This window comes from Agromyces mediolanus (assembly GCF_023715325.1).
In the GTDB taxonomy this organism is placed as follows: Bacteria; Actinomycetota; Actinomycetes; order Actinomycetales; family Microbacteriaceae; genus Agromyces; species Agromyces mediolanus_A.
In genome coordinates this window covers 56,119-112,591 of record NZ_JAMBNX010000011.1, presented here as the reverse complement: position 1 = coordinate 112,591, position 56,473 = coordinate 56,119, and the positions used below count along the sequence as shown (strand labels likewise).

Below are 56,473 nucleotides of genomic sequence, written 5' to 3'. Positions count from 1 at the left end.
ATCGGCATTCTCCCCTGCGGCGCTGCGACCGGACTTCTCGTTGCGGGCATTGATCGAAGCAGGTTGGGCTGACCAGTTTGATGTCGCCTTTCCTACGCCGCATGAGGGTCAGGTGAGCCGAGCGAAGCAGGCACTGAACCACATGGCCAAGAATTACCGTGGACGCTTGCTACACGGCGGGGGCGGCCATCCCGCTGATGGTGTCGTCGTGGAATGGGCGCCCGGACGCCGCAGCTTGGTCAGCGAGGACGGCAAGCCGAGCGCGCAATTCATGCTCTGGCAAGCGCCGCTCAGCCCCGAAGAAATTGACGACATCCTCGAACGAATCAATCACGTCGACGAGGCACTCGAGAGCCATCCATATTTTCCCTGGTTGAAGTCGGGCCTGGAGGCTGACTTTCGCCCCGAAGCGATCGGGTATGCGCTCCGGATGGCCGAAGAGGGCAAAGCTCTGGAGTATACCGCGTACGCGAACGACTCGCTCGACAGCGCTGTCAACTGGGATTGAAACTCAACCGGCGATCGCAACGTGACCGCCGTCTTTGGGCGCCTGAGCGCTTAGAGGAATCACTCCCGAGGATCCTTGAGTAGCCTTTCAGTCGACCGCGGCGGAGCTACGCGAGAGCGCGTACCGGTTGCCGCCGAAGCCGACGGCCAATTCTTGGCACAGTGAGCCAAGAATCCCGGGACCGCGTCATCGCACATTCGCGTCGAGACCGGAGTGAACTCCGCACACGTCACCAACCTCATGGCTCCGATCCGGCAATACTGCCGAAGAACGCCTGGAATGGGTCGGAGTCGACGCTCAACGGACGCTGCGCGATCCGCGCGAACTCGTCCGCTGTCACCAGGATGGATCCGATCGACCCGTCCCACAACGCGAGCTCCTTCGGGGGCACCTGCGGCACGGCGCCGAAGTCCACCTCGTCGGGGTCCGGCCGCAGGCGCACGGCCCTGCCGGCGTCAACCTGCGCGTGCTGGATGGGCCATCCCGGGTGCCAGACGATCGTGACGTTTACCCCGGCGAAGCCCAACGATCGGCTCAAGAAGTCGCGGTCTTCGCCGTCGACGACGAGTTTCGTGAGGATGATGTGCTGTTCGATCTCGGCCGCTGGGTCCTCGCCGCGGAGGTCCCGTCGGGTGAGGAAGGCGGCGAAGAAGTCGCACGCATGCTCCTGTCGCTCCGGTACGTCAGCCACACGCCGCGGGCGACAGAGCTCGCCGTCATGATCTGGGACTTCGAGGTCCGTGAAGGCCTCCGTGTCAGCGAAGACCGGATCGGCACACGGATCATCACCCAGCTCGGGGAGGAGTTCGGCGACCGGGAACTCTACGTCGGCCCGGCGCACGACGCTGTGGGCTTCTGGGAGCGGTTCGGGTGGCCGATGTGCGACTGCGACGCGTGCGAGGGCCGGGACATGATCGTGCGCCGGCGGGATTCTTGGCTCAGTGAGCCAAGAATCTCGCATTCGTAGTCGCAGCGTCGACAACGAGACCGGGTCGACATCCTCTCCCCAGCGCCCCGCGAGAATCGTGGCGCTGCGCCAACGGGGGTGGCCCGTAGGATTCTGCCATTTCCGGAGGAATCCTGAGCTCGAAACCACTGCCAAGTAGCGTGGATTCTCCGTCGATCTCCGCCATCTCGAGCGGGAACCTACAGGGCAGCTCGATCGGGCCGAGCGCCGCCGACGTCATTCGGTCCGCTCGGCGAGCAGCACCTCGTCGTTCGAGGCGAGCAGCGCGGCCTCGCCGCGCAGGTCGACGAGGGCGAAGCCTGCAGTGCCTCGGATGCTCGGCACCGGCTCGAGCGATCCGTCGCGCAGTCGGAGCAGCTGCTGGCGGCCCTTCCACTCGCCGGTACCGAACACGGGGCTGAGGATCGCATACTCGCCGTCGGAGGTGAACCGTGCACGGATGCCGTGCTTGCCGGGCTGCTTCTTCCACCCTCGCTCCTCATACACGCGCCGCGCGACGCGCCCCCCGGTGTCGAGCTCTGCGAGCGTGAAGAAGTCCGAGCCGTACTTCAGCAGGCTCATCGTGTCGCTGCCCTTTACGGCGGCGAAGCGCGTGCCGTCGACCTCGAGCACGTCGCCGACGATGGGGGCTTTGGTTCCGCCCGGGGCAGTCGAGGTGCGCCCGCCCGCCATCGGGTAGTCGTCGCCGTGCAGCAACTCGGCCGCTTCCCACGTGGCTCCCGTGCCGTCGAGACGAAGCCGCGCGATCGTGCGCGCGTTCTGGAACGCCGTCGGGTCGCTCAGCACCACGAGCCAGTTCCCGGCGCCGGCGCTGCGGACGATCCCGCCGATGGTCACACGACGCTCGCCACCCGAGACTCCGGCGCGGTCGACGACTTCCACCGTCGTGGGCGACTCGAGTTCGGGGTCGAAGCGCACGGCGGTCCGCTCGTCGGTGAGCACGATGACCCCGGCATCACCGTCGTCGACGATCACCGGCTGTGCGCCGAAGGCGCGCTCGGGAAGCGGCATCGCGCGATGCTCGCCCGAGGGCCGCACGTGCACGAGCGAGGTCACCCACCCCACGTCGGTGCGCTGCTCGGCGATGCCGAGCAGCGAGCCGTCGGCACGCAGGCAGACGGTGGGCGGGTGCGGAAACGCGAGCGCGCCGGGCCCGAGCTCGACGCGGGCACGGGGCACAAGCTTCATGCTCCGAACCTAGCAATCGGGACGGCCGGTTGGCGCAGAATCGAATCGATTCGATAGGATGGCGCGCAGCGCCGCGGTCAGCTCGGTCCGGGCGCGCTCGCCGCACCTGCTCGACCCTTCCCGTCCGCCACTCCCACCGTCGAGAGCCCCATGGCCAGAACCCTCACGACCGGCGCCCCCTGGCGCGTCATCCTGCTCTTCGCCGTCCCCCTGCTCATCGGCAACGTGGTGCAGCAGCTGTACCAAGTTGCCGATGCGATCGTCGTCGGCCGGCACCTCGGCATCGCCTCGCTCGCCGCGGTCGGTGCGACCGGGCCGCTGCTCTTCCTGCTGCTCGGCTTCGCGTGGGGGGTGACGAGTGGTTTCGCCATCCCGACCGCCCAGGCGTTCGGCGCCCGCGACCACGAGCGGGTGCGCCGCTCGGTCGCGACCGGCACGCTGCTCACGGGAGCGATGAGCGTGCTGCTGACGGCGGGCGCTCCGTTCATCGCCGGGCCCGCGCTACAGCTGCTGCAGACCCCGCCGGAGCTGCTGCCCGAGGCGACCGCGTTCACGCAGATCAGCTTCCTCGGGGCATCCGCCGTGATGTTCTTCAACTACCTGTCCGCGATCATCCGAGCGATCGGCGACTCGCGGACGCCGCTCGTGTTCCTCACCCTCTCGTGCCTGCTGAACGTAGGACTCGTGGTGCTGATGGTCGGCGGGTTGGGCTGGGGCGTCGGTGGCGCCGCGGTCGCCACCGTCGTCGCACAGGCCGTCTCGGTCGGGCTCTGTCTCGAGTTCGTGCGTCGTCGGGTGCCCGCGCTGCACGTGCGTCGGGCCGACTGGCGGGTCTCCCGCGCGGAGGTGCTCGAGCACCTGCGGGTCGGGCTGCCGATGGGGTTCCAGGCGTCGATCATCGCGATCGGCACCCTCACCGTGCAGGTCGCACTGAACGAGCTCGGCGCCGACGCGGTCGCCGCGTACACGACGGCGTCGCGGGTCGACTCGCTCGCCGTCGCCTTCCTCGCCTCGCTCGGGCTCGCCGCCTCGATGTACACGGCGCAGAACCTCGGCGGGCACCGACCCGACCGCATCCGCCGCGGCGTCGTGCAAGCCACCTGGCTGGCGATCGGCACCGCCGTCGTGATCGGGGTGCCGTTCATCCTGTTCGGCGAGCAGCTCGTGCGGCTCTTCGTCGGCGAGGGGTCCGACGGCGTGGTGGCGGACGCGGCGTACATGCTCGAGGTCGACGGCTACACCTACGCCTCGCTCGCGGTGCTGTTCGTGCTTCGCGGGGCGCTGCAGGGGCTCGGGCACACGTTCATCCCGACCGCGACGGGCGTGATCGAGCTCGTGATGCGGGTGGCCGCGGCGATCGTGCTGGGCGCGGCATTCGGCTTCGTCGGGGTGGTCTGGAGCAATCCGCTCGCCTGGATCGGTGCGGTCGTGCTGCTGATCCCGGCGTACGTGCGCGAGCACCGTCGGCTCGGGCGGATGCGGGTGGAGCCGCGCACCGCGACGCCGACGACGCCCATCCCGGTCGTCGGCCCCGTCGACGGTTCGATGACGGTCGACGCGATCGTGACCGGGTCGGTGCCGGTCGTCGAGGTGCCGCCGCCGCCTCTTCCGCCCTCCGCCCGCCGGCGAGGTCGCTCGAATCGCGCTGTCCGTTCGCGCTGATGCGCGATTCGTGCGACTCCACAGGGTGGAGTCGCACGAAGGGATGCCTCGGGGGGCGGGGTTGGGCGATTCGTGCGACTTCGGGGGTGGGCCGGCAGGCCGGCAGGCCGGCGCCGCGCCCGCGGTTGTCCCGCGCGAGCGGCGGGCGTATGATCACTGCGCGATAAACGAATGGCACGTTCGATTATCGAACGAGAGCGGATGGCGAGACGCGAGCCGCACTCGGGCGGGACGCCGCAGCGGCGCCCCATCACGACGAGGTGAGGAGCCCCCGTGCAGTTCCACCACAACGGATACGTCTCGGGCGACCCGCGCGTCCAGCCCGCCGCCGGCGTCGGCCTCGACCGGCCCGACGAGCTGCCCGACGAGATGGACGTGCTCATCGTGGGATCCGGCCCGGCCGGCATGCTGCTCTCCGCGCAGCTCTCCCAGTACCCCGGCGTCGTCGCCCGCATGATCGAGCGCCGCGACGGCCGACTCGTGCTCGGCCAGGCCGACGGCATCCAGCCGCGCAGCGTCGAGACCTTCCAGGCGTTCGGCTTCGCCGAGCGGATCATCGCCGAGGCCTACAACATCGGCTACATGAACTTCTGGGGCCCCGACCCCGAGCACCCCGGGCAGATCACCCGCACCACCCGCACCGAGGACTACGGCTACAAGATCAGCGAGTTCCCGCACCTCATCGTGAACCAGGCGCGTGTGCTCGACTACTTCGCCGAGGCCGCCGCGAATGGCCCCGGTCGCATGAAGCCCGACTACGGCATCGAGTTCCTCGGCCTGACCGTGCACCCGGAGGGCTCGCCCGAGGCCGGCGACTATCCGGTCGAGGTGCGGGTGCGCTACACGGCCGGCGAGCGTGCCGGGGAGGAGCGCACCGTGCGCGCGAAGTACGTCGCCGGCTGCGACGGCGCCCGCAGCGGCGTGCGCGAAGCGATCGGCCGCAAGCACCTCGGCGGCATCTCGGCGCACGCGTGGGGCGTCATGGACGTCGTCGTGAACACCGACTTCCCCGACTGGCGCACGAAGTGCGCGATCAACTCGGCCGCGGGCAACATCCTGCACATCCCCCGCGAGGGCGGCTACCTCTGCCGCATGTACATCGACCTCGGTGAGGTCTCGGCCGACGACAACCACGAGGTGCGCAAGACGCCCATCGAGACGATCATCGCCAAGGCGAACGACATCCTGCAGCCGTACTCGATCGACGTGCGCGAGGTCGCCTGGTTCAGCGTCTACGAAGTCGGCCACCGGGTCACCGACCACTTCGACGACCGCGGGGAGGGGGCGGATGCCTCGCCGCGCGTGTTCCTCACCGGCGACGCCTGCCACACGCACAGCGCGAAGGCGGGCCAGGGCATGAACGTCTCGATGCAGGACGGCTTCAATCTCGGCTGGAAGCTCGGCTCCGTCGTCGCCGGACTCGCCCCGGCCGAGCTGCTCGCCACCTACTCGGCCGAGCGCCAGCCCGTCGCCCAGCAGCTCATCGACTTCGACCGCGAGTGGTCGTCGCTCATGGCGCGCAAGCCGGAGGAGATCTCCGACCCGCAGGAGCTCGCGAACTACTACCTCGGCACGGCCGAGTTCCCCTCGGGCTTCATGACCGAGTACGCCCCGTCGGCGATCGTCGGCGAGGCGACCCACCAGGGGCTCGCGACCGGGTTCCCGATCGGCAAGCGCTTCAAGTCGTCCGAGGTGTCGATGGTCTGCGACGGCAACGTCGTGCACCTCGGCCACCACGCGAAGGCCGACGGCCGCTGGCGCGTCTACGCCTTCGCGGACGCGCCCGCCGCCGGCGAGGCATCCGCGCTCGCGTCGTGGGCCGAATGGCTGTCGGGCTCGGCCGAGTCGCCGCTGGCCCGGTTCACGCCCGAGGGCGCGGACGTCGACGCCGTGTTCGACGTCAAGGTGATCTACCAGCAGCCGCACGAGGGCGTCGACATCATGGCGGTGCCGAAGGCGTTCCGCCCGAAGACCGGCCCGCTCGGCCTGATAGACTGGGAGAAGGTCTTCGCCGCCGCCCCGAGCGCCTGGTGCAAGACGGACATCTTCGAGGAGCGCGGCATCTCACGCGACGGCGCGGTCGTCGTCGTGCGCCCCGACCAGTACGTCGCGCACGTGCTGCCGCTCAGCGCGACCTCAGAGCTCGCGGCATTCTTCGAGGGGGCGCTGCGCCCCCAGCGGTCGATGGTCCCCTGAGCTTGTCGAAGGGGTTGGTTCCCTGAGCCTGTCGAAGGGGTTGGTCCCCTGAGCTTGTCGAAGGGGTTGGTTCCCTGAGCTTGTCGAAGGGAGTCCGGAATGAGTTCCCTTCGACAAGCTCAGGGAACCAGGACGGGTGCCCTTCGACAAGCTCAGGGAACCAGGACGGGTGCCCTTCGACGAGCTCAGGGAACCAGGCGCTACGCCCCGGAGGCGCGCTGCAGCCGGGCGACCGCCTCCTGCAGCCGCTCGGCGAGTTCGGCCTCCGGCCGAGGGAACGAGACGTGGATGACCGCGATCGACGCCGGCGGCTGGCCGGGCAGGCTGAGCGGAACGGCGACCGAGCGCAGCGAGGGCACGACCTCGTCGTGGCTCACCGTGTAGCCGCGCAGGCGGCTCTCGACGACCTCCGAACGCAGCGCCTCCGGCACATCCGCGGGCCAGCTGCGCTCGGGCAGGCCGAGCAGGATCGCCTTCCCGGGTCCGCCGCGAGTGATCGGATGCCGGTGCCCCGGCCGGTACGACACCGCCGCCGTGCGCCGCGGCGACGCGCTGACGAGCGTGACGGCCTCGTCGCCGTCGAGCAGCACGGCGAGCAGGCACGTCATGCCGAGATCCTCGGCCACCTCGGCGAGTTCGGGCAGCGCGAGCTGCTGCAAGTCGCGCTGCACCCCGGCGGCGAGGGCAGCGAGGCCGGCGCCGAGCAGCAGCCTGCCGGCCGCGTCGCGGGTGACGAGTCCGTGATCCTCGAGGGTGCGCAGCAAGCGGTACGCGACCGAGCGGTGCACGCCGAGGGCGGCGGCGACCTCGTCGATGGTCAGCGGGCGCTCGGCGTCCGCCAGCACCTCGAGCACCCGGATGCCTCGGCTCAGCGTCTGCGACCCGGCGGCGCTCGCCGGGGCATCCTTGGCCACCTGGACCGCCTCTCCCGGCGGCGTCTGCCGCGCGTTCTCGTCCGATACTAGAACGCCGTGACCGGAGTGCGGACGATGCGCCGCGTCCTCACCGTGCACCCAGCCGCGCGAAGTTCCGCCCGGGGAAAGAACCGGGAATCCTTCATCTTCGGCGCGCGGAAAATCGCGGCATCCTCAGCTCGGGAGGCCATACGCTGGCCGCAGTCACCACAATGACCCTCCAGCTTCCGCACTGTGAAATGTAACTTTCACACTGAGGAAGAAGCGTCCTCTAGAGTGGTGCCAGCTCTGCTGCAGTGCCGCCGCCCCGTCCGATCGGTCGGGACCGCGACGAGCGCTGCAGCCCGCAGTCCGACCGCGCACGGACGCGTCGACGAAGACGAAGGCAGAGGAGAACCGCATGACCCGAATCGGGGTCGTCACCGAGCAGCCGCCGGAGACGAGGGTCGCCGCGACACCGGCGACCGTGAAGCAGTTGATCGCACTGGGCTACGAGGTGGCCGTCGAAGCGGGGGCCGGCGAGGCATCCGCGTTCCTCGACGAGGCCTACCGCGACGCCGGGGCCACGATCGTCGGGGGCGCCGAGGCGCTGGCGAGCGAGATCGTGCTCAAGGTGAACGCGCCCACGGAGGCCGAGGTCGCCGCGCTGCGCCCGGGCACCACGGTCATCGGCCTGCTCGCCCCGGCCTTCAGCGCGGAGCTGCTCGAGCGGCTCGCCGCCGCGGGCGTCACGGCGATCGCCATGGACGCGGTGCCCCGCATCTCCCGGGCGCAGTCGATGGACGTGCTCAGCTCGATGGCGAACATCGCCGGCTACCGTGCCGTCGTCGAGGCGGCGCACGAGTTCGGCCGCTTCTTCACCGGGCAGGTCACCGCCGCCGGCAAGGTGCCCCCGGCGAAGGTGCTCGTCGCCGGGGCCGGCGTCGCCGGGCTCGCGGCGATCGGCGCGGCATCCAGCCTCGGCGCCATCGTGCGCGCCACCGATCCGCGGCCCGAGGTCGCCGACCAGGTGAAGTCCATCGGCGGCGAGTACCTGAAGGTCGAGGTCGAGGTCGAGCAGTCCACCGACGGCTACGCCAAGGCGACGAGCGAGGCGTACGACCGCCGCGCCGCCGAGATCTACTCCGAGCAGGCCGCCGACGTCGACATCGTGATCACGACGGCGCTCATCCCGGGCCGCCCCGCGCCGAAGCTCATCACCGCGGCCGACGTCGCGAGCATGCGCTCCGGCAGCGTCATCGTCGACATGGCCGCCGGGATGGGCGGCAACGTCGAGGGCTCGGTCGCCGGCGAGCGGATCGTCACGCCGAACGGCGTCGTCATCCTCGGCTACACCGACCTCGCCTCGCGTCTGCCCACCCAGGCCTCGCAGCTCTACGGCACGAACATCGTGAACCTGATGAAGCTGCTGACGCCGGGCAAGGACGGCGAGCTCGTGCTCGACTTCGACGACATCGTGCAGCGCGCCGTCACCGTCGCCCGCGGCGGCGAGGTCACCTGGCCGCCGCCGCCCGTGCAGGTCTCGGCCGCGCCCGCCGCCGCCGCGCCCGCGCAGGCGCCCGCCGAGCCCGCCGCCCCGAAGGCCCCGATGTCGGCTGCGAAGAAGGCGCTGCTCGTCGCCGCCGGCATCGCCGCGCTCTTCCTCGTGAACGCTGTCGCACCGCCGCCGCTCCCCCAGCACTTCACGGTGCTCATGCTCGCGGTCGTCGTCGGCTTCTACGTCATCGGCAAGGTGGCGCACGCGCTGCACACCCCGCTCATGAGCGTGACGAACGCCATCTCGGGCATCATCATCGTCGGCGCCATGGTGCAGATCACGAGCGACGTGCTCGTCGTGCAGATCCTCGCCGCCGTCGCGGTGCTGCTCGCGAGCATCAACGTCTTCGGCGGCTTTGCGGTGACCCGACGCATGCTCGCCATGTTCGCGAAGGGCTCACCCGCCAGCGCCGCCGGCGCGAGCGGGCGCGGCCGCACCGACGGAAAGGCCGGTGCCTGACATGCCCGAGCTCACGACCCTCACCGTCGCCGGCTCCGTGGCCGGCGCCGCCTACCTCGTCGCCGCGCTGCTGTTCATCCTCAGCCTCGCGGGCCTCAGCAAGCATGAAACCGCCAGGGCCGGTGTCGGCTACGGCATCGCCGGCATGGTCATCGCGCTCGTCGCGACCGTGTGGGCGACGCTCGCCGGCGCCTGGGGCACGGCCTCCGTCACGACGGGACTCATCCTGCTCGTCGTCGCCGTGCTCGTCGGCGGCGCGATCGGCCTCTGGCGGGCCCGCGTCGTCGCGATGACCGGCATGCCGGAGCTCATCGCCCTGCTGCACAGCTTCGTCGGCCTTGCCGCCGTGCTGGTCGGCTGGAACGGCGCGCTCGAGGAGTCCGCGATGTCGGGCGCCCTGCTCGACATCCACCACGCCGAGGTCTTCATCGGCGTCTTCATCGGCGCCGTCACCTTCACCGGCTCGATCGTCGCGTTCCTGAAGCTCTCGGCGCGGATGAAGTCGGCCCCGCTCATGCTGCCGGGCAAGAACGCGCTGAACCTCGGCGCGCTCGTCGCCTTCGTCGGCCTCACCGTCTGGTACGTCATCACGCCCGAGCTGTGGCTGCTCGTCGTCGTGACGGTGCTGGCGCTGCTGCTCGGCTGGCACCTCGTCGCCTCGATCGGCGGCGGCGACATGCCCGTCGTCATCTCGATGCTGAACAGCTACTCGGGCTGGGCGGCGGCCGCGGCGGGCTTCCTGCTGAACAACGACCTGCTCATCATCACCGGTGCGCTCGTCGGCTCCTCGGGCGCCTACCTCTCGTACATCATGTGCAAGGCGATGAACCGTTCGTTCATCTCGGTCATCGCGGGCGGCTTCGGCATCGCGGCGCCGACCTCGAGCGGCGAGGTCGAGGGCGAGGTGCGCGAGCTCGACGCGGAGGCGGCGGCCGCGCTGCTGCGGGATGCCTCGAGCGTCGTCATCACCCCCGGCTACGGCATGGCGGTGGCGCAGGCGCAGTACCCGGTGGCGGAGCTCACCAGCCGGCTCCGCGAGCGCGGGGTGCGGGTGCGCTTCGGCATCCACCCGGTCGCCGGCCGCCTGCCCGGGCACATGAACGTGCTGCTCGCGGAGGCGAAGGTGCCGTACGACATCGTCGAGGAGATGGACGAGATCAACGACGACCTCGCCGCGACCGATGTCGTGCTCGTGATCGGCGCGAACGACACCGTGAACCCGGCGGCCGCGCAGGATCCGGGCAGCCCCATCGCGGGGATGCCGGTGCTGCGCGTGTGGGAGGCGGGCAACGTGGTCGTCTTCAAGCGCTCGATGTCGGCGGGCTACGCGGGCGTCGCCAACCCGCTGTTCACCCGGGAGAACGCGCAGATGCTGTTCGGCGACGCCAAGCAGCGCGTCGAGGACATCCTCCGGGCGCTGTAGCCGCGCGCCGTGCGATGCCCCGGGCCGGACGGCCCGGGGCATCGTCGCGACCGGGCGCCTCACTCCGGTAACGAAACCGAGTGTGGTGGAAACACCCGAGGAAACGCCACCGGACCGAGGGGCTGCTCGTCACCTGCTCAGCCCGAACGGCTCGACAAGGAGAACCTCATGGCAGAAGCGCGTCCGGAACAGTCGCCCGCTCGGCTCGCCGGCCGACTCACGCTCGCGGTGCTCGGCGGCACCGTCGTCGCGTTCTTCCTCGCCGTCGTTCTCTCTCCGCTGTGGATGCTGCTCGTACTGGCGCTCGCGCTCGCCAACATCGGCGGGCAGATCTTCGCCATCAGCACCAGGGGTCCACGCGGCTACCGGTTCGCGCTGATCCTCATCAATCTCGTGCTGTTCTCGATCGCCCTGATCTGGCTCCTCACCGAGTCGCTCGGGAACGCGTCACCGAGCTGACCCGGCATACCCTTCACTGACGTCTCGCCTTAGTGAAGGTTATGCCGCTAAACTTCACTACACCGAGCGTGTAGTGAAGGATGCAGATGACTCAGCTGACACGGCCGACCGCGGTGAGCTACGAGGAACGCCCGTGGACGCCGAAGGTCCCGTTGGACGTGCTCCCCGCGAGTGTCCGCGCGACCATCACCCGCCCGTACGAGGCCGCGGTCACGCCGAGGATCGCGGATCTCGACGTCGTGCTCTCCGAGGAGCTCGCCGAGACGGTCCAGAACGCACAGCAGCAGCTCGTCCGCTTCGACGCCGAGGTCGGTGCCATCACTGCGCCGTTCGCGTCGATCCTGCTGCGCAGCGAGTCGGCGTCGAGCTCCCAGATCGAGAACCTCACCTCCAGCGCACGGGCGATCGCCGAGGCTGAGCTCGGGGAACGAGTCGATGGCAACGCGCCGCTGATCGTCAGCAACGTCCGGGCGATGGAAGCGGCCGTCGAAGCCGCCCACGGCCTCGACCACGAGACGATCATCGCGATGCACCGAGAGCTGCTGAAGGAGTCGGATCCGGGAATCGTCGGCCGGTACCGCGCCGACCAGGTCTGGATCGGCGGTGGCGACCTGACGCACTACTCGCCGCACGGCGCAGACTTCGTGCCGCCGCACCACGAGCGGGTGGAGGCCGCGCTGGACGACCTGATCGAGTTCGCGCAGCGGCCATCGGCCGTCCCGCTCGCGAGCATCGCCGTCGCGCACGCGCAGTTCGAGACGATCCACCCGTTCCCAGACGGCAACGGGCGCACGGGCCGCGCCCTGGTGCAATCCGCCCTGCGGCGGTCGGGACTGACGAGGTCGGTGACCGCTCCGATCTCGGCTGGCGTCCTCCAGCAGCGAGACCGGTACTTCGCGGCGCTCGACCGCTATCGCGAGGGCGACCTCGAGCCGATCGTCGGCGTGTTCGCGGACGGCGCGGTGCTCGCGGTCGTCAACGGCCGGCAGCTCGTCGCCGACATCCAAGCCACGAGGGAGTCGTGGGAAGCGAAGCTGCGGGGGGTCCGTTCGGACGCGGTCGCCCGCAGGATCGCCGACCTCGCGCTCGAGCATCCGGTCCTGAACTCGCGTCTCATGCAGGACCGCTTGCCGCGGTCGGGTCGTGCGATCTTCTCCGCGATCGGGACGCTCGTCGACCGAGGCATCCTCACCCAGGCGAACTCGCGTCAGCGCAACCGGATCTGGGTCGCGCGCGACCTCATCGCGAACCTCGACGCGTTCGCGGAGCGGAGCCGGCGCAGCTGACCCGATCCCGCGGGCCGCGCATCTCCGCGGGGCGCCGCGTTCGCCGAATCCCCAGTTCGACGGCGCGTAGGATAGACGGGTACCCCGGCAGTGACGGGGCACCCATCGACAGCGAAAGAGGTCGCCGTGACCGCCGCATCCGCGCGCGCCCAGGACTGGGCGGTGCCCGTCGTCCGCGGTGCGCTCGCTCTCGCCGCCACCGCGGCCATCACCTTCTCGCAGGATCATTCCCCCGCCATGGGCCTGCTCGTCTTCGGCATTTGGGCCGTCGTGGTCGGGGTCGTCGTCGGCGCCCTGAGCCTGCGCTTCGTCGCCGACCGCACCACCCGGGCCGTCACCCTCGTCTCGGCGATCGTCACCGCCGTCGCCGGCCTGCTCGCGCTGACCGTGCCCGGCAGCCTGCCGTTCTTCCTCTCCCTCGTGAGCGCCTGGGCGGCGATCACCGGATTCCTCGAGCTCTACCTGGGCCTGCGCGGACGCGGGCGGGATGCCGGTGGGCGCGACCGGCTCGCGGCGGGCATCTTCACCGCGGCGCTCGCGGTGCTGTTCGTGCTGCTGCCGCCCGACTCGGTGACCGCTGTCGGATTCTTCGGCGCGTACCTCGCGATCCTCGGCGTGTACCTCGTGATCGGCGGCCTGTCGCAGAAGTGGGCGGGCGCCCCCGGCCGTGGCGAGACCCCGGCGGCCGCCACCGCCACCCCCGGAACGGAGCAGTCGTGACCCACCAGAACCCGGGCCAGTCCCCCCGCGAGCCGTACCAGCCGAGCCGTCGCGACCTGCTCCGCCCGGCCGAGTACGTCGGCGGCGCGGCGATCGCCGCGATCTTCGTCGGCGTCGTCGTGCTCGTCGTCACGCGCGACTGGGTGCTCACCCTGATCGGCACCGGCGGGGTCTTCATCGTCGTGCTGATGGTGCTCGCGCTGCTGCAGATGGCGTTGAAGCCCGATGCCTTCGAGCAGGCCGAGCTCGCCGAGTCCACCGGCCACGGTGCCGGCCCGGCCGCGCCCGCCACCCCCGCTCCCGCTGCGGGCGACGCGGGGGTCGGCGGCGACGCCCCCGCCGACGGCTCGGCGCCCGGCGACGACGAGCCCACGGGCCCCTCGCGCTAGACGACCCGCGTCCGATCGGGCCGGCCCCCGCGCTGCGGTGGCCGGCCCGTTCGCGTCGGTGGCTCGGGCCGCCCGTCGCGGAGTCCGTCAGGATTGCCGCCGACTTCCACGGATTCCGCGCCGCCGAGCGGAGCGCGGGGACAGCTCGGCGGCTCATGATGGTGAACACCCCCTCACCGGCGAGCTGCGAAGGAGCAACGTGACCGCGACTACACGGGCGATCCATCTGGGTCGTCAGGAGAAGCCGAAGCGCGGCTCGCTTCTGCTGCTCATCCCCGGGATCGCCTCGGTGGTGCTCCTCGGCGTTCTGCCGCTGTTCATCGTGGCGCGCAACAGCTTCGCCGTCGCCGACGACTACGGCGGCATCACCGACGGCCTCACGCTCGAGAACTACACGAAGCTGCTCGACCCGGTCTACTCGAAGACGCTGCTCTTCTCGCTCGGCCTGGGTCTGCTGAACACCGTCGTCTGCCTCGTCATCGGCTACCTGACCTCGTACTACATCGTGTCGAGGCCGACGAACCGCCAGGGGTTCCTGCTGCTGCTCGTCATCATCCCGTTCTGGACCGACTTCCTCGTGCGCACCTTCGCGTGGATCACGATCCTCGGGTCCGGCGGTCCGATCGCGGGAATCCTCGGCATCTTCGGCATCGCGGGATTCTCCGTGATCCCGAGCAATCTCGCGGTCATCCTGGGGCTGCTCTACTCCTTCCTGCCCACCGCGATCTTCCCCATCTACGCCTCGATGCGCTCGATCGACCCCTCGTTGAAGGAGGCCGCGACCGACCTCGGCGCCAGTTGGTGGGGTGTGCACCGCCGGGTCATCCTGCCCCTCTCGAGCCCGGGCATCCTCGGCGCCGCGCTGCTGACCTTCATCCCCACGATGGGCGTCTTCGTCATCCCCGTCCTGCTCGGCGGCGGCAAGGATCCGCTCGTCGGCAACCTCATCGTCACGCTCTACACCGAGTTCCGGAACCAGCCCATGGGCGCCGCCGTCTCCATGGTGCTGCTCGTGCTGATGCTCGCCTCGATGGCGCTCGTGGGGCTCGCGCTGAAGCGCTCCTCGACGAAGCGCTCCTCGACGAAGAAGACGGAGGCCTGAGCATGGACCGGATCGTGAACGGCATCGCCCGCGGCGTCTTCGTCTTCCTCTATATCCCGATCGTCGCCGTGATCGTCTACTCCTTCAACGCCGCCGGCACGAACACCCGCTTCGACGGGCTCACTCTGCAGTGGTACGTCGAGCTGTTCCAGGATGCCTCGCTCATGCAGACCCTGCGCACGAGCGCCCTGGTGGCGGTCATCACCGCGACGGTCGCGACGATCATCGGCATCATGTTCGCCCTCGGGCTCGCGAGGTACCGCGGTCGCGGTCGCGGCGCGCTGCTGGCGCTCATCGCCCTCCCGCTCATCGTGCCCGAGATCGTGCTCGGCGTCGCGCTGCTCAGCGTCTTCAGCACGACGAAGGTGCCGCTCGGCATCCTGACCCTCGTGCTCGGCCACCTCATCGTCTCGCTGCCGCTCGCCACGCTCGTGCTGATGAGCTCCGCCGCGATGCTCGACCCGAGCCTGCCCGAGGCGGCCACCGACCTCGGCTGCTCCCCGTGGCAGACCTTCACCCGGGTCTACTTCCCGCTCCTGCGGCCCGCCGTGGTCGCGGCCTGGCTGCTGAGCTTCACGACCTCGTTCAGCAACATCGTGATGTCGACGTTCTTGAGCGGCGTGGGCTCGACCACCCTTCCGCTGAAGATCTACTCCAGCTTGAAGACCGGCCTCACCCCGAGCATCAACGCCCTCGGCGCGCTGCTCATCCTGCTCACCCTCGTCATCGTGCTCCTCGTCGGCGTCAGCCAGATGCGGCGCATCCTCGTCGAGTCCCGCGGCTGACCGGCGTCCGCCGGGCACGAACCGAACACCGACCAGCACCACCGCAGCACCCACCACCGCAGCACGCACCACCAGCACCACGCAGTCCCGCAGCACCATCCCCCATCGAAAGGACCCACGTCATGAAGAAGCTGATCGTCGCCAGCGTCGGCGTCGTCGCCGCCCTGGCGCTCTCCTCCTGCAGCGGAACCGGCGGCGACGCCGGCCCCTCCACCGAGCTCAATGTCTACGCCTGGGCCGACGAGATCCCCCAGACCGTGTTCGACGCCTTCACGGAGGAGACGGGCATCGCCGTCAACGTCGACAACTTCGACAGCAACGAGACGATGATCTCGAAGCTCGCCGCCGGCAACTCCGGCTACGACATCGTCGAGCCGAGCCAGTACGCCGTGCAGCAGCTCGTCGGCCAGGAGCTCCTCGAGCCGCTCGACAAGTCGAAGATCGAGGGCATCGACAACCTCGCGCCGAAGTTCGCCGACCCGAGCTACGACCCCGGCCTGGAGTACTCCGTGCCGTGGGTCTGGGGCACGACCGGCCTGCTCTACAACGCCGCCTGCACCGGCGGCGAGGAGATCACGAGCTGGACCTCCCTCTTCGACCCGAAGTGGAAGGGCAAGATCAACATGCTCGACAACATGCTCGCCGCGTACATCGCCGGCCTGCAGGTGAACGGCTACGGCGCCGACAGCACCGACGAGGCCGAGATCGCGAAGGCGACCGAGTCCCTCATCGAGCAGAAGCCGCTGCTCTCCGGCTACAACTCGACGAACTACGGCGAGCTCGTCGCGAGCGGCGACGTCTGCATCTCCGAGGCGTGGGGCGGCACCAGCACCGCGAAGATCGTCGAGCAGAACCCGGACGTGCACTACGTGCTCCCCGAGGAGGGCGGCAGCCTCTGGGTCGACGGCCTCTCGATCGCGAAGGGCGCCCCGCACCAGGACGCGGCCTACGAGTTCATCAACTTCCTCCTCCGTCCCGAGATCGCCGCGATGGCGACGAACGACGGCGGCCTCGCGAGCGCGAACGCCGCGGCGCAGGAGCACGTCACCGACCAGGGCCTGCTCAGCAACGCGGCGGTCTACGCCTCGGATGAGCAAGTCGCGAACGCGGACTTCATCGTCGACCCGGGCAAGGCCATGCGCTTCTACCAGGACGGCTGGACCCGCGTGAAGGCCTCCTGACCCGGGCCCGACTCCCTGTCCGCCACGAACAGCAGATCGAGATCATGACGACGCAGACCACCTCAGCCGCGGCCGACACCACCGCGCCGACGACGGCCCCCGCCGTCGAGATCCAGGGGCTCTCGAAGGAGTTCGCCGGGCACCTCGCGGTGCACCCGCTCGACCTCGAGATCCGGGAGAACGAGTTCTTCTCCATCCTCGGACCGTCCGGATGCGGCAAGACGACCCTGATGCGGATGATCACCGGCTTCGAGACGCCGAGCTCGGGCCGCGTGCGGCTCGGCGGCGTCGACGTCACCGACGTGCCGACGCGGAACCGTGATCTCAACATGCTGTTCCAGAGCTACGCGCTGTTCCCCCACCTCACCGTGTTCGAGAACGTCGCGTTCGAGCTCCGGGTGCGGCGGGTCGCCAAAGCAGAGGCGAACCGCCGCACCAGGGAGGCGCTCGAGCTCGTGAAGCTCGGTCACCTCGGCGACCGCAAGCCCGACCAGCTCTCCGGCGGGCAGCGTCAGCGCGTCGCCCTCGCCCGGGCCGTGGTGTCGGGACCGAAGGTCGTGCTCCTCGACGAGCCGCTCGGCGCGCTCGACCAGCAGCTCCGCAAGGAGATGCAGTACGAGCTGAAGCGCATGCAGCGCGAGGTCGGCATCACCTTCATCTACGTGACGCACGACCAGGAGGAGGCGCTCACGATGTCCGACCGCATCGCGGTCATGTCGGAGGGCGTCGTGCAGCAGGTCGCCGGGCCGGAGGACATCTACAACCGGCCTGAGACCCGCTTCGTCGCCGGCTTCATCGGCAGCTGCAACCTGCTCGACGTCCAGGCGCCCGACGGCGCCGAGGGCGAGGAGGTCGCGGTCGAGGTGCCCGGTGTCGGCACCGTGCGCGGCGTGCTCGGCGAGACCGTGCCGACCCCGCGGGCGGGCACGCTGCTGCTCCGCCCGGAGCGCATCGAGGTGCGGCCCGCCGGCGAGGGCGCGAGCCCCGGCGTCGTCGGCGTCGCGGAGACGCTCACCTTCCTCGGCGAGGAGTGGCACCTGCACCTCCGCGTCGGGGAGCACCTGCTGCGGGCATCCGTCTCCAGCCTCGTCAAGGAGCGCGACCTGCCCGGCCTCGCCGCCGGCGACCGCCTCCAGCTCTCCTGGCGGCCGCAGGACGCCCGCATCGTCGTGCGCTGACGCAGCGCCCACCCACCGACCCGTCACACGAGAGGAGCCGCGCGATGCGAGTCGCCGTCGCCCAGACCTCCCCCGGCATCGACGCCGAGGAGAACTTCGCCACCATCCGCCGCTTCACGGCCGAGGCCGCCGAGCGCGGCGCCCGCCTCGTCGTCTTCCCCGAGGAGGCGATGCTGCTCGCCGAGGACGAGCTCAAGCCCCGCTTCGACGAGATCCTCCCGGCCGTCTGGCCCCGCTTCGAGGCGCTCGTCGCCGAGCTCGCCCGCGAGCACCGCATCGCCGTCATCGCGGCCGGTTACGAGCCGAACCCCGGCGGCCGGCCCTTTAACACGATGATCGCGGTGGATGCCTCGGGCGCCGAGATCGCGAGGTACCACAAGCTGCACACCTACGACGCCTTCGCCTACCAGGAGTCGGCGTATGTCACCCGGGGCGCCGAGCTGCCGCCCATCATCGAGATCGACGGCGTGCGCATCGGCCTCGCCAACTGCTACGACGTGCGCTTCCCCGAGCTGTTCCGCAGCCTCGCCGACCGCGGCGTCGACGCCATCGCGCTCTCCGCGGCGTGGGTGTCCGGCAAGGGCAAGGAGGAGCACTGGTCGGTGCTCACCCAGGCCCGTGCCATCGAAAACGTCAGCTGGCTGCTCGCCTCGGCGACCGTCGGCCCGGACTCCGCGGGCCTCAGCCGGGTCATCGACCCCCTCGGCGTCGTCGTCGCCGGGCTGAACGCCCACGACGAGGGTCTCGTCATCGCCGAGCTCGACCTCGAACGCTCCGAGCGGGCCCGAGCCATGCTCCCCGCGCTCGACAACCGCCGCATCGAGCTCACCTACACCCTCGCCTGAGCCCCCTCGCCTGACCCACCCCAGAAAGAGGATCATGTTCTTCCACACCGGCACCGCGCCCGAGCCGCTCGCTCCGGCCCTCCGCGAGAAGCTCGAACGGCTGAGCTTCCCCACGCTCGGCCACTACCTCGAAGAGGGCTTCGCCGACCCGGAGATCCGCCGCATCGTCGCCGCGGGCGGCCGGGTCATCGGCACCGCCTTCACCGTGCGCACCACCGCGAGCGACTCGACGGCCCTGCACCACGCCGCCGGGCTCATCGGCGCCGGCCAGGTGCTCGTGCTCGACACGGGCGGCGACCGGCGGCACGCGCCGCTCGGCGAGGTCGTCGCGGCGCAGCTCGTCGCCCGTGGCGCAGCCGGCGCGGTCGTCGACGGCGTCGTCACCGACGTCGACGAGATCGCCGAGCTCGGGCTCACCGTGCACGCCCGTGGCACGAGCATGCTCACCACCAAGCTGCACGGCATCGACGCGGGCGGCGTGAACGTTCCGGTGAGCTGCGGCGGCGCCGTCGTGCACCCCGGTGACGTCGTGCTCGCCGATGCGAACGGCGTGCTCGTGGTGCCGGTCGCGGTGCTCGAACGCCTCGTCGACCTCGCGCTCGAGGACGACGCCGAGGAGCCCGACCTCATCGCCGACCTCCGCCGGGGCGAGCCGCTCGGCTCACTGACCGGCGCGAGCGACACCGTCGCCGACCTCTTGGCCCGCACCACGCCCCAGTAGCGCGGCGGGTCCGCCCTCGCGGTCGACGGTCTTCGGCGCCGTCGGCCGTGCTTCGCCCTGCCGAGAAACACCTAGGAAAGGCATCCCATGCTGCTCAAAGCCGCCATCAACGGCGGCCGCCCGGTCACCGAGCACCCGGCGGTCCCCCGCACGACCGAGGAGATCGTCGCCGCCAGCGTCGCCGCGATCGCGGCGGGCGCCGACGTCGTGCACGCTCACGTCATCGACGATGACGGCGAGCAGACGATCCGCCCCGAGGCGATCGGCGCGTGGGTGCGCGCGATGCGCGCCGCCGACCCCGGTGTGGTGATCGGGACGACGACGGGACTCTGGACCGTCGCCTCGCACGAGGAGCGGATGGCCCACGTCGCCGCCTGGCCGGCCGACGCCCTGCCCGACTTCGCGTCGGTCGCCTTCTGCGAGGAGGGCGCCGCCGAGGCAGCCGAGCTCGTGCTCGAGCGCGGCATGGTGCTCGAGTCGGCGGTGTGGTCGATGGACGACGTGCCCGCCCTGCTCGCCTCGCCGACCCTGCACCGGAACGTGCGAGTGCTGATCGAGCCGGAGACGGAGGATGCCGAGGCCGCCGTGGCCCAGTGCCGCGAGATCGCGGCGGTGCTGCGGGAGGCCGGCGTCACGGCGCCGATCCTCTACCACGGCTACGACGAGACCGTGTGGCCCGTGGTCGAGGCCGCGATCGCCGACGGCTGCGAGACGCGGATCGGCTTCGAGGACGGCGTGCTGCTCGCCGACGGCACGACGCCCGCCGACAACGCCGAACTCGTGCGCGCGGTGCGGTCGCTCGAGCGCGCGGCCCTCGCCCGGGTCTGAGCGGGGACGGCCGGCCTCCCGCCCCGCGATACCCTCGTGGGAGGGAGGCCGGTGCCGCATGATCGACGACCTCGACCGCAGACTGATCGAGCTGCTCGCCCGCGACGGGCGACGCACGTTCGCGGCGCTCGCCGACGACCTCGGCGTCTCGCAGTCGACCGTGCGCACGCGCCTCGCGAAGCTCGAGGAGGACGACGTCATCATGATCGTCGCCCTGTGCAACGCGCTGCTGCTCGGCCACCAGGTGGTGCGCCTGCTGCTGCGGGTGCGCAACCTCACGCCGCTCGCCGTGGCCGACGGACTCGTCGGCATCAGCCAGATCAACCACGTCGCCCTCGTCGCCGGCTCGCACGACCTCTACCTCGAGGCGACCTGCCGCGACCAGCCCCAGCTCATCGACCTGCTCGACGAGATCCGTCGGCACCCGGGCGTCGCCGCCATCCAGCCGATCATCGTCACCTCGCTCGCGAAGGACTACAGCTGGGGCGGCCTGCGCGGCACGGCCGGGCAGAGCATCAGCGACCCCGACCGCTGAGCGCCGCGGCGAGCGCCGTCGCGTTCGCTCAGTCGCCGAGCTGCGCGAGCGGCGAGGGCTCGCGGAAGCCCTGCCAGAGGTAGGTGTCCTTGCGCACCTCCAGCACCGTGAGCGTCTCGAGGTCGGAGATGCCGCGGATGCGGCGGATGTCATGCAGCACGATCTGGCCGAGCGTGGCGGCGTCGGGCGCGAACACGTCGAGGATGATGTCGTAGTACCCGAGCGTGCACGCCACGTACTTGATCTGCGGGTGGTCGGCGAGCTGCTCGGCGACCCGCGCGACGGGCACCTCGGCGACACGGATGCCGACGTGCGCGGCGATGCCGCCGATCTTCGTCTCGTCGTACATGCCGGCCACGTAGATCACGCCGAGCGAGACCAGCCGGTTGTAGCGCTGGCGGATGGTCGGCTCTGAGAAGCCGATCCGGCGGCCGATCTCGGCGAAGGAACGGCGTCCGTCGACCCGGAGCTGATCGATGATCTCCCGGTCGACGTCGTCGAGGATGGGGTCCCTCGGATGACGCGCGGCTTCCACGGAGTCAGCGTAGTCCCTCCCCGGTGCCCCGCCCCGCGCGCGCCACTTCGGTGTCGTTGCGCCACTTGTGCTGGCGCGTGGACGTGTAAGTGGCGCGGATGCGGGTGTCAGGTGCGTTTGGCGGCCCGGGTCGGAGGCGTGCGCGCCACTTCGGTGTCGGGCGGTGGCTGGTGCTGTGGGATCGCGCAGAGGTGGCGCGGATGCGGGTGTCAGGTGCGTTTGGCGGGCCGGGTCGGAGGCGTGCGCGCCATTTCGGCCTCGTTGCGCCACTTGTGCTGGCGCGTGGACGTGTAAGTGGCGCGCACGGGGCCGCCCGGGGCCCGAGGGCCGCCCGCGCCCGGCTCCGCCCGCGCCCTACAGGCGGTCGACCAGCTCGTCGGCGAGGCCCGTGTACGAGGCCGGGGTCAGTGCCAGCAGGCGCTGCTTCGCGGCATCCCCGATCTCGAGGCCCTCGACGAAGGCTGCGAGCTCGACCGCACCGACCCGCTTGCCGCGGGTGAGCTCCTTCAGCAGCGCGTACGGGTCGCTGATCGTCGAGCGCCCGGCCACGACCTCGCCGCGGATGACGGTCTGGATCGCCTCGCCGAGCACCTCCCAGTTGCCGTCGAGGTCGGCGAGCAGCAGCTCCCGGTCGAGGTCGATCTCGGTGAGGCCGCGCTGGATGTTGTCGAGGGCGAGCAGCGAATGTCCGAAGCCGACGCCGATGTTGCGCTGCGCGCTCGAGTCGGTGAGGTCGCGCTGCAGCCGCGAGGTGACGAGCGTCGCCGCGAGCGAATCGAGCACGGCGCTCGAGAGCTCGAGGTTCGCCTCGGCGTTCTCGAAGCGGATCGGGTTGACCTTGTGCGGCATCGTCGAGGAGCCGGTCGCGCCGGCCGCCGGGATCTGCCGGAAGTAGCCGAGCGAGATGTACGTCCAGATGTCGGTCGCGAGGTTGTGCAGCACCCGGTTCGCGTGCGAGACCTTGCCGTAGAGCTCGGCCTGCCAGTCGTGCGACTCGATCTGCGTGGTCAGCGGGTTCCAGTCGAGCCCGAGCGAGGTGACGAACTCGCGAGACACCTCGGGCCACGAGGCATCCGGCAGCGCCACGACGTGCGCGGAGAAGGTGCCCGTCGCGCCAGAGAACTTGCCCAGGTACTCGGTCGCCTCGATCTGCTTCGCGATGCGCTCGAGCCGGTGCGCGAAGATCGCGAGCTCCTTGCCCATCGTCGAGGGGGTGGCCGGCTGGCCGTGCGTGCGGGACAGCATCGAGGCGTCGCGGTGCTCGCGCGCGAGCTCGGCGATCGCCGCGACGACCGCGCGGTACTTCGGCAGCCAGACCTGCTGCACCGCGTCGCGCACGGTGATCGCGTAGGAGAGGTTGTTGATGTCCTCGCTCGTGCAGGCGAAGTGGGTGAGCTCGGCGATCGCGTCGAGGCCGAGGTCGGAGAGGCGGCGGCGCACGTAGTACTCGACGGCCTTGACGTCGTGACGGGTGGTCGCCTCGAGCGAGCCGAGCTCGTCGATGTCGGGCTGCCCGAAGTCGGCGACGACCTGGCGCAGCGCCTGCTTCTGGTGCTCGCTGAGCGGCGAGGTGCCGAAGAAGCCTCGGTCGGTCTGGGCGATCAGCCACTCGATCTCGACGTGGACGCGGGCACGGTTCAGGCCCGCCTCCGACAGGTGCTCGCCGAGGTCGCCGACGGCGGCGCGGTAGCGTCCGTCGAGGGGGCTGAGCGGCTGGGGAGGCAGCGAAGTCATCGGATTCCTTGTCTGAGAGCCGGCGCGAGTTGCCGGAAGAGCGCGGTGGTCGACCGCTCTATCATCTCAAGCACGCGATCGAACATCGCATCGTCGGAGTAGTAGGGGTCGGGGACGTCGACGAGTCCGGTCGGCTCCGGCTCGAACTCGAGCAGCAGTCGTACCTTGTCGAGCTCGCCGTCGTGGTGCGCCCAGTTGCGCAGGATCCGCGCCTGCCCGCGGTCGAAGGCGACGACGAGGTCGAGTTCGCGGAACCACTCGGGTTCGAACTGGCGCGCCCGGTGCGTCGAGCCGTCGTAGCCGGCGCGCTCGAGGGCGGCGATCGTGCGGTGATCGGCCCGCTCGCCCACGTGCCAGTCGCCCGTGCCGGCGGAGTCGACGCGCAGCGCCCGCTCGAGGCCGGCGTGCGCGGCGAGGTCGCGCAGCACCACCTCCGCCATCGGCGACCGGCAGATGTTGCCGGTGCACACGAACGAGACCCGGAAGGGCTGCGCGGGCAGGCCGACGGGCTCCGCTCGCGTCATGGTCCCATTCTGCTGGAATCGGCGCGCAGGGAACAGGGGGCGTTCGCGCCCGCGCTCGCCGGGAGGCGCGACGCTACGCTGGGTCGGCACCGCCGGCGCACCGACCGGCCGGGAGACCCGGGGGAACGATGGACGCACCCGTCGCCGACGTCGAGATCGACGAGGCCCTCGCCTCGCGGCTCGTGGCCGAGCAGCACCCGGACCTGGCGGCGCCCGTACGGCTCCTGGCGAACGGCTGGGACAACGCGATGCTGCGGCTCGGCGATCGGCACCTGATCCGGATGCCTCGGCGGCTCCTCGCCGCCCGCCTCGTCGAGCACGAGCTGCGCTGGCTGCCCGAGCTCGCCCGGTACTCCCCCGTGCCGCTGCCGGTCCCGGTGCGGGCCGGTGCGCCGGGGAGCGGCTACCCGTTCGTCTGGAGAATCGGCCCCTGGTTCGAGGGCGTCGCCGCCGTCGAGCTGGCGCCGTCGGCGCGCCGTGCGGCCGCGCCGGGGCTGGCGGCGTTCGTCGGCTCGCTGCAGCGCCCGGCGCCCGGGGATGCCCCGGAGAACCCGTACCGCGGCGTCCCGCTCGCCGCGCGGGACGCCGTCGTCGGGCCCCGCCTCGCCTCCGGGGTGCTGGACGCGGTGGCCGACCGCGCGGCGCTCGAGCGCGTCTGGCGGGCTGCCCTCGCCGCCCCGCCGTGGCCGGGGCCCCCGGTGTGGCTCCACGGCGACCTGCATCCGGGGAACCTGCTGCTGGAGGGCGCCGGCGATCCGCTCGCCGCGGTGCTCGACTTCGGCGACGTGACCTCGGGCGATCCGGCGACCGACCTCGCGGCCGCGTGGCTCTGCTTCGACGCGGACGGGCGGGAGCGGTTCCGCGCGGGACTGCCGGCCTTCACCGACGCGGACTGGGCCCGGGCGCGCGGCTGGGCGATCGCGGTCGGCTCGGCGATCGTCGAGACGGTGGGGGCGGCCGGAGCGATGGGCCGCGCGGGCGCGCTCGCGCTCGCCGCGGTCGTCACGGACTGAGGGACCCCGCCGCCCTCCTCCACAGGATCGCGGTGGCCGCCGCTCTCCACCGATCGCGGACCGCGCGGTGGGCGGATGCCTCGGCCCCGGCACGCTCGAAGGGTGTTGTCATCCGCTCCGCTCCTCGGTTCGTCTCTCCCCTCGCTTCCCGCCGTGCTCGCCGCCTCCTCCGTTGATGAGCTCGCCCCGGGGCTCGCCGAGCTCGATCGACGGATCGAGGCCGTGCGCTCGGCCGCGGGCGAGACCCGCGTGCTGCTCGACGAGCTGCCGACGCTCCAGCAGACCCTGCCGCTCGTCGGGTGCGCGAGCTGGCGCTCCGCCGCGGCCGAGCACTACGAGGCACGGCTCGACGAGCTCGTCTCCAGGGTCGGGCTCGCCCGCTCGGCGCTCGAGCAGGCTGAGCTCGAGCTCGGCGCGACGCTGCTCCGTCTCGAGCGCGAGCGCGACGAGGCACTGGCGCAGCTCGTCGCCACCGCGTCCGACCCGGGCGCGGCGCCGGTCGAGGGCACGAGACCGGGTGCGGCATGGGGCTGGAGATGAGCGGCGAGCTGCTCGTCTCCGGCGGTGGCAGCACGGCGGTCGCGGTCGACGAGCTCTTCGCCGAGGCGGCCAGGTTGACCACGGCCGAGGCGGCGTGCGCGCACCTCGCCGGAATCGCCGCGGGGCTGCTCGGCTCGATCGGTCGAGCCGGCGGTGGAGCGGGTCGAGCTGAGCATGAACTCGCGATCGCGACGCACCAGTTCCGACAAGCAGCCGAGCTCGCGGCGTCGCTCGGCCGGAACCTCGACGAGGCCGCCCTGCGCTACGGCTCCGCCGAGCATCGGCTCGGCGCGCTCCGAGGACTCGCGGCGCAGCTCGGTGCCTGGGCCGTCGGCGCCTCGTCGCGATTCCTGGTGTGGCCGTTGCTGGCGGCCGCCGGCGGCGCCTTCCTCGGCGACCGCCTCCTCGACGCGCTCGGGGTGTCGCGCGAGGGCGCGGAGCCGCTCGTGCGGCAGCTCCTCGTCCGCCCAGGAATCGCCGAGACGCTCGGCAGCGGGCTCGACTCGGTCGACGAACTCGTGGCCGGAGCGGTCGGGGTGCCGCTCTCGGTCGCGGTCGCGGTCGGGGGCCGTGTCGAGGCTCCCGATTCCGCCGCCGCGGTGCTGGTCGGGGCGTCGCTGCTCGGCGGGCTCGGGGCGGGCCTCCTGGTCGAGCGCCCCGTCGGCGTGCGTCGGGTCGCCCCGCCGGCGGCGCCCGGCACCGCGGTGCCGCAGGCCGCGCCGGGCGCACCGCCACCTGCGGCAGTGAGCACCGCGGTGCCGCCGCCGAGCGGCGTCGCCGGGCTCGCCGCGCGCGTGCCGACCCCGCAGGCGGGAGCGCCGCAGATCCGCATCGAGCAGTACCCGGCGGCCGGAGGCGGCCCCACACGCTGGCTGGTCTACGTCACGGGCACGATCGACCCCGGGGTCACCGCCGGGCGCCAGCCGTTCGACATGACGAGCAACGTGCACAGCGTCGCCGGTCGCGGCGCGGCGCTCGCCCCGGAGCCGCTCCCGGCGGGCGCAGGCGAGCGGGCGGTTCGGGCGGCGCTCGCCGAGGCCGGGGTGCGACCGGGCGACGAGCTCATCGGCATCGGCTACTCGGGCGGCGGGGCGATCGTCGCCGATCTCATGGCCGACCCGCAGCTCGGCTTCACGGCGGGGGCGAATCTCGGCGGGCCGGCCCGCATCGATCCGGCGGTGCCGCTGCTGAACATCGAGCATCGCGACGACCTGGTGCCGGGGTCAGGGGGCGCCGATCGACCGCTCGGGCCATTGCTCGTGCAACGCGAAGTCGCGGTACCGCCCGAACGGCCGGGCTCGATCCTGACCGCCCACGAGCTGGACGCGTATCGACGCACGGCCGAGCTCGTGGATGCGTCCGGCGACCCGCGGCTCGCGGGCTTCAGCGCGCTCGTCACGGGGTTCACCGCAGGGCGAACGGGTGAGGCATCCTTCTGGCTCGCCGAGCGTGAGCCAGTGCCGGACCCGGAGCCCGTGCAGCGGGGAGCCGTCAGTCCTTCGAAGGGCGAACGATGAGCCCGATCAACCAGCTGATCAGGCCGAGCACGAGCGCGCCGAGCACACCCCACCAGAATCCTTCGACCTCGAGGCCGAAGCCGATGAGGCCGCTGATCCAGTCCACGAGCAGCAGCAGGAGCCCGTTGACGATGAACGAGATGAGGCCGAGCGTGATCACGTAGATGGGGAAGGCCACGACGCGGATGAACCCGCCGACGATGGCGTTGACGACGCCGAAGATGGCGGCGACGAGCAGGTACGTGAGAATCGTGGCGAGTTGCGTGTCCTCGTAGGGCACGACCGAGACGCCCGCCACGATGAACGTGGTCAGCCAGAGCGCGAGCGCGACGACGATGGTTTTGACGATGAAGCGCATGGGTCAACTCTTCCAGAGGTGGGCGCGTCTGCGAAGGGGGCTGGCCCCCGAATGTCCGATCCGATAAGCAAATCGGCGGGCAGCCGGCCGGCTGGAGACGCGTACCGGACGGCGAATGTGCGACGGAGTACGGTGGAACGCGTGACCGCAACGGAGTCGACCGCAACGGAGTCTGTCAGCAGCGGGGTGCGCCTGCGCCCCGAGATCGCGGCCCTGCCGCCGTATCGGCAGGGGCGTCCCGCGCCCGACGACGGCTTCAAGCTCTCGAGCAACGAGAACCCGTTCGACCCGCTGCCCTCCGTGCAGCAGGCGGTCGCCGCCACCGCCGCCTCGATCAACCGCTACCCCGACGCCACCGCGCTCGCCCTGCGCGAGGTGCTGGCCGCCCGCTTCGGCGTCTCGGCCGACGAGGTCATCATCGGTGCCGGTTCGGTGGCGCTCATCGCGCAGTTCGTGCTCGCCGCCGCCGGCCCCGGCGACGAGGTCGTCTACTCCTGGCGGTCCTTCGAGGCCTACCCGGGGCTCGTCACGATCGCCGGCGCCACCAGCGTCGCCGTGCCGAACCGAGCCGACCACGGGCACGACCTCGACGCCATCGCCGACGCCGTCACCGAGCGCACCCGGGTCGTCATCGTCTGCAGCCCGAACAACCCCACCGGGGTGACCGTCACCCGCGACGAGCTCGACGCGTTCCTCGCCCGCATCCCCGCCGACCGTCTCGTCCTGCTCGACGAGGCCTACGTCGAGTTCGTGCGCGACGCCGACGCCGTCGACGGGCGGGAACTCATCGGCCGGCACCCGAACCTCGTCGTGCTCCGCACCTTCTCCAAGGCCTACGGGCTCGCCGGACTGCGCGTGGGCTACGCGATCGGGCCGGTCGGCATCCTCGACGCGGCTCGCGCCACCGCCATCCCGCTCGGCGTCACCGCCGCCGCGAGCGCCGCCGCGATCGCCTCCCTCGAACCCACCGCCGAGGCCGAGCTGCGCGAACGCGTCGAGGTCATCGCCGAGCGTCGCGACCGCGTGCGCGCCGCGCTCCTCGCCCAGGGCTGGTCGATTCCCGTCAGCCAGGCGAACTTCATCTGGCTCCCCGTGGGCGAGCGCACGAACGAGATCGCGGAGCGGCTCTTCGACGCCGGCCTCGTGACGCGAGCCTTCCCGCCGGAAGGCATCCGGGTCTCGATCGGCGAGGAGGAGTCTGTCGACACCCTCCTCCGGATTCTCAATGAGCTTGTCGAGGGTTGACAAGAACCCCGTCGAAACGAACGGATAGCTTGGAACAGTGCCAGCCCGCGAACGAGACTTCACCGTACCGACGGTCCAGTTGCTGACCCCCGAGGGTCAGCTGCGGCCGAGCGCCGAGGCCGAGCCGTATCTGCACCTCGTCGAGGCGCTCGACGACGCGACGCTCGAGCAGTTCTACCGCGACATGGTGACCTCGCGTCGCCTCGACGTCGCCGGAGCGAATCTGCAGCGGCAGGGCCAGCTCGCCCTCTGGGTGCCGAGCCACGGCCAGGAGGCCGCCCAGGTGGGCTCGGCGCGCGCGAGCCGCCCGCAGGACCACCTCTTCCCCTCCTACCGCGAGCACATCGTCGGCATCATCCGCGGCCTCGACCCCGTCGCGATCCTCTCGCTGCTCCGCGGCGCGACGCTCGGCGGCTGGGATCCGGCGGAGAACGGCAACTTCCACCTCTACACGCTCGTGCTGGCCTCGCAGACGCTGCACGCCACGGGCTACGCGATGGGCCTCCAGTTCGACGGCGCCGCAGGCACCGGCGACCCCGAGTCGGACGCGGCGGTGCTCGTCTACTACGGCGACGGCTCCACCTCGCAGGGCGACGCGAGCGAGGCGCTCGTCTTCGCGGCGAGCTACCGCACGCCCGAGGTCTTCTTCGTGCAGAACAACCAGTGGGCGATCTCGGTGCCGGTCTCCCGCCAGTCGCCGAGCCCGCTCGCGCTCCGCGGCAGCGGGTTCGGCATGCCGAGCGTGCAGATCGACGGCAACGACGTGCTCGCGAGCTACGCGGTCACGCGGCAGTCCCTCGAAGAGGCCAGAGCCGGTGAGGGCCCGAGCTTCATCGAGGCCGTGACCTACCGCATGGGCGCGCACACCACCGCCGACGACCCCACCAAGTACCGCACGCAGGACGAGGTCGACCTCTGGACGACCCGCGACCCGATCACCCGCTACCGCACCTGGCTCGAGGGCCGCGGCGCGAGCGCGGCGTTCTTCGACGAGGTCGACGCCGAGGCGCAGGACTTCGCCGCCGACGTGCGCCGCCGGGCGCTCGAGCTCCCCTCCCCCACGCGCGAGACGATCTTCGAGCACGTCTACCACGAGCCGCACCCGCTCATGGCCGAGCAGTACGCCTGGCTCGACCGCTTCGAGCGCTCCCTCGACGGGAGCGACGCATGAGCCTCGCCGGCGACGCCATCCGCCCCCTCGACGAGCCCGGCACGGTCCGGGCGCAGCAGCAGGAGGTCCCAGTGACCAACGACTCGACGGCCGAGGCATCCGCTCGGCCCTCGCCGCAGGATGCCGTGCCAGCCGTGCGCGGCGTGCAGACGCTGTCCATGGCGAAGGCCATCACGGCCGGGCTCCGCGAGGCGCTGCGCACCGACGAGAAGGTGCTGCTGATGGGCGAGGACATCGGCCCGCTCGGCGGCGTGTTCCGCGTGACCGAGGGCCTGCAGGCCGAGTTCGGCGACCGCCGGGTGCTCGACACTCCGCTCGCCGAGTCCGGCATCGTCGGCACGGCGATCGGCCTCGCGATGCGCGGCTACCGCCCGGTCATCGAGATCCAGTTCGACGGCTTCATCTTCCCCGCCTTCGACCAGATCACCACGCAGCTCTCCCGCATCAACCTGCGCCACGGCGGCGGCATGCCGATGCCCATCGTGATCCGGGTGCCCTACGGCGGCCACATCGGCTCGATCGAGCACCACCAGGAGAGCCCCGAGGCGTACTTCGCCCACACCCCCGGCCTCCGGGTCGTGAGCCCCTCGAACCCGCACGACGCCTACTGGATGATCCAGGAGGCGATCGCCTCGAACGACCCCGTGCTCTACTTCGAGCCGAAGAGCCGCTACTGGCCGAAGGGCCCGGTCGACCTCGACCACGCCGGCATCCCGCTGCACGAGAGCCGCATCGTCCGTCAGGGCACCGACGTCACCGTCGTCGGCCATGGCGCGATGGTCGCCACGCTCTTGCAGGCGGCCGACATCGCCGCCGGCGAGGGCACGAGCCTCGAGGTCGTGGACCTGCGCAGCCTCTCCCCCATCGACTACGGGCCGCTGCTCGAGTCCGTGCACCGCACCGGCCGCCTGGTCGTCGCGCAGGAGGCGTACGGCAACGTCTCCGTCGGCTCCGAGATCGCCGCCACCGTCGCCGAGCGGGCGTTCTACTCGCTCGAGGCCCCGGTGCTGCGCGTCTCCGGCTTCGACACCCCCTTCCCGCCCGCGGCCCTCGAGACCGAGTACCTGCCGAGCCCCGATCGGGTGCTCGAGGCGGTCGATCGGGCCCTGGCCTTCTGATCCGATGCATGCCGGGGTCAGAATGCCACGTCGGGCAGGCTTGAGGCTTGTGTCCGTGACGCAGAACGACCCTTCGAACGAGAGGCGCACCCGCCCATGAGCGAGATCCGGTTCCCCCTTCCTGACGTCGGCGAGGGTCTCACCGAGGCCGAGATCGTGCAGTGGAAGGTCGCCCCCGGCGACCGGATCGTGCTCGACCAGGTGTTCGTCGAGATCGAGACCGCCAAGTCGCTCGTCGAGCTGCCGAGCGCGTACGAGGGGGTCGTCGCCGAGCTCCTCGTCGACGAGGGTTCGACCGTCGATGTGGGCACCCCGATCCTGGTGATCCAGACGGATGCCTCGAACGGCATGAACACCTCGGTGCCCGCCGCTCCGGCCGGTGCGCCGGCAGATCCCCAGGCCCCGGCATCCGACGCGGCCGAGCTGGTCGCCGACACGGCGGCCTCCATCGCGGGCGACGAAGGCGGGGCCGTGCTCGTCGGGCACGGGGCATCCGGTCCCGCGCTCAGCCGTCGACGCCGCCACCCCGTCGCCGACGGGGCGCACGCGCACCTCGGCGACGCCCACGTGCCGCCCGCTCCCCCGACGGCTCCGGCCGCCGAGGCGGCGCCGATCGGCGCATCCGCTCCGCGCCCCGCCGCCGAGTCGCAGATGCCCGTGATCGCGAAGCCGCCGATCCGCAAGCTCGCGAAGGACCTGGGCGTCGATCTCACTCGAGTCACTCCCACGGGGCCGATCGGCGACATCACCCGCGACGATGTCATCCGCGAGGCGACGCAGGCGAGCGTCTTCCGCAACATCCAGACGCCGGAGCTCCCCGAGGATCGCGAGACCCGCATCCCGGTGAAGGGCGTGCGCAAGGCGATCGCGAACGCCATGGTGCAGAGCGCGTTCACGGCGCCGCACGTCTCCGTGTTCGCGGACGTCGACGCCACCCGCACCATGGAGTTCGTGAAGCGGCTGAAGGCCTCCCCCGACTTCGCGGGGGTGAAGGTGTCGCCGCTGCTGATCATGGCGAAGGCGATGATCTGGGCCGTGCGCCGCAACCCGACCGTCAACGCGCAGTGGACCGACGAGGAGATCATCGTCAAGCACTTCGTGAACCTCGGCATCGCCGCGGCGACCCCGCGCGGGCTCATCGTGCCGAACGTGAAGGACGCGCAGAACATGTCGATGGTCGAGCTCGCGACCGCGCTCGAGCAGCTGACGCTCACGGCGCGCGAGGGCAAGACGCAGCCGGCCGAGATGCAGCACGGCACGATCACGATCACGAACATCGGCGTCTTCGGCATGGACACCGGCACGCCGATCCTGAACCCGGGCGAGGTCGCGATCGTCGCCCTCGGCACGATCAAGCAGAAGCCCTGGGTGGTCGACGGCGAGGTGCGCCCGCGCTACGTGACGACCATCGGCGGCTCGTTCGACCACCGCGTCGTCGACGGCGACGTCGCGAGCCGGTTCCTCGCGGACGTGGCCGCGATCATCGAGGAGCCCGCGCTGCTGCTCGACTGAGCGGGGTGGTCCGGCTGAGCGCGGCGGTCGCGCTCACTGCCACGGGGCGACCGGCCGCGCCGTGGCCGGGAGCGGCGGCTGCACTTCGAGGGTCGCGCCGGCCTGCGACGCGAGTGCGGTCAGCTCGGCGGTCGCGTTCACGGGGGTCTCGTCGAGCAGCTCGATCGTGACGAGGTCGTCCTCGATCGCGACGGTTCCGGTGCCGAGCTCCTGGGCGCGTTCGACGAGCGGCAGGAGCGGGGCGAGGTCGGCGTCGGCGGAGAGCACCGCGGCGAGATGCACCGTGCCGGGCAGCCCGTCGTCCCGGTCCCAGGTGGCTCGGTAGTCCAGGGCCAGGTCGGGGAACTCGCGCCGGAGTGCGTCGAGCGCGTCGAGCAGTCGGCCTCGTTCGACCGAGGAGGTCGAGATGAGGAGTTCCTCCTCGTCGTCACGTGCCGGGTCGAGGAGGGAGACGCTGAACCGTCCGTCGAAGTCGGCCCCGAGCTGCTGCATCGCGGCGCTCACCCCGGCGAGCCGGACGAGGCCCGTCTCCGAGAGGCAGGTGGTGCCGGACTCGGGCGTGAGCACGTCCAGCACCGTGCCCGGCGTCGAGGTGTCGTCGTTCGTCGCGACCGACATCGTGGACACCTCGACCTCGCCCTCGCAGCTCACCTCGGCGATCCGACGGGCGTCGGCCTCGCGCAGCCCGGGGTCGACGACCACCCACAGCCGGTGCTCGGCGGGAGTGACGCCGCCGCCGGCGAGCTCGGCCCGCGCGGAGACCACGCCCGGAAGACCGTCGAGCCGCGACGCCAGACTCTGCAGCGCGGGCGCTTGCCCGACGCACGCGGTGAGCAGGACCGCGGTCGACAGGCCGAGCAGGATCACGGCAGACGGTCGGGCTCGCATCGTCCCATCATGCCGTCGCGGACCGCTCAGGCGAAGCGGCGCTCGTAGAGGATCTGGCCGTCGATCTCGGCGGTGCGCTGCATGCCGGCGCGTTCGAGCGCGCGCCTTGCGGGGAGGTTCTCGAGCTCGGCCTGCGCGCGCACGAGCCGGGCCCCGGCCGATCGCGCGAGCTCGAGGGCGGCGACCACGGTCGGCACCGAGAGGCCCTGTCCGCGCACCGCGGGCACCAGCCCGAAGGCGAACTCGACCGCCCCGTGCTCGTCGGGCGGCCCGAACAGGTTCACTCCCCCGATCGCCGCACCCTCGGCACCTCGGTGCACGAGGTACGGGCCGAAGGGGGCCGGGTCGCCGTCTTCGCGCACGGTGCGAACGAACTCGCGCAGCAGCTCGGGCTCGTCGGTGAAGGCGTAGCCGCCCTCCCATCCGGCCGTGGCATCGACCTCGCCGGCGAGCAGGCGCTCGGCTTCGGCGACGGTGAACGGATGCAACGTGATGGGCTCGGTCGTCGTATCCACGTGCTTCACTCTCCCAGGTTCCGGTGACGTGCAGGTGTCCGATCTGCGACCGGCGTCACGCGGTGACGCCGTGCGACGGCGGATGACCCGGCCGAAGGCCGCGCGGAGCCGGATCTGCCGCACGCCGTGGTGGTTTTGACAATCATTATCAATAAGCGTACCGTCGAGGCCATGACCGCACGTCGCAGCTCCCGCCGCCCAGCCATCGCCGTCGCCTCACTCGCGATCGGTGCCACCGGGGCGCTCGTGCTCGCCGGGTGCACAGCCGGGGGAGCGGCCGGGGGAGCGGCCGCCGACGGCGGCGACGTCTCGATCGTCGCGACGACCACCCAGGTCGGTGACTTCACCCGCGAGCTCGTGGGCGACGAGGCGAAGGTCACGCAGCTGCTCGGTCCGGGGCAGAGCGCGCACGGCTTCGACCCCTCCGCGGCGCAGCTCGCCGCGATCGCGGACGCCGATGCCCTCGTCGTCAACGGTGCCGGACTCGAGAGCTGGGTCGACGACGCGGTCGCGGCGTCCGGCTTCGACGGCACGCTCATCGACGCGAGCACGGGCATCGAGCTCTCCGGCACCGCCGACCACGCCGACGAACCGGCCGACGAGCACGCCGACGAGGGGGCCGACGGCCACGATCACAGCGGCGGCAACCCGCACATCTGGACCGATCCCCAACTCGCCGAGCAAATGGTCGCGAACATCGCCGGCGGTCTCGCCGAGGTGCCCGGCGTCGACGCCGCCACGATCGACGCGAACGAGTCGGCCTACATCGCGAAGCTCGACGCGCTCGACGCGTGGATCGAGCAGAACGTCTCGCAGGTGCCCGTCGCCGACCGGTTGCTCGTCACCAACCACGACGCGTTCACCTACTTCATCGAGGCCTACGACCTCACCTTCGTCGGTAGCGTCATCCCGAGCTTCGACGACAACGCCGAGCCCTCGGCCGCCGAGATCGACGAACTCGTGCGCAAGATCCGGGAGACCGGCGTGAAGGCCGTCTTCTCGGAGGGCTCCATCTCGCCGAAGGCCGCCGAGACGATCGCCGAGGAGGCCGGCGTCGCCGTCTACTCGGGCGAGGACGCGCTCTACGGCGACGCGCTCGGCGCCGAGGGCACGGACGGCGCCACCTACCTCGGCAGCCAGGAGCACAACGTCCGGCTGATCCTGGAGTCGTGGGGCGTCGTGCCTTCCGAGCTCCCCGCCGTGCTGCAAAAATGACGAGCATGACCGATCCCGTCCTGGAGCTGCGTGGGGCCGCGTTCACCCACCCCGGGGGCTCCGGCGTCTCGGGGCTCGACTTCGCGATCGCCCCGGGCGAGGCGGTCGCGCTCGTCGGCCCGAACGGTGCCGGCAAGTCGACCCTGCTCAAGGGACTGCTCGGTCTGGTGCCGAAGACGGCGGGGCGGGTGCTGATCGCCGGCAGCGATCATGCCGCGAACGGCATGATCGGCTTCCTGCCGCAGACGGCCGAACTCGATCCGGAGTTCCCGATCACGCTCGAGCAGGTCGTCATGCAGGGCCGCTACCGCAAGCTCGGCCTGTTCCGCTGGCCCGGCCGTGCCGATCGGGCGGCGGTGCGCCGAGCGCTCGATGCGGTCGGGCTCGCGCCGCTGGCCAAACGGCGCTACGGCGGGCTCTCGGGAGGTCAGCGGCAGCGTGGACTGCTGGCCAGGGCGCTCGCCTCCGAGCCGGTGCTCCTGTTGCTCGACGAGCCGTTCAACGGGCTCGACCAGCCGAACCGCGAGGCGCTGATCGACACGCTGCGGCGGCTGAAGCGCGAGCGGGTCTCGGTGCTCGTCTCCACGCACGACCTCGAGCTCGCACGGCAGGTCTGCGACGCGGTGCTGTTCGTCAATCGCGAGCAGCTCGCCTTCGGGCCGGTCGACGAAGTGCTCACGCTCGACAACGTGCAGGAGTGCTTCGAGGGGGTCGAGGTGGAAGTCGACGAGCACACCCTCGTCGTGCCCGGGCACGAGGGGCATTGATGCCGTCGCGTGCATATATCCCAGCGGGGGAGTTCCGCCCATGAGCCTCGGCGACGCCCTCTTCGGCGCGTTCGCCATGCCGTTCATGGGTCGTGCGCTCTTCGTCATGCTCGTGCTCGCCGTCGTCGCGGGCGTGATCGGGGTGCTCGTGAACCTCCGCGGCCTCGAATTCATCACCGACGGGCTGACGCACGCGGTGTTCCCCGGGCTCGCGATCGGGCTCGCCCTCGGCGGCACCGCCGGGCTGATCCCCGGTGCGGCGGTGGCGGCGCTCGCCGCCGCACTCGTGCTCACCTGGCTCGACCGGGCCGGCATCACCTCCGACGCCGCGATCGCGATCGTGCTCACCGCGACCTTCAGCGTCGGCGTGATCGTGGTCTCCCGCAGCGACGACTACGCGGGCGAGCTCGAAGCGCTGCTCTTCGGGCGGGTGCTGACGGTGCCACCCGAGCAGCTCGTGCCGCTCGTCGGGGTCTCGCTGCTCGCCCTGCTCGCGATCGGCATCACGATGAAGCAGCAGCTGCTGCGCGCGTTCGACCCGGCGGGGAGTCGCGCGGTGGGCGACTCGGCCCTCGTGCTCGATCTCGTGCTGAACGCCGCGGTCGCGCTCGTCGTGGTCGCCGCCTCGGCGACGATCGGCTCGCTCCTCGTGCTGGCACTGCTCATCGTCCCCGGGGCGGTGGCACGGCTCGTGACGGTGCACCTCTGGTGGCTGTTCCCGATCGCCGCGGCGTTCGCGGCGATCGCCGCGTGGCTCGGCCTGGCGTCGAACTACGCGATCTCGATCGGCGCGGGTGTCGACCTGCCCGCCGGGGCGACGATCGTCGCGGTGTTCGTCGCGGGCTACGCCCTCGTGCTCGCCACGGCCCTGCTGCTCGGCCTGATCGGCCGCCCGCGCGCGGCGAGGGCGGGGGAGGCCTGATGGGCTACTTCGAGCGCGCGCTGCTCGCGGCCGTCGTCATCGGCGCCGGTGCGGGCTTCGTCGGTGCTCTGGTGGTGCTGCGTCGGCGCACCTTCTTCGCGCAGGCGCTGACCCACGCCACCTACCCCGGAGCGGTCGCGGCCGCCGCGCTCGGTGTCAGCATCCCCCTCGGCGCGGCGGTCGCCTCGGTCGCGATCGTGGCGATCATGGCCGGCATCGCCCGCGTGCGTCGGCAGGGCGCGCAGGTCGCCGCGGGCGTGGTGCTCACCGCCGGGTTCGCGGCGGGGGCGCTGCTGCAGGCGAGCCTGCCCGGCCTGCCCGTGCGCGCGGAGTCGTTCCTGGTCGGCTCGATCCTCACCGTCACCGACGGCGACATCCTGCTCGCCGCGGGCGTCGCCGTCGCCGCGGTCGTGCTGGTCGCGGCATTCGGCACCCGCATCTTCTTCTCGACCTTCGATCCTTCTGGCTTCCGGGCGGCGGGCTTCCGCGAGTGGCCGGTCGAGCTCCTCGTGCTCGCGCTCATCGCGGCGTCGGTCGTCTCCTCGTTGCCGGCGGTCGGGGCGATCCTCGCGATCGCGCTCATCGCCGCGCCGGCCGCCGCCGCGCGGCTCGTGGTGTCGAGCTATCGGGGCGTGCTCTTCGTCGCGCCCGTGATCGGCGCGGCATCCGGCATCGTCGGCGTCCTGGTCTCGCGCGTGTTCGCCATCGCGGCCGGCCCGTCGATCGCGCTCGCCGCCACGGCGTTCTTCGCGGTCGCCTTGGGCGTTTCCAAGCTTCGGCGGCTACCGTGGAGGGAGCAGATCCCGGTCGAGACGGCAGAGGACGCACGCATCGCATGAAACGCAACACCTGGCAGCGCGAGGCCGTTCGCGAGGCCCTCGACGACACCGAGGGCTTCATCAGTGCGCAGGCCCTGCACTCGGCGCTCCACGCGAACGGTTCGCCGATCGGGCTGGCCACGGTGTACCGCGCGCTGGGCGACCTCGCCTCGAGCGGGGAGGCCGATTCGCTGCAATCCCCCGAGGGCGAGGCGCTGTATCGGGCGTGCTCGACGACGGGGCACCACCACCACCTGATCTGCCGCAACTGCGGGCTCACGGTGGAGATCGCGGCCGACGAGGTCGAGGCGTGGGCGAAGGGGGTCGCCGCGGAGCACGGCTTCACGCAGGCCGCCCATGTCGTCGACGTGTTCGGCCTCTGCGCCAACTGCACCAAGCTCGCCGCCGCCGACGAGGCGAAGCCGAGAATCCCTGGTCAGCAGTAATTTCCAACCATTCGGTTTGAGTTATCCTCCGGAAGATGGATAGCGTGGACGAGGTCCTCGTGACCGCTTGAACCCAGTCCGCGGCCCTGCGGCACCGCGTGCCAGGGGACGTATGGTGGGGGCGTGGTGCCCGGTCCCGATGGCCGGTCGCGCTGGATCCCCGGATCGCTGGACCGCGTATCGCGCTCCGCTCCCGGATCCCGGATCGCCCTGACCCGGCCGTGACTCGTGCGCGTCAGCACACAGCACCCTCCGCCGGCGCGCCAGGAGCACCCTGTCTATGCCCGTGCGCTCGCAGCAGCCCGAGAACCCGACCCCACCCGCCCAGCACCCCGCGCCCCACGCCGACCCGCTCGCCCTTCGTCCCGTCACCGCCGAGACGCCGGCCATCGAGGTCGCCGGCCTCACCAAGTTCTTCGGCCGCCGCCCCGGCGAGGCCCTCGAGCGCTTGCGCCGCGGCGCAAGCCGCGACGAGCTCGCCGGGCTCGGCACCGCCGCCGTCATCGACGCGGACTTCCAGGTCGCGCAGGGCGAGATCTTCGTCGTCATGGGCCTCTCCGGCTCCGGCAAGTCGACGCTCATCCGGATGCTGAACGGGCTCGTGCCCGCGACCGCCGGCACCGTCTCGGTGATGGGGGAGCGGATCACCGGCATCGCGCCGAAGCGCCTCCGCGAGGTACGCCGCCGCCACGTCTCGATGGTGTTCCAGCACTTCGCCCTGCTGCCGCACCGCACCGTGCGCGACAACGCCGCCTACGGTCTCGAGATCCAGGGCGTCGCGCCGGCCGAACGCCGGGACCGCGCCGACCGGATCCTCGATCGCGTCGGCCTCCGCGATTGGGGAGACAAGCTCCCGTCCGAGCTCTCGGGCGGGATGCAGCAGCGAGTCGGGCTCGCCCGCGCGCTCGCCGCGGACACCGACATCCTGCTGATGGACGAGGCGTTCAGCGCGCTCGACCCGCTCATCCGCCGCGAGATGCAGGAGCAGCTGATCGAGCTGCAGCAGGAGCTCGGCAAGACGATCGTCTTCATCACGCACGATCTCAACGAGGCGATGTTCCTCGGCGACCGGATCGCCGTCATGCGCGACGGGCGCATCGTGCAGCTCGGCACAGCGGAGGAGATCCTCACCGATCCGGCCGACGACTACGTCGCCCAGTTCGTGCAGGACGTCGACCGGGCCCGCGTGCTCACCGCCGCGAACGTCATGGAACCGCCTCGTGCCGTCGTCTCGGCCTCCGCAGGCCCGCGCGGCGCGCTCCGCACCATGCGCGACCTGCAGACCTCGATGGCCTTCGTGGTCACCGGCGGCAGGCGCCTGCGAGGCGTCATCCGCGACCGCGACGCGCTGCGCCTCGTGCAGCGCGGCGACCGCTCCCTCGAGAGCGCGATCCGAGACGACCATCCGATCGTGCGCCCCGACGAGCACCTCAGCGAACTCCTCGAGACCTCGGTGGAGAGCCCGCTGCCGCTCGCCGTGGTCGACGACGCCGGCCGGCTGCTCGGCGCCGTCCCGCGCGTCACCCTGCTCGCCGCGCTCGGCAACATCCCGGCCGTGACCGGTGAGCTCGAGATCGTCGAGCCCCCGGCGACCGTGCCGGTCGACGTGGTGACCGCGACCCTCCGCGAGACCGCGGGCGCCGCGCACGAGGACGCCGAGGCCCTGGTAGGCGAGGCGCCGGCGGCGGATGCCGCGCCGGAGCCCGCCCGGCCGGTCGCCGCCGCGACCGAGGGGGGTGCGCGATGAACGGCTTCCGACTGCCCCTCGGCGAGTGGATCGAGGCGGCCTTCCGCACCATCACCGACGTCGCCGGAGGCTTCTTCGCGACGCTCCGCACCATCTTCCTCGCGGCGTACGACGCGGTCGACTGGCTCTTCTCGGCGCCGCCGTTCTGGGCCGTGATCCTGGTGGTCGCGGCGCTCGCGTGGTGGGCGCGCGGCTGGAAGCTCGGCGTCGGCACCGCCGTGGGCCTCCTCGTCATCCTGGGCGTCGACCAGTGGGACAACGCCATGGACTCCCTCGCCCTCGTGCTCGTCGCGAGCGCCATCGCGATCGCGGTCGCGGTGCCGCTCGGCATCCTCGCGGCACGGAACGACGTCGCGTCCCGCATCATCCGGCCCATCCTCGATTTCATGCAGACGATGCCCGCGATGGTCTACCTGATCCCCGCGCTCGTGCTGTTCCGCGTCGGCGTCGTGCCCGGCATCGTAGCGACGATCGTGTTCGCGATGGCGCCCGGTGTGCGGCTCACGGAGCTCGGCATCCGCGGCGTGGACCGCGAGGTGGTCGAGGCCGGGCAGGCGTTCGGCTCGTCGCCGGGCCGCATCCTGCGCCAGATCCAGCTGCCGCTCGCGATGCCGTCGATCATGGCGGGCGTGAACCAGGTCATCATGCTCTCGCTGTCGATGGTCGTCATCGCCGGCATGGTCGGCGCGGGCAGCCTCGGCGGGCAGGTCGTCGCGAGCCTCACCCGGCTCGACGTCGGCCTCGGCTTCGAGGCCGGACTCTCGGTCGTGATCCTGGCCGTCATCCTCGACCGCATCACCGGTGCCTTCGGCGGCGGGTTCCGCGGCAAGACGGGCAAGAGCACGGCGAAGGCGGCGGAGCCGCAGGATGCCGGCACGCCCCCCGCCCCGGAGGCCGAGGCGCCGCGGGTGCCCGCCGCGACCGCCTGACGGCGCAGAGACTCGCGGACGCCGGCGTTCAGCGCCGTCGCCCGTCGATCCCGCGCGGTGCCCCCGCGCGGAACATCCCCAACACCCGCGACACAGCACGCGGGAGGAAAGGAACCATCATGAAGAAGCGACACCTCACCACGGCGCTCGCCCTCGGTGCGGCCGCGACGATCGCCCTCGCCGGCTGCGCGGGCGACGGCGGGGGCAGCGGCGACGCCGCCTCCGACAAGCAGCTCACGATCGCCGTGTTCAACGGCTGGGACGAGGGCATCGCCGCCTCCGAGCTCTGGAAGGCGATCCTCACCGAGCAGGGTTACGACGTCACCCTCGAGTACGCCGACGTCGCCCCGGTCTTCTCCGGTCTCTCCACCGGCGACTACGACCTCACCCTCGACGTCTGGCTGCCGCAGACGCACGCGAGCTACCTCGAGCAGTTCGGCGCCGACCTCACCGACCTGGGCGCCTGGAACGAGCAGGCCTCGCTGACGGTCGCGGTCAACGAGGACGCCCCGATCGACTCGCTCGCCGACCTCGCGAAGCACGCCGACGAGTTCGACAACCGCATCGTCGGCATCGAGCCGGGCGCGGGCCTCACCGAGGCCGTGCAGAACGAGACGATCCCGACGTACGGCCTCGACGGCATGGAGTTCGTCACGTCCTCGACGCCCGCCATGCTCTCCGAGCTGACCGCGGCGACCGATGCCGGCGAGAACATCGTCGTCACGCTCTGGCGCCCGCACTGGGCCTACGACGCCTTCCCGCTGAAGGACCTGAAGGACCCCGAGGGCACCCTCGGCACCGCCGAGGGCATCCACGCCTTCGGCAGCGGCAGCTTCGCCGACGACCACCCCGAGGTCGCGGAGTGGCTGTCGAACTTCCAGATGGACAGCGAGCTGCTCTACTCGCTCGAGAACGCCATGTTCAACGAGCACACGGGCGACGACTACGACCAGGTCGTCGCCGACTGGATCGCTGACAACCAGGAGTGGGTCGACGGTCTGACGAAGTAGCACCACGCACGCACCCGAGGTGCGTCGCCGACGCGGATGCCGCGGGCCCGACCGGCCCGCGGCATCCGTCGTCTTCGGGCGGGGCCTGGACGCCGTCGGCGATCTTCCGTAGCATCCGACTCGGATGCAGGTTCGGGGGGACCCATCCGTCGCCGCCCGCGGCATCCGCGCCGGCACCGAGCTCCGGTGCCGGAGTATCTCGATGCTGGGGGGCCACATGTCCGATCGACTCGACTCCGATGAGACGCCGAACTTCTCGAGGCCGGGGGAGGCGATCGTCGCCGCACGGCACCGGATTCCACAGGCGGAATCTTTGCCCGACACCGCCTATCAGATCGTGCACGACGAGATCATGCTCGACGGCAACTCCCGCCTGAACCTCGCGACCTTCGTCGGGACGTGGATGGACGACGAGGCCAAGAAGCTGTACGAGGACTCGTTCGACAAGAACATGATCGACAAGGACGAGTACCCGCAGACCGCGGCGATCGAGGACAACTGCTGGCGGATGCTCGCGAACCTGTGGAACGCGCCCGACGCGACCACCGCGATCGGCACCTCGACCATCGGCTCGTCCGAGGCGTGCATGCTCGGCGGCCTCGCGTTCAAGCGCCGCTGGCAGCAGGCCCGTCGGGCCGCCGGCAAGGACACCAGCTCGCCGAACCTCGTGATGTCGAGCGCGGTGCAGGTGTGCTGGGAGAAGTTCTGCAACTACTTCGACGTCGAACCGCGCTTCGTGCCGATCTCCGAGGAGCACAAGACGCTCGACGGCCACGGCCTCGAGCAGTACGTCGATGAGAACACCATCGGCGTCGTCGCGATCATGGGGGTGACGTACACGGGCATGTACGAGCCCGTCGACGAGATCGCGAAGGCGCTCGACGCGATCCAGGCGAAGACGGGGCTCGACATCCCGATCCACGTCGACGGCGCCTCCGGAGCCATGATCGCGCCGTTCCTGCAGCCCGACACGGTGTGGGACTTCCGCCTCGAGCGGGTGCACTCGATCAGCACCTCCGGGCACAAGTACGGGCTCGTCTACCCGGGCCTCGGCTGGGTGGTCTGGCGCGAGGCGCAGTGGCTGCCCGACGACCTCGTGTTCAAGGTGAGCTACCTCGGCGGCGAGATGCCGACGTTCGCGCTGAACTTCTCGCGGCCGGGCGCGCAGGTGCTGCTGCAGTACTACGCGTTCCTCCGGCTCGGCATCGACGGGTACACCGCGGTGCAGCAGGCCTCGCAGGACGTCGCGAAGTACCTCTCGGCGGGCATCGCGAAGATCGGCGCCTTCGAGCTGTGGAACGACGGCAGCGACATCCCCGTCTTCGCGTGGCGGCTGAAGGCCGGGCACACGAAGAACTGGAACCTGTACCACCTGCAGGACCGGCTCCGGATGAAGGGATGGCTCGTCCCCGCCTACCCGATGCCCGACGACCTCGCGGATCTCACCGTGCAGCGCATCGTGGTGCGCAACGGGCTCAGCATGGACCTCGCGGAGGAGCTGCTCGAGGCCATCCAGACCGAGACCGCCTACCTCGACGCCCTCGAATCGCCGATGCCGGTCGAGGGCCAGCACCCCGGGTTCCACCATTAGGAGCGCGAGATGGCTCAGCATCGCACCGAGGCCGCGCGGGCATCGAACCATCCGCTCGCGCCGCACAATCCCGCCGCCGCCTTCCTCGGCGTCGGCCAGCTGGCCCTGCTCACCCTCGTCGTCGTCGCGAGCCTGCGCTCGCTGCCGGCGATGGCGGTGTTCGGGCTCGGCAGCATCACCCTGTACCTGATTCCGGCGATCCTCTTCCTGATCCCGACGGCGCTCGTCGCCGCCGAACTCGCGACCGGGTGGAAGGGCGGCGTGTACATCTGGGTGCGCGAGGCGCTCGGCAACCGCTGGGGGTTCACGGCGGTCTGGCTGCAGTGGATCCAGAACGTCGTCTGGTACCCGACGCAGCTGTCCTTCATCGCCGCGGCGCTCGCCTTCGTGTTCTTCGACCCCTCGCTGTCGAACTCCGGGTTCTTCACCGCCGTGGTGATCCTGGTGCTCTACTGGGGCTCGACGTTCATCGCCCTCCGCGGCGGCAACCTGTTCGCGAAGCTCGGCTCCTGGGGCGGCATCCTCGGTACCCTGCTGCCCGCGGCGCTGCTCATCGTGTTCGGGGCGATCTGGGTGTTCAGCGGGGAGAAGAGCCAGGTGCCCCTCGAGGCATCCGCCATCATCCCGCCGTTCACCGGCCTCGCCTCGATCGTGCTGATCGTGTCGAACGTGCTCGCCTACGCGGGCATGGAGGTGAACGCGGTGCACGTGAACCAGATGAAGGACCCCGGCCGCGGCTACCCGCGATCGGTGCTGCTCGCGTCGGTGCTGATCCTCGCCGTGTTCATCCTGCCGACGCTCGCGATCTCGGTCGCGGTGCCGCAGAAGGAGCTCGGCCTCACGAACGGGATCATGCTCGCGTTCGGCGAGTACTTCCAGCACTGGGGCATGGGGGAGTGGGCGACGGCCGTCGTCTCCGCGCTGATCGCGGCGGGTGCGTTCGCCTCCGTCATCACCTGGGTCGCCGGGCCTTCGAAGGGCGTGCTCGCCGCCGCCGAGACCGGGCTGCTGCCGCCCGTGCTGCAGAAGCGCAACAAGGAGGGCGTGCAGTCCGGCATCCTGATGCTGCAGGGCACGATCGTGACGGTGCTCGCGGCGATCTTCATCATCGTGCCCGACGTGAGCTCGGCGTTCGTCGCGCTCATCGACATGGCCGCGGCGCTCTACCTGATCATGTACATGATGATGTTCGCCTCGGCGATCGTGCTGCGGCGCACGCAACCGAACGTGAAGCGGGCGTACCGGGTGCCGGCGCTCGACTTCGTCGCCGGCGTCGGCTTCGTCGCCTGCCTCGCGGCGTTCCTGCTGGCGTTCATCCCGCCCGACGGGTTCAGCGCCTTCTCGCCCGCCGCGTACCCCTGGATCGTCGGCGTCGTGATCGTCGTGCTCGGCGTGCCGCCGCTCATCTTCTACGCCGTCAGACGCCCCGGCTGGGACCGCCGCAGCGAGGCCGACAAGCAGAAGCACGGCACGCACGAGGAGGACGGCTGAGCGCTGCCCTCCCAGGTCCTCTGATTCGGCCCGGATCGGGGGATCTGCTAGGCTGGCTCGTTGGCTGGGTACATCCACTGCCCAGTTCGTAGGCGAATCCCTCGTATCTTCCGCGCAAGCGGTGGGCGCCGCCTGCAGACAAGAGACCTTGGGAGGGGCGATCCGCCCCTCGGTATTGGAGGAAACCAATGGCAGCAGTGTGCCAGGTGACCGGCGCCGTTCCCGGCTTCGGTCACAACATCTCGCACTCGCACCGCCGGACGAAGCGCCGCTTCGACCCGAACGTGCAGAAGAAGACGTACTACGTGCCGTCGCTTCGTCGCAACGTGACGCTGAACGTGTCCGCCAAGGGCATCAAGGTGATCGACGCCCGCGGCATCGACGCCGTCGTCCGTGACATCCAGGCTCGTGGGGTGAAGCTCTAATGGCGAAGCAGCAGGACATCCGTCCCATCATCAAGCTCCGTTCGACGGCCGGCACCGGGTACACCTACGTGACCCGCAAGAACCGTCGCAACAACCCCGACCGTCTCGTGCTCAAGAAGTACGACCCCGTGGTGCGCAAGCACGTCGACTTCCGAGAGGAGCGCTAAGACATGGCGAAGAAAAGCAAGATCGCGCGCAACAAGCAGCGCCAGGAGGTCGTGGACCGCTACGCCGCCAAGCGCGCCGAGCTGAAGAAGGCGCTCGTCGACCCGAACGGCACCGACGAGTCCCGCGAGGCCGCCCGCATCGGCCTGCAGAAGCTCCCCCGCAACGCCTCGCCGGTTCGCCTGCGCTCGCGTGACGCCATCGACGGCCGCCCCCGCGGTGTGCTCTCGAAGTTCGGCATCTCGCGTGTCCGCTTCCGCGACATGGCGCACAAGGGCGAGCTGCCCGGCATCACCAAGTCGAGCTGGTAACCCAGCCCGCACCCGCTTCACGTGAAGGGGCGTCCCGGTTCTCCGGGGCGCCCCTTCACGCGTCTGCCCTCGCCCCCCGCTGTTCCCCCTGCCCGCCGCCTGCCCGCCGCCCGCCCCGCTTTCCGCCCGCTTTCCCCCTCCCAGCGCTTGCCTCTCGGCGAGGGGGTCGAATCGCGACGCCAGGATGGCTCGGGGCCGAACGCGCGGTCGGAATGCGACCCCCTCGCGGGGCAGGAGCAGGGCGAGTGCGGGGCGAGGGCGGGGCAGGAGCAGGGCGAGTGCGGGGCGAGGGCGGGGCGGGAGCGGGTGGGTGCGGAGGCGCGTGCGGCGCCGCGGCGTTCGCCATGGGCGCACGACACGCCGGTGCGAGAATGCTCGAACGACCCGGAAATCCGCGTGATTCCGGGGAAGTCTGTTACATTCGAGGCGGCCTGAACGGCCCCGGGGGTGGTTGAACGATCGTTCCCGAGTTCTTCAACAAGTGCTGTTCCGACAGCGAACGTCCGAGGAGGACACTCAATGGCTGACAAGTCGCTGAACAAGACCGAGCTCGTCGCGAAGATCGCTGCTTCGACCGGTCAGAGCCAGGCCACCGTCGACGCCGTGCTCGGCGGTCTCTTCGACGCCCTCGCCGAGTCGGTCGGCTCGGGCACCAAGGTCTCCATCCCGGGCTGGCTCGCCGTCGAGCGCTCGCACCGCGCCGCTCGCACCGGCCGCAACCCGCAGACCGGCGCCACCATCGAGATCCCGGCCGGCTACTCGGTCAAGGTCACCGCGGGCTCGAAGCTCAAGGCTGCCGCCAAGTAAGTCGTCACGACGCTCGAAGGGCGATCGGCTCCGGCCGGTCGCCCTTCGTCGTTCCCCGGTCGCGACGGCGCCCGGTGGTCGAGACGGGCCCCGCGGTCGCGACGGCGCCCGGTGGTCGCGACGGGCCCCGCGGTCGCGACGGCGCCCGGTGGTCGAGACGGGCCCGGCGATCGCGACGGCCCCGCGGTCGCGACAGGCCCCGCGGTCGCGACGGGCCCCGGTGGTCGCGACGGAGGCGGGCCGCTGCGGCGGATGAGGTCCCCAGGTGCAGCGCCTAGGCTGGTGCGGTGCCCCGTTCCGTTCGTGTGCTCGGCCCTGCCGCGCTCGTTGCCGCTGCGCTCATCGCGGTCCTCGTGGGCCTCGCCTTCGGCGGCGGTGCCGATCCGGTCCTGATCCAGGACCCGGGCCCGATCGTGCGCTGGAGCCTCCCGGTCGCGAAGCTCCTCGTGAACCTCGGCGCCGCCGGTATGATCGGCTCGCTCGTGCTGGCCCTCTGGGCGCTCAGCCCCGAGCGCGAGGAGTTCAACGCCGCCCTCGACGTCGCGGCCGCCTCGGCCGCCGTGATGACCGTCGCGAGCGCCGCTGCCGGACTCGTCACCTTCCTCGACGTGACGGGCGTGCCCTTCGACCTGGGCGAGCGCTTCGGCATGCAGCTCGGCCAGTTCGTGACGAGCATCGGGCTCGGCCAGGCCTGGCTCACCACCACCCTCGTCGCGGCCGCCGTGACGGTGCTCTGCTTCGCCGTGCGCAACCACACCGCGCTCGTCTTCGTCGCCGTGCTGGCCGTCTTCTCCCTCGTGCCGCTCGCGCAACAGGGCCACGCGGCGGGCGCGGCCGGGCACAGCGAGGCGATCACCGCCCTCGGCCTGCACCTCGTCTTCGCCGCGGTCTGGCTCGGCGGGCTCATCACCATCGTCCTGCTGCAGCGCCGGCTCGGCGGTGAGCGGCTCGTCGTGGTGCTCGCCCGCTATTCCACGGTGGCGCTCGTCTGCTTCATCGTCGTGGCGATCTCGGGCTACGCCAGCGCGGCGCTGCGCATCGGCAGCTGGGACGCGCTCGGCACGCCCTACGGCATCCTCGTGATCGCGAAGGTCGGCGCGCTCATCGCGCTCGGCTGCTTCGGCGCGTTGCAGCGCACCTGGCTGATCGGGCGGATGCAGCGCAAGCAGCTGCGCGCCGAGGCATCCGGTGCCGGATCGAAGGCGGATGCCTCGGCGCGCAGGCCCCTCACCGAGTTCTGGTGGTTCGTGGTCGCCGAGCTCGCCTTCATGGGCATCGCCTCCGGTGTCGCGGCCGCCCTCGCCCGCACGGGGACACCGGTCTCCGAGGACGTCGCCGGCGACCTCGCCCGCACGCCCGCCGAGATCCTCACGGGCGAGCTGCTGCCGCCGTGGCCCGACTGGTACCGCTTCGCCACCGAGTGGAAGCCCGACCTCATCTGGCTGCTGGCGTGCGGCTTCGGCATCTTCTTCTACCTCGCGGGCGTGCGCCGGCTGCGCCGCCGCGGCGACAAATGGCCGATCTACCGTGCGGTGCTCTGGGTCTCCGGCCTGCTCCTGCTCGCCTACCTGACGAGCGGCGGGGTGAACGCGTACCAGGAGTACCTGTTCTCGGCACACATGCTCGGGCACATGGGCCTCACGATGGCGGTGCCGGTGCTGCTCGTGCCCGGCGCCCCGGTGACGCTCATCGCGCGCGCCGTGCGGGCCCGCAAGGACGGCTCCCGAGGTGGACGCGAGTGGGTGCTGCTCGCCGTGCACTCGAAGTTCGCCGGGATCATCGCGAATCCCTTCGTGGCGGCCGCCCTCTTCGTCGGCTCGCTCTGGGTGTTCTACTACTCGCCGCTGTTCCGCTGGTCGATGGTCGACCACATCGGGCACGAGTGGATGATCACGCACTTCCTCATCACGGGGTACCTGTTCGTGCAGTCCCTCGTCGGCATCGATCCCGTGCCGTACCGGTTGCCGTACGCGTTCCGGCTCCTGCTGCTGCTCGGCACGATGGCGTTCCACGCCTTCTTCGGCCTCGCGATCATGATGTCGACGGGGCTCATGCTCGCCGACTGGTACGGCGCGATGGGCTGGGGCACCGATGCGCTCGCCGATCAGCAGCTCGGCGGCGGCATCGCCTGGTCGGTCGGCGAGATTCCGACGCTCGCGCTGGCGATCACGGTCGCGATCCAGTGGGCGCGCAGCGACGAGAAGGAGTCCCGCCGTCGCGACCGGCACGCGGATCGCACGGGGGATGCCGAGCTCGAGGCGTACAACGCGCAGCTCGCGGCCATCGCCGAGCACGACCGGGCCCCGCGCGGCTGAGCGCTCGACCGCGCACGACGTCGGGGCCGCGCGCGACGTCGGGGCCGCGCGCCCGCGCTATTTCAGCTGCACCGCGATCGAGCCGTCGGGCTTGATGCGTGCGTCGAGGGCGACCGTGAAGCCGCGGTCCTCCTCGAGCGTGGAGATGTCCCCGTCGAAGAGCGACTGCACCTCGACGGAGATGTGGGCTGTGCCCGCCGTCGCCGGCATCTCGAAGGCCGACTCGCCCGCGGTGAGCGTCACGGTCGGGCTCGCCACCATCGACCACACGGGGTCGCTCAGGAGGCGGTCGTCGATGTCGATGCCGAACGGGCAGTCCGTCGGGTTCAGCACCTGCTGCGCCGTGCAGCCCTCGAGGTAGAGGTCGAGCTGCGCCTGCACCCGGTCGACGAAGGCCTGCGTCGGCTGCGCGTCGACCGTGACGGCGCCGCGCGCGCCCGGCTGGGCGACGGCGAGCACGTGCGGGGCCTGCAGCAGCTGCGAGTCGTACTCGAACTCGTAGGCGGCCGGTGCGATCGCGAGGTACGGCGTCGTCTGCGTGAAGTTCGCCAGCTCGTCCTCGGGCTTCGTCGCCCGCGTGTCGAGCGTGAGGTCGCCCACCGTGAACTGCGGCGAGTGCGCCGCGGTGACGTCGATGATCGCGAGCGGGCTCTCGGCGAAGGCCCAGCGGTTCAGCACCCCGTACAGGGGTTCGATCGGCTTCACCTCGAAGGTGGTCTCGGCGATCGCCGTGTCGATGCGGTAGCTCGCGGTGACCGAGTGGGTGCCGTCGTCGTGCGCGACGTCCTGAACGATGCGGACGTCGGCGGGGCCCGCGTCGACGATGCCGGAGCGGAGCATCGCGGTGGAGACGTCGGTGGGCAGGCCGAGGGCGTCGAGCGCTTTGGCGTCGAGCGCGACCCCCGGCGTCGTCGCCGCGGTGGCGAGATCGTCGTCGGCGATGGCCGAGAGGTAGCGCTCGACGAAGTTGGAGGCGCCGTAGACGGTCTGGTTCAGCCCGCCCAGGGCCGCGAGGAGGGCGCCGCCGAGCAGCGCACCCGCGCCGACCCAGCCGATCACGGCGAGCGGCGAGATGCGCCCGCGTGCTGCGTCTCGCTTCCCCACCCGGCCAGTCTATGGGCGGCCTTCCGGCACAAACTGAGGATGTCCCGAGCCGAAGGCCGCCCGGCGTTCGGGCCCGCCCGGCGTTAGGGTGGGAGCGCGCCCGGCGGGCGCGTCGCCGCAGGCCGTCGCCGCGGCATCCGATTCCGAGCAGAGATCAGCGAGCCGAGACTCCCGTGCAGTCAGTCACCCTCACCCGCGAGCAGGCCGCGGTGTTCGAGGCGATCGAGCACACCCGAGAGCACGTGTTCGTGACCGGTCGCGCCGGCACCGGCAAGTCGACGCTCCTCAACCACCTCAACTGGAACACCAAGAAGCAGATCGTCATCTGCGCGCCGACCGGGGTGGCCGCGTTGAACGTGGGCGGGCAGACCATCCATTCGCTGTTCCGCCTGCCGATCGGCGTCATCGCCGACCACGCGATCGACCAGAACGATCAGGTGCGCAAGATCCTGAACGCGATGGACACGCTCGTCATCGACGAGGTCTCGATGGTGAACGCCGACCTCATGGACGCCATGGACCGCGCGCTCCGGCAGGCCCGGCAGCGTCAGGGCGAGCCCTTCGGCGGCGTGCAGGTGGTGCTGTTCGGCGACCCCTACCAGCTCGCGCCCGTGCCGGGCGACGGCGAGGAGCGCCGCTATTTCGCCGACACGTACCGCTCGATGTGGTTCTTCGACGCGAAGGTGTGGGGCGAGACCTCGCTGCGCATCTTCGAGCTCGGCGAGGTGCACCGGCAGAGCGACGACCGCTTCAAGTACATGCTGAACGCCGTGCGGCACGGCATGGTCACCGCGGAGATCGCCGGGGTGCTGAACGAGATCGGCGCGCGCCGGCCGCTGCCCGAGCAGGGGGCGATCACCCTCGCGACGACGAACGACACCGTCAACCGCATCAATCGGGCGCAGCTGAAGCGCCTGCCCGGGGAGTCGCTCGCGAATCCGGCGGAGGTGAACGGCGACTTCGGCGGGCGCACCTTCCCCGCCGACGAGCGGCTGGAGCTGAAGGTCGGCGCGCAGGTGATGTTCCTGCGCAACGACACGGCGGTCGGCCCCGACGGGCAGCGCTGGGTGAACGGCACCATCGGCACCGTCACCTCGCTCGATGGCGAGGTGCTCGTCGAGGTCGACGGCGAGGAGCACGAGGTCGAGCCGGTCACCTGGGAGAAGTACCGCTATCGCTGGGATCCGGCGGCGAAGAAGCTCGAGCGCGAGATCGTGGCGGAGTTCACGCAGTTCCCGTTGCGGCTCGCCTGGGCGGTCACGATCCACAAGTCCCAGGGGGCGAGCTACGACACCGCGATCGTCGACCTCGGGCCCCGGGTGTTCAGCCCCGGGCAGAGCTACGTGGCGCTCAGCCGGCTGACGTCCCTGGAGGGGCTCTATCTGGCGCGCCCGCTGCGTCCGAGCGACATCATCGTCGACCGGGATGTCGAGCGGTTCATGTCGGGTGCGATGCGGCCGCAGCTCGGCGGGTAGTCGCCGGCCCGCCCTGCTCGCCCGGCCCGCCCCGCCGGGTGCGCGAGGCCGCCGCTCGCATCGCCGCTGCGGAGGAGTTCGACCTGGCGGGAGGCCCGAACGGTGCTGTTCGACCTCCCGCGGTGAGCATCTCCTCCCGCCACGCGCCCCGGGAAGTAACTGATTCAACCGGTTACCTGCGGGAATCAGGGATGCCTCGGGGGATCCCCTGACGGTCGGCGCCCGAGCGCCGGGGTAGAATCGCAGCGGACACAGGCTAGGGGGGCTGGTGGCTGAGCAACGGCATTCTTCGCGCGCGCGGCGCCTTCGGCGTCGTGGACGCCTGACCGGGCTCGCTGCGATGATCGCCTCGGTCGCTCTCGCGCTGACCGCATGCACCGGCGGCGGGCCCGATCCGGCGCGCAGCTTCGACGAGCTCGACCGCGCCCTGCCGGACTCGACCGTCGAGCAGCTGCAGGGCGTGCTCGACGAAGCCGTGCGACAGAGCGGCTCGAGCGGCGGGCTGGCCGGCGTCTGGGCGCCGTGGTCCGGCACCTGGGAGGGCGTAACCGGCACGACCGGTTTCGAGGAGCACGCGTCGAAGGTCACCCCGCAGACGAAGTTCCGCCTGGCCACTGGCACGACGGAGATCACCTGCACCGTGCTACTCCGGCTCGCCGACGCGGGGGTGGTGAAGCTCGACGACCCCGTCAGCACCTACGTCGACTCGACGCCCGGCATCGACGGCATCACGCTCCGCCAGCTCTGCCAGCAGACGTCGGGACTCGGCGACTTCTACCCCTCGCTCAAGGCGCACTTCGCGGCCAACCCGCAGCGCGTGTGGAGCGAGACGGAGCTCATCTCGGGCGGCCTCGCAGCTGGACGCGCCCTGGAGCCGGGGGAGGGCTGGTCCCCGTCGCGGGCGGGCGTCATGCTGCTCTCCCTCGCCCTGCGCAACGCGACCGGCCGTGACTGGAACTCGCTCGCCGAGGACTACGTCTTCGGCCCGCTCGGGATGGACGACACCGCCATCCCCGCGCCGAGCGAGGTGGACCACCACGGCACGCTCGGCGCGTACCTCGCGAAGCCGGGCGCCGACGGCGCTCCCGACTGCGCCGCCAAGTACGACGACTCCAAGCAGTCGAGCTCGATGGGCGGGGCCGCCGCCGGGGCCGTCACCACCCTCGCCGATGCCCAGGCGCTCAGCGAGGCCTTCGCCACCGGCGCGCTCATCGACGAACAGTTCGCCCGAGAGCAGTGGTCCCTCGTGCCGATGAGCGGCGACGCGCCCGCATGGCAGGGCTACGGCATCGGCGGCGCGCAGTACGGCCCGATGCGCGGGACCGCCGGCGAGGGGCCCGGAGCGCTCACCGCCGCGTTCACCGACCCGAAGACCGGGCTGACGGTGGTCGTGGCGCTGAACGACTCGACCTCGGGGGCGGACTTCGTACGCGAGGTGGCGTTCGCGCTCGCCTCGATCGCCTCGAAAGCGGAGGCGGCGCCCGATCACGAACGTCCGATGGTCGAGCTGCCCTGGTCGCTCGACCAGTCGGTGGCCAAGATGGCGGAACTCGCCAAGTGCCCGGCCGAGGAGGCCGCCGCGGCGGAGTGAGCGTCGGCCCGCCTCACGCTCGGAGCCGGCATCGCCCCGCTCACTCAGAGAGGAGATGAGACGGATGTGCCGATGGCTTGCCTACACGGGCGACGCGCTGCAGATCTCACGGGTGGTGCTCGATGCGAAACACTCCCTCGTCGCGCAGTCGCTGAACTCGCCGCTCGGTGCGGAGACGGTGAACGGCGACGGGTTCGGCCTGGGCTGGTACGGCCCGTCCGGCGATCCCGGTGATGCGCCGGCGATCTTCCACAGCATCGAGCCGGCCTGGCACGACGAGAACCTCCGCGAGCTCGCGCAGGCGGTCGAGAGCCCGCTGTTCTTCGCGCACGTGCGGGCGGCGGCCGGGCCGCCCATCCAGCAGACGAACTGCCACCCGTTCCGGTACGGGCGGTGGCTCTTCATGCACAACGGCGCGATCGCGGGCTTCGCCGCCATGAAGCGCGAACTGGTGCTCGAGGTCGCGCCCGAGTTCTTCCTCGGCATCCGCGGGACCACCGACTCGGAGCTCGTCTTCCACCTCGCGCTCACGTACGGGCTCATGGACGACCCCATCGAGGCGATGGCGCGCACCCTGCGCCGCATCGAGGAGGCCGGCCGCGGGCACGGCGTCGCCGCCGCGGTGCAGGGCACGTTCGCCGTGACCGACGGGGTGACCGTCTGGGCGTTCCGTTACTCGAGCGAGCACCGGACCCGTACCCTGTTCCACTCCGAGGACATCGACGTGCTGCGCGCCATGTACCCCGACTTCGAGCGGCTCCGCGCCTTCGGCACCCGGGCCCGGCTCATCGTCAGCGAGCCGCTGAACGACCTGCCCGGAGCGTTCATCGAGGTGCCGGAATCGACCGCGGTCATCGTCACGCCCGACGGCGACTACGAGCACCAGCCCTTCCTCGCCTGACCGCCACGCGCGCCGGGACGCGAAACCGAGTTGCCCGACTTCCATGGAAGTCGGGCAACTCGGGTTCTGCGTCGTGTCCGGCGCAGACGGAGCGCGGAGCGGCTCAGAGGCGCAGGTCGGGGTCGTCCCCGAGGGTGCCGTCACGGCCGAACTGGGGCGCGCCGCCCGGGGCGGGGTCGTGCACCTCGCCGCGCCAAGCGCCGGTCGGGGCATCCCGCTGTTCGATGAAGCGCTTGAAGTGCTCCAGGTCGCGCTTCACGAGCAGATCGTCGAGCTGCAGCGCGGCACCCGCCTTCTCGACGAACCCCTCGGGCTCCCACTCCATGGTCAACTCGACCCGAGTGCTGCCGTCGGCTTCCGGTCGGAACGCGACGCGCCCACGATGCTGCACCTCGCCCACGCTGCGCCAGGCGACGTGCTCGTCGGGCACCTGGTCGATGATCTCGGCATCGAACTCGCGGCGTACACCGCCGAAGCTCACCACCCAATGCGTCAGCGAATCGTCGATCTGGGTGATCTCGTCGACGCCGCTCAGGAACTCCGGGAACGACTCGAACTGCGTCCACTGGTCGTAGGCGGTGCGGACCGGTACGTCCACGTCGATCTCGGAGGTGATCATCGTGCTCATCGTCGACTCCTCTCGTCGGTGTGCTGGTCGGGTTTCGATCCGCCAGCGACGGTACGGAACACGGCGCAAGACGGTGAGGGGCTTGCGGATGCCGGTGCGAGCGACTACCGCGCGAGGCATCCGCGGCTCCGAAGACACCAAAACCCCGAGTTGCCCGACTTTCATGGAAGTCGGGCAACTCGGGGTCTGGTGCTGGACGGGTCGACGGCTTACACGCCTCGGCGCCCCGCGATCGCTCGGATCAGCCAGCTGATCACGGCGATCGCCAGCAGCACGAGTCCCACCCACAGCAGGAAGTTCAGCGACTGCACGAGTCCGCCGGTGATCGCCAGGATGATGGCGATGATGACGATGATAATCAGCAGGATGTTCATTGGAACCCCTTCCTCGGGACGGCGCATCCGACGTGGATGTCCGATCGCAACACCTTCACGCTAGGGGAGTTCACGCAACCGTCCGTGGGGGTTGACGCGGACGCTTCCGGCGTGCAATTACGCGGAAATCCGGGGGCGCGAGCCCGTTTGTCGAACGCCACAGCGAGTGTCAACCCCCTGCACCGCCGCGCGCCGCGCTGCCTACCGTGGAGGCGTACACCGAGCAACGACGACGACGAAGATCGCCGAGGAGGAGACCATGGCACGCACCACGACCCTCATCGACCCGACCACCAAGCATCCGAGGGGCCCGTTCCCCCGGCAGGAGCAATCCGCTCCGGGGGTCACGGAGGACATGACCCCGAAGCCAGACCACGGCGAGGAGAGCTACCGCGGCTCCGGCCGCCTACAGGGCCGTCGTGCCCTCATTACCGGCGGCGACTCCGGCATCGGCCGCGCGACGGCCATCGCCTTCGCACGCGAGGGCGCCGACGTCGCGATCGGCTACCTGGAAGGAGAGCACGCCGACGCGGAGGAAACGGCGCGCTGGATCGAGGATGCCGGCGGGCAGGCCTTGCTGCTGCCCGGCGACCTCCGCTCCGAAGCGCACTGCGAGCTGATGATCGAGCGCGTCTGCGACACCTTCGGGGGCATCGACCTGCTCGTGCTGAATGCCGCCCACCAGCGCGATCGCGGAGGCATCGACGAGATCCCGACCGATGACTTCGAAACGGTCATGCGGGTGAACCTCTTCGCCCCGGTGTTCCTCGCGCGCGCCGCGGTGCCGAAGCTGAAGCCCGGGTCGAGCATCATCACCACCGCGTCGATCCAGGGCTTCGACCCCTCGTCTCGGCTCGTGGACTACGCGATGACGAAGGCGGCGCTCGTCGCCTTCACGAAGGCGCTCGCCGAAGAGCTCGGGCCGCGCGGCATCCGCGTGAACGCCGTGGCTCCCGGGCCGATCTGGACCCCGCTGATCCCGGCGACCGGATGGCCAGACAAACTGCCGCAGTTCGGCAAGAACACCCCGCTCGGCCGCGCGGGCCAGCCGGCCGAACTCGCCGGCGCGTACGTCTACCTGGCCTCCGAGGAGGCCTCCTACGTCTCGGGCGCGATCCTGCCGGTCACCGGCGGGCGCGGCCTCTGAGGCGGGCCGGGGATGCCGCGGCTGCGCCGGGTGCAGCCGTACGTGTCGCCCGGCTATCAACGGCGTCGTCGCGGCTCGGGCTTCGAGTACCGGCACAGCGACGGCGGGCTCGCCGGCCGCGCGGAACGACGGCGCATCGACGATCTCGCCATCCCGCCCGCCTGGACGGAGGTATGGATCGCGGAGGCGCCGAACGCGCACATCCTCGCGGTCGGCGTGGACGCCGCGGGCCGTCTTCAGTACCGGTATCACCCGGCGTGGCGTGAGAAGCAGGATGCCGAGAAGTTCGAGCGGATGACGGAGCTCGCCCGGGTGCTGCCCGACGCGCGTCGCTCCGTGCGGCGGCAGCTCGCGGCGGAGGGCCGCGGTCGGGAGCGCGCGCTCGCCGCGGCGTTCCGCACGCTCGATCTCGGGGCGCTCCGCGTCGGCGGCGAGGAGTACCTGCTCGCCGCCCGCACCCGCGGGCTCACGACGCTGCTCATGCGCAACGCGCGCGTCGACGGCGAGCTCGTGCGACTGCGGTTCCGGGCCAAGGGCGGGGCGCTGCACCGGATCGAGCTCGCCGACGCCGGCCTCGTCGGCTTCGTCGAGTCCGGGGCCGACGCGCGGCCGAGCACGCGGCTGTTCAGCTGGCGAGCGGCGGACCCGGCCAGGGCCGCGCTCCGGGCGGTCACGGCCAGCGAAGTGAACGACGACATCCGGGAGCGCACCGGCGGGGACTTCACGGCGAAGGACTTCCGC

At 71.1% G+C, this 56,473-nt stretch carries 56 protein-coding genes (2 of these 56 running past the window's edge); 44 read left to right on the top strand and 12 right to left on the bottom strand.

Translation table 11 applies throughout. The features are described 5' to 3' along the window. Positions 1-508, top strand: partial view of a hypothetical protein gene (locus tag M3147_RS17105; protein ID WP_251204627.1) — the 3' end only. It extends 707 nt beyond the left edge of the window; 508 of the gene's 1,215 nt are visible here — the last part of the coding sequence; its start codon lies off the left edge, out of view; its stop codon occupies positions 506-508. Between the two features lie 238 nt (positions 509-746). Here the strand turns inward: M3147_RS17105 and M3147_RS17100 are convergent, their stop codons facing one another. Together M3147_RS17100 and M3147_RS17095 are read right to left on the bottom strand one after the other, a co-directional pair. Beyond that, positions 747-1,349, bottom strand: coding sequence for a hypothetical protein (locus tag M3147_RS17100; RefSeq protein ID WP_251204626.1), 603 nt, complete (start codon positions 1,347-1,349; stop codon positions 747-749). A gap of 342 nt (positions 1,350-1,691) precedes the next feature. Next, positions 1,692-2,663, bottom strand: a complete 972-nt coding sequence (locus tag M3147_RS17095) for a hypothetical protein (RefSeq protein WP_251204625.1) — start codon at positions 2,661-2,663, stop codon at positions 1,692-1,694. 150 nt (positions 2,664-2,813) lie between these two features. Between M3147_RS17095 and M3147_RS17090 the strand changes: the two genes are divergently transcribed. Both M3147_RS17090 and M3147_RS17085 read left to right on the top strand, forming a co-directional pair. Further along, on the top strand, positions 2,814-4,325 hold the full coding sequence (locus M3147_RS17090) for an MATE family efflux transporter (protein WP_251204624.1): 1,512 nt from the start codon (positions 2,814-2,816) through the stop codon (positions 4,323-4,325). A 273-nt stretch (positions 4,326-4,598) separates the two neighbouring features. Continuing rightward, positions 4,599-6,521, top strand: a complete 1,923-nt coding sequence (locus M3147_RS17085; RefSeq protein ID WP_251204623.1) for an FAD-binding monooxygenase — start codon at positions 4,599-4,601, stop codon at positions 6,519-6,521. A 200-nt stretch (positions 6,522-6,721) separates the two neighbouring features. On the opposite strand, the gene M3147_RS17080 is transcribed toward M3147_RS17085, so the two are convergent. Then, complete coding sequence (locus tag M3147_RS17080) at positions 6,722-7,435, bottom strand: IclR family transcriptional regulator (protein ID WP_251204622.1); 714 nt, start codon at positions 7,433-7,435, stop codon at positions 6,722-6,724. Between the two features lie 400 nt (positions 7,436-7,835). Between M3147_RS17080 and M3147_RS17075 the strand changes: the two genes are divergently transcribed. The 14 genes from M3147_RS17075 to M3147_RS17010 all read left to right on the top strand — a co-directional run bounded on the left by M3147_RS17075 (position 7,836) and on the right by M3147_RS17010 (position 20,883). After that, positions 7,836-9,431, top strand: coding sequence for a Re/Si-specific NAD(P)(+) transhydrogenase subunit alpha (locus M3147_RS17075; RefSeq protein WP_251204621.1), 1,596 nt, complete (start codon positions 7,836-7,838; stop codon positions 9,429-9,431). 1 nt (position 9,432) lies between these two features. Further along, positions 9,433-10,854, top strand: coding sequence for a Re/Si-specific NAD(P)(+) transhydrogenase subunit beta (gene pntB, locus M3147_RS17070; protein WP_251204640.1), 1,422 nt, complete (start codon positions 9,433-9,435; stop codon positions 10,852-10,854). A gap of 168 nt (positions 10,855-11,022) precedes the next feature. Next, a complete protein-coding gene (locus M3147_RS17065; protein ID WP_251204620.1) occupies positions 11,023-11,313 on the top strand; it encodes a hypothetical protein in 291 nt (96 codons plus the stop codon). A gap of 86 nt (positions 11,314-11,399) precedes the next feature. Further along, positions 11,400-12,599, top strand: coding sequence for a Fic family protein (locus M3147_RS17060; RefSeq protein ID WP_308201083.1), 1,200 nt, complete (start codon positions 11,400-11,402; stop codon positions 12,597-12,599). 126 nt (positions 12,600-12,725) lie between these two features. Continuing rightward, positions 12,726-13,319 carry a hypothetical protein gene (locus M3147_RS17055; RefSeq protein WP_251204619.1) on the top strand — a complete coding sequence of 198 codons (594 nt, stop codon included), beginning with the start codon at positions 12,726-12,728 and terminating at the stop codon, positions 13,317-13,319. Further along, a complete protein-coding gene (locus M3147_RS17050; RefSeq protein ID WP_251204618.1) occupies positions 13,316-13,708 on the top strand; it encodes an amino acid transporter in 393 nt (130 codons plus the stop codon). The genes M3147_RS17055 and M3147_RS17050 overlap by 4 nt, the downstream gene beginning before the upstream one ends. A gap of 199 nt (positions 13,709-13,907) precedes the next feature. Next, complete coding sequence (locus tag M3147_RS17045) at positions 13,908-14,810, top strand: ABC transporter permease (protein WP_251204617.1); 903 nt, start codon at positions 13,908-13,910, stop codon at positions 14,808-14,810. A gap of 2 nt (positions 14,811-14,812) precedes the next feature. Next, complete coding sequence (locus M3147_RS17040) at positions 14,813-15,595, top strand: ABC transporter permease (protein WP_251204616.1); 783 nt, start codon at positions 14,813-14,815, stop codon at positions 15,593-15,595. A gap of 122 nt (positions 15,596-15,717) precedes the next feature. Next, entirely contained in the window at positions 15,718-16,776 is a 1,059-nt protein-coding gene (locus M3147_RS17035; protein WP_251204615.1) for an ABC transporter substrate-binding protein, read from the top strand. A 44-nt stretch (positions 16,777-16,820) separates the two neighbouring features. Beyond that, entirely contained in the window at positions 16,821-17,954 is a 1,134-nt protein-coding gene (locus tag M3147_RS17030; protein ID WP_251204614.1) for an ABC transporter ATP-binding protein, read from the top strand. Positions 17,955-17,998: 44 nt separating this feature from the next. Beyond that, complete coding sequence (locus M3147_RS17025) at positions 17,999-18,799, top strand: carbon-nitrogen hydrolase family protein (protein ID WP_251204613.1); 801 nt, start codon at positions 17,999-18,001, stop codon at positions 18,797-18,799. Between the two features lie 34 nt (positions 18,800-18,833). Further along, complete coding sequence (locus tag M3147_RS17020; protein ID WP_251204612.1) at positions 18,834-19,520, top strand: RraA family protein; 687 nt, start codon at positions 18,834-18,836, stop codon at positions 19,518-19,520. An 87-nt stretch (positions 19,521-19,607) separates the two neighbouring features. Then, the gene (locus M3147_RS17015; protein WP_251204611.1) at positions 19,608-20,348 is read left to right on the top strand and encodes a 3-keto-5-aminohexanoate cleavage protein; all 741 of its coding nucleotides are present in this window, start codon (positions 19,608-19,610) and stop codon (positions 20,346-20,348) included. 58 nt (positions 20,349-20,406) lie between these two features. Continuing rightward, on the top strand, positions 20,407-20,883 hold the full coding sequence (locus M3147_RS17010; protein WP_251204610.1) for an Lrp/AsnC family transcriptional regulator: 477 nt from the start codon (positions 20,407-20,409) through the stop codon (positions 20,881-20,883). A gap of 28 nt (positions 20,884-20,911) precedes the next feature. Here M3147_RS17010 and M3147_RS17005 read toward each other — a convergent pair whose 3' ends face one another. The 3 genes from M3147_RS17005 to M3147_RS16995 form a co-directional block, all read right to left on the bottom strand. Beyond that, complete coding sequence (locus M3147_RS17005; protein ID WP_251204609.1) at positions 20,912-21,418, bottom strand: Lrp/AsnC family transcriptional regulator; 507 nt, start codon at positions 21,416-21,418, stop codon at positions 20,912-20,914. 354 nt (positions 21,419-21,772) lie between these two features. After that, the gene (purB, locus tag M3147_RS17000; protein ID WP_251204608.1) at positions 21,773-23,152 is read right to left on the bottom strand and encodes an adenylosuccinate lyase; all 1,380 of its coding nucleotides are present in this window, start codon (positions 23,150-23,152) and stop codon (positions 21,773-21,775) included. Beyond that, complete coding sequence (locus M3147_RS16995; RefSeq protein ID WP_251204607.1) at positions 23,149-23,676, bottom strand: low molecular weight protein-tyrosine-phosphatase; 528 nt, start codon at positions 23,674-23,676, stop codon at positions 23,149-23,151. Before M3147_RS16995 ends, purB begins: the two co-directional genes overlap by 4 nt. Before the next feature lie 128 nt (positions 23,677-23,804). Between M3147_RS16995 and M3147_RS16990 the strand changes: the two genes are divergently transcribed. The 3 genes from M3147_RS16990 (at position 23,805) to M3147_RS16980 (ending at position 26,746) form a co-directional block, all read left to right on the top strand. Further along, entirely contained in the window at positions 23,805-24,689 is an 885-nt protein-coding gene (locus M3147_RS16990) for an aminoglycoside phosphotransferase family protein (RefSeq protein ID WP_251204606.1), read from the top strand. Positions 24,690-24,842: 153 nt separating this feature from the next. After that, on the top strand, positions 24,843-25,229 hold the full coding sequence (locus tag M3147_RS16985) for a hypothetical protein (RefSeq protein ID WP_251204605.1): 387 nt from the start codon (positions 24,843-24,845) through the stop codon (positions 25,227-25,229). After that, entirely contained in the window at positions 25,226-26,746 is a 1,521-nt protein-coding gene (locus M3147_RS16980) for a hypothetical protein (protein ID WP_251204604.1), read from the top strand. Before M3147_RS16985 ends, M3147_RS16980 begins: the two co-directional genes overlap by 4 nt. Here the strand turns inward: M3147_RS16980 and M3147_RS16975 are convergent. Beyond that, positions 26,721-27,104: a phage holin family protein gene (locus M3147_RS16975; RefSeq protein ID WP_251204603.1), complete on the bottom strand. Its 384-nt coding sequence runs from the start codon at positions 27,102-27,104 to the stop codon at positions 26,721-26,723. The genes M3147_RS16980 and M3147_RS16975 overlap by 26 nt on opposite strands. A gap of 186 nt (positions 27,105-27,290) precedes the next feature. Between M3147_RS16975 and M3147_RS16970 the strand changes: the two genes are divergently transcribed. From M3147_RS16970 to M3147_RS16955, 4 genes are all read left to right on the top strand, one after another. Further along, a complete protein-coding gene (locus tag M3147_RS16970; protein WP_308201084.1) occupies positions 27,291-28,349 on the top strand; it encodes a histidinol-phosphate transaminase in 1,059 nt (352 codons plus the stop codon). A gap of 37 nt (positions 28,350-28,386) precedes the next feature. Beyond that, on the top strand, positions 28,387-29,520 hold the full coding sequence (locus M3147_RS16965) for a thiamine pyrophosphate-dependent dehydrogenase E1 component subunit alpha (protein ID WP_251204601.1): 1,134 nt from the start codon (positions 28,387-28,389) through the stop codon (positions 29,518-29,520). A 158-nt stretch (positions 29,521-29,678) separates the two neighbouring features. Then, positions 29,679-30,638 carry an alpha-ketoacid dehydrogenase subunit beta gene (locus M3147_RS16960; protein WP_251204638.1) on the top strand — a complete coding sequence of 320 codons (960 nt, stop codon included), beginning with the start codon at positions 29,679-29,681 and terminating at the stop codon, positions 30,636-30,638. A gap of 96 nt (positions 30,639-30,734) precedes the next feature. Then, on the top strand, positions 30,735-32,150 hold the full coding sequence (locus tag M3147_RS16955) for a dihydrolipoamide acetyltransferase family protein (RefSeq protein WP_251204600.1): 1,416 nt from the start codon (positions 30,735-30,737) through the stop codon (positions 32,148-32,150). A 33-nt stretch (positions 32,151-32,183) separates the two neighbouring features. Here M3147_RS16955 and M3147_RS16950 read toward each other — a convergent pair whose 3' ends face one another. Further along, positions 32,184-33,038, bottom strand: coding sequence for a hypothetical protein (locus M3147_RS16950; protein WP_251204599.1), 855 nt, complete (start codon positions 33,036-33,038; stop codon positions 32,184-32,186). 26 nt (positions 33,039-33,064) lie between these two features. Continuing rightward, a complete protein-coding gene (locus M3147_RS16945) occupies positions 33,065-33,553 on the bottom strand; it encodes a GNAT family N-acetyltransferase (protein WP_251204598.1) in 489 nt (162 codons plus the stop codon). Positions 33,554-33,724: 171 nt separating this feature from the next. Between M3147_RS16945 and M3147_RS16940 the strand changes: the two genes are divergently transcribed. The 15 genes from M3147_RS16940 (at position 33,725) to M3147_RS16870 (ending at position 48,512) form a co-directional block, all read left to right on the top strand. After that, positions 33,725-34,768: a metal ABC transporter substrate-binding protein gene (locus M3147_RS16940; RefSeq protein WP_251204597.1), complete on the top strand. Its 1,044-nt coding sequence runs from the start codon at positions 33,725-33,727 to the stop codon at positions 34,766-34,768. A gap of 5 nt (positions 34,769-34,773) precedes the next feature. After that, positions 34,774-35,535, top strand: a complete 762-nt coding sequence (locus M3147_RS16935; RefSeq protein ID WP_251204596.1) for a metal ABC transporter ATP-binding protein — start codon at positions 34,774-34,776, stop codon at positions 35,533-35,535. A gap of 40 nt (positions 35,536-35,575) precedes the next feature. Then, complete coding sequence (locus tag M3147_RS16930; protein WP_251204595.1) at positions 35,576-36,457, top strand: metal ABC transporter permease; 882 nt, start codon at positions 35,576-35,578, stop codon at positions 36,455-36,457. Next, on the top strand, positions 36,457-37,296 hold the full coding sequence (locus M3147_RS16925; RefSeq protein ID WP_251204594.1) for a metal ABC transporter permease: 840 nt from the start codon (positions 36,457-36,459) through the stop codon (positions 37,294-37,296). The genes M3147_RS16930 and M3147_RS16925 overlap by 1 nt, the downstream gene beginning before the upstream one ends. After that, on the top strand, positions 37,293-37,721 hold the full coding sequence (locus M3147_RS16920; protein WP_251204593.1) for a Fur family transcriptional regulator: 429 nt from the start codon (positions 37,293-37,295) through the stop codon (positions 37,719-37,721). Before M3147_RS16925 ends, M3147_RS16920 begins: the two co-directional genes overlap by 4 nt. Before the next feature lie 280 nt (positions 37,722-38,001). Beyond that, positions 38,002-39,468: a quaternary amine ABC transporter ATP-binding protein gene (locus tag M3147_RS16915; RefSeq protein WP_251204592.1), complete on the top strand. Its 1,467-nt coding sequence runs from the start codon at positions 38,002-38,004 to the stop codon at positions 39,466-39,468. Further along, entirely contained in the window at positions 39,465-40,397 is a 933-nt protein-coding gene (locus M3147_RS16910) for an ABC transporter permease (RefSeq protein WP_251204591.1), read from the top strand. Before M3147_RS16915 ends, M3147_RS16910 begins: the two co-directional genes overlap by 4 nt. 119 nt (positions 40,398-40,516) lie before the next feature. Beyond that, positions 40,517-41,407, top strand: a complete 891-nt coding sequence (locus tag M3147_RS16905) for a glycine betaine ABC transporter substrate-binding protein (RefSeq protein ID WP_251204590.1) — start codon at positions 40,517-40,519, stop codon at positions 41,405-41,407. Positions 41,408-41,624: 217 nt separating this feature from the next. Then, positions 41,625-42,998 carry a glutamate decarboxylase gene (locus M3147_RS16900; protein ID WP_251204589.1) on the top strand — a complete coding sequence of 458 codons (1,374 nt, stop codon included), beginning with the start codon at positions 41,625-41,627 and terminating at the stop codon, positions 42,996-42,998. 9 nt (positions 42,999-43,007) lie between these two features. After that, a complete protein-coding gene (locus M3147_RS16895; RefSeq protein ID WP_251204588.1) occupies positions 43,008-44,489 on the top strand; it encodes an amino acid permease in 1,482 nt (493 codons plus the stop codon). A 188-nt stretch (positions 44,490-44,677) separates the two neighbouring features. After that, on the top strand, positions 44,678-44,914 hold the full coding sequence (gene rpmB, locus M3147_RS16890) for a 50S ribosomal protein L28 (RefSeq protein WP_251204587.1): 237 nt from the start codon (positions 44,678-44,680) through the stop codon (positions 44,912-44,914). Further along, a complete protein-coding gene (gene rpmG, locus M3147_RS16885) occupies positions 44,914-45,081 on the top strand; it encodes a 50S ribosomal protein L33 (RefSeq protein WP_021760158.1) in 168 nt (55 codons plus the stop codon). Before rpmB ends, rpmG begins: the two co-directional genes overlap by 1 nt. 3 nt (positions 45,082-45,084) lie before the next feature. After that, positions 45,085-45,390 carry a 30S ribosomal protein S14 gene (gene rpsN / locus M3147_RS16880; protein WP_243569993.1) on the top strand — a complete coding sequence of 102 codons (306 nt, stop codon included), beginning with the start codon at positions 45,085-45,087 and terminating at the stop codon, positions 45,388-45,390. A 519-nt stretch (positions 45,391-45,909) separates the two neighbouring features. After that, the gene (locus M3147_RS16875; RefSeq protein WP_251204586.1) at positions 45,910-46,197 is read left to right on the top strand and encodes an HU family DNA-binding protein; all 288 of its coding nucleotides are present in this window, start codon (positions 45,910-45,912) and stop codon (positions 46,195-46,197) included. 287 nt (positions 46,198-46,484) lie between these two features. Next, positions 46,485-48,512 (top strand): cytochrome c oxidase assembly protein, encoded by a 2,028-nt coding sequence (locus tag M3147_RS16870; RefSeq protein ID WP_251204585.1) that lies wholly within the window; start codon positions 46,485-46,487, stop codon positions 48,510-48,512. Between the two features lie 57 nt (positions 48,513-48,569). On the opposite strand, the gene M3147_RS16865 is transcribed toward M3147_RS16870, so the two are convergent. Further along, positions 48,570-49,616, bottom strand: a complete 1,047-nt coding sequence (locus M3147_RS16865) for a hypothetical protein (protein ID WP_251204584.1) — start codon at positions 49,614-49,616, stop codon at positions 48,570-48,572. Positions 49,617-49,789: 173 nt separating this feature from the next. On the opposite strand from M3147_RS16865, the gene M3147_RS16860 reads away from it, so the two are divergent. The 3 genes from M3147_RS16860 to M3147_RS16850 all read left to right on the top strand — a co-directional run bounded on the left by M3147_RS16860 (position 49,790) and on the right by M3147_RS16850 (position 53,583). Then, positions 49,790-51,091 (top strand): ATP-dependent DNA helicase, encoded by a 1,302-nt coding sequence (locus tag M3147_RS16860; protein WP_251204583.1) that lies wholly within the window; start codon positions 49,790-49,792, stop codon positions 51,089-51,091. Between the two features lie 340 nt (positions 51,092-51,431). Then, positions 51,432-52,682, top strand: coding sequence for a serine hydrolase domain-containing protein (locus M3147_RS16855; RefSeq protein WP_251204582.1), 1,251 nt, complete (start codon positions 51,432-51,434; stop codon positions 52,680-52,682). Between the two features lie 64 nt (positions 52,683-52,746). Then, positions 52,747-53,583, top strand: a complete 837-nt coding sequence (locus tag M3147_RS16850; protein ID WP_251204581.1) for a class II glutamine amidotransferase — start codon at positions 52,747-52,749, stop codon at positions 53,581-53,583. A 103-nt stretch (positions 53,584-53,686) separates the two neighbouring features. Here M3147_RS16850 and M3147_RS16845 read toward each other — a convergent pair whose 3' ends face one another. Both M3147_RS16845 and M3147_RS16840 read right to left on the bottom strand, forming a co-directional pair. Then, a complete protein-coding gene (locus M3147_RS16845) occupies positions 53,687-54,211 on the bottom strand; it encodes an SRPBCC family protein (protein ID WP_251204580.1) in 525 nt (174 codons plus the stop codon). A 209-nt stretch (positions 54,212-54,420) separates the two neighbouring features. Further along, positions 54,421-54,585, bottom strand: coding sequence for a hypothetical protein (locus M3147_RS16840; RefSeq protein ID WP_243570000.1), 165 nt, complete (start codon positions 54,583-54,585; stop codon positions 54,421-54,423). A 259-nt stretch (positions 54,586-54,844) separates the two neighbouring features. On the opposite strand from M3147_RS16840, the gene M3147_RS16835 reads away from it, so the two are divergent. After that, positions 54,845-55,732, top strand: a complete 888-nt coding sequence (locus M3147_RS16835) for an SDR family oxidoreductase (protein ID WP_251204579.1) — start codon at positions 54,845-54,847, stop codon at positions 55,730-55,732. A gap of 12 nt (positions 55,733-55,744) precedes the next feature. Further along, positions 55,745-56,473, top strand: the 5' portion of a protein-coding gene (locus M3147_RS16830; protein ID WP_251204578.1) for a DNA topoisomerase IB. It continues 267 nt past the right edge of the window; the window shows 729 of its 996 coding nt (coding positions 1-729); its start codon is at positions 55,745-55,747; its stop codon lies off the right edge, out of view.

Excerpts from the sequence above, each read along its gene's own strand:
- M3147_RS17095 (WP_251204625.1), bottom strand. The coding sequence starts at position 2,663 with ATGAAGCTTGTGCCCCGTGCCCGCGTCGAGCTCGGGCCCGGCGCGCTC.
- M3147_RS17090 (WP_251204624.1), top strand. The coding sequence starts at position 2,814 with ATGGCCAGAACCCTCACGACCGGCGCCCCCTGGCGCGTCATCCTGCTC.
- M3147_RS17075 (WP_251204621.1), top strand. The coding sequence starts at position 7,836 with ATGACCCGAATCGGGGTCGTCACCGAGCAGCCGCCGGAGACGAGGGTC.
- pntB (WP_251204640.1), top strand. The coding sequence starts at position 9,433 with ATGCCCGAGCTCACGACCCTCACCGTCGCCGGCTCCGTGGCCGGCGCC.
- M3147_RS17065 (WP_251204620.1), top strand. The coding sequence starts at position 11,023 with ATGGCAGAAGCGCGTCCGGAACAGTCGCCCGCTCGGCTCGCCGGCCGA.
- M3147_RS17060 (WP_308201083.1), top strand. The coding sequence starts at position 11,400 with ATGACTCAGCTGACACGGCCGACCGCGGTGAGCTACGAGGAACGCCCG.
- M3147_RS17040 (WP_251204616.1), top strand. The coding sequence starts at position 14,813 with ATGGACCGGATCGTGAACGGCATCGCCCGCGGCGTCTTCGTCTTCCTC.
- M3147_RS17035 (WP_251204615.1), top strand. The coding sequence starts at position 15,718 with ATGAAGAAGCTGATCGTCGCCAGCGTCGGCGTCGTCGCCGCCCTGGCG.
- M3147_RS17030 (WP_251204614.1), top strand. The coding sequence starts at position 16,821 with ATGACGACGCAGACCACCTCAGCCGCGGCCGACACCACCGCGCCGACG.
- M3147_RS17025 (WP_251204613.1), top strand. The coding sequence starts at position 17,999 with ATGCGAGTCGCCGTCGCCCAGACCTCCCCCGGCATCGACGCCGAGGAG.
- M3147_RS17020 (WP_251204612.1), top strand. The coding sequence starts at position 18,834 with ATGTTCTTCCACACCGGCACCGCGCCCGAGCCGCTCGCTCCGGCCCTC.
- M3147_RS17015 (WP_251204611.1), top strand. The coding sequence starts at position 19,608 with ATGCTGCTCAAAGCCGCCATCAACGGCGGCCGCCCGGTCACCGAGCAC.
- M3147_RS17010 (WP_251204610.1), top strand. The coding sequence starts at position 20,407 with ATGATCGACGACCTCGACCGCAGACTGATCGAGCTGCTCGCCCGCGAC.
- purB (WP_251204608.1), bottom strand. The coding sequence starts at position 23,152 with ATGACTTCGCTGCCTCCCCAGCCGCTCAGCCCCCTCGACGGACGCTAC.
- M3147_RS16995 (WP_251204607.1), bottom strand. The coding sequence starts at position 23,676 with ATGACGCGAGCGGAGCCCGTCGGCCTGCCCGCGCAGCCCTTCCGGGTC.
- M3147_RS16990 (WP_251204606.1), top strand. The coding sequence starts at position 23,805 with ATGGACGCACCCGTCGCCGACGTCGAGATCGACGAGGCCCTCGCCTCG.
- M3147_RS16980 (WP_251204604.1), top strand. The coding sequence starts at position 25,226 with ATGAGCGGCGAGCTGCTCGTCTCCGGCGGTGGCAGCACGGCGGTCGCG.
- M3147_RS16975 (WP_251204603.1), bottom strand. The coding sequence starts at position 27,104 with ATGCGCTTCATCGTCAAAACCATCGTCGTCGCGCTCGCGCTCTGGCTG.
- M3147_RS16960 (WP_251204638.1), top strand. The coding sequence starts at position 29,679 with ATGGCGAAGGCCATCACGGCCGGGCTCCGCGAGGCGCTGCGCACCGAC.
- M3147_RS16955 (WP_251204600.1), top strand. The coding sequence starts at position 30,735 with ATGAGCGAGATCCGGTTCCCCCTTCCTGACGTCGGCGAGGGTCTCACC.
- M3147_RS16950 (WP_251204599.1), bottom strand. The coding sequence starts at position 33,038 with ATGCGAGCCCGACCGTCTGCCGTGATCCTGCTCGGCCTGTCGACCGCG.
- M3147_RS16940 (WP_251204597.1), top strand. The coding sequence starts at position 33,725 with ATGACCGCACGTCGCAGCTCCCGCCGCCCAGCCATCGCCGTCGCCTCA.
- M3147_RS16935 (WP_251204596.1), top strand. The coding sequence starts at position 34,774 with ATGACCGATCCCGTCCTGGAGCTGCGTGGGGCCGCGTTCACCCACCCC.
- M3147_RS16930 (WP_251204595.1), top strand. The coding sequence starts at position 35,576 with ATGAGCCTCGGCGACGCCCTCTTCGGCGCGTTCGCCATGCCGTTCATG.
- M3147_RS16925 (WP_251204594.1), top strand. The coding sequence starts at position 36,457 with ATGGGCTACTTCGAGCGCGCGCTGCTCGCGGCCGTCGTCATCGGCGCC.
- M3147_RS16920 (WP_251204593.1), top strand. The coding sequence starts at position 37,293 with ATGAAACGCAACACCTGGCAGCGCGAGGCCGTTCGCGAGGCCCTCGAC.
- M3147_RS16915 (WP_251204592.1), top strand. The coding sequence starts at position 38,002 with ATGCCCGTGCGCTCGCAGCAGCCCGAGAACCCGACCCCACCCGCCCAG.
- M3147_RS16910 (WP_251204591.1), top strand. The coding sequence starts at position 39,465 with ATGAACGGCTTCCGACTGCCCCTCGGCGAGTGGATCGAGGCGGCCTTC.
- M3147_RS16905 (WP_251204590.1), top strand. The coding sequence starts at position 40,517 with ATGAAGAAGCGACACCTCACCACGGCGCTCGCCCTCGGTGCGGCCGCG.
- M3147_RS16900 (WP_251204589.1), top strand. The coding sequence starts at position 41,625 with ATGTCCGATCGACTCGACTCCGATGAGACGCCGAACTTCTCGAGGCCG.
- M3147_RS16895 (WP_251204588.1), top strand. The coding sequence starts at position 43,008 with ATGGCTCAGCATCGCACCGAGGCCGCGCGGGCATCGAACCATCCGCTC.
- rpmB (WP_251204587.1), top strand. The coding sequence starts at position 44,678 with ATGGCAGCAGTGTGCCAGGTGACCGGCGCCGTTCCCGGCTTCGGTCAC.
- rpmG (WP_021760158.1), top strand. The coding sequence starts at position 44,914 with ATGGCGAAGCAGCAGGACATCCGTCCCATCATCAAGCTCCGTTCGACG.
- rpsN (WP_243569993.1), top strand. The coding sequence starts at position 45,085 with ATGGCGAAGAAAAGCAAGATCGCGCGCAACAAGCAGCGCCAGGAGGTC.
- M3147_RS16875 (WP_251204586.1), top strand. The coding sequence starts at position 45,910 with ATGGCTGACAAGTCGCTGAACAAGACCGAGCTCGTCGCGAAGATCGCT.
- M3147_RS16855 (WP_251204582.1), top strand. The coding sequence starts at position 51,432 with ATGATCGCCTCGGTCGCTCTCGCGCTGACCGCATGCACCGGCGGCGGG.
- M3147_RS16850 (WP_251204581.1), top strand. The coding sequence starts at position 52,747 with ATGTGCCGATGGCTTGCCTACACGGGCGACGCGCTGCAGATCTCACGG.
- M3147_RS16845 (WP_251204580.1), bottom strand. The coding sequence starts at position 54,211 with ATGAGCACGATGATCACCTCCGAGATCGACGTGGACGTACCGGTCCGC.
- M3147_RS16840 (WP_243570000.1), bottom strand. The coding sequence starts at position 54,585 with ATGAACATCCTGCTGATTATCATCGTCATCATCGCCATCATCCTGGCG.
- M3147_RS16835 (WP_251204579.1), top strand. The coding sequence starts at position 54,845 with ATGGCACGCACCACGACCCTCATCGACCCGACCACCAAGCATCCGAGG.